General features: G+C 70.3%; 53 protein-coding genes and 3 pseudogenes (2 of these 56 only partly in view). 33 read left to right on the top strand and 23 right to left on the bottom strand.

Annotation, left to right across the window (positions count from 1 at the left end; translation table 11 throughout):
* A protein-coding gene (locus O7604_RS20075; protein WP_281577372.1) for a hypothetical protein crosses the window boundary here: on the top strand, positions 1 to 1,280 show its 3' portion. 334 nt of this gene lie to the left of the window's left edge; the window shows 1,280 of its 1,614 coding nt (coding positions 335-1,614); its start codon lies beyond the left edge, outside the window; its stop codon occupies positions 1,278 to 1,280.
* Between the two features lie 381 nt (positions 1,281 to 1,661).
* Here the strand turns inward: O7604_RS20075 and O7604_RS20080 are convergent, their stop codons facing one another.
* Positions 1,662 to 2,366 carry an SGNH/GDSL hydrolase family protein gene (locus O7604_RS20080; protein ID WP_281577373.1) on the bottom strand — a complete coding sequence of 235 codons (705 nt, stop codon included), beginning with the start codon at positions 2,364 to 2,366 and terminating at the stop codon, positions 1,662 to 1,664.
* The gene (locus O7604_RS20085; protein WP_281577374.1) at positions 2,363 to 3,106 is read right to left on the bottom strand and encodes a class I SAM-dependent methyltransferase; all 744 of its coding nucleotides are present in this window, start codon (positions 3,104 to 3,106) and stop codon (positions 2,363 to 2,365) included. Before O7604_RS20085 ends, O7604_RS20080 begins: the two co-directional genes overlap by 4 nt.
* Before the next feature lie 90 nt (positions 3,107 to 3,196).
* On the opposite strand from O7604_RS20085, the gene O7604_RS20090 reads away from it, so the two are divergent.
* A complete protein-coding gene (locus O7604_RS20090) occupies positions 3,197 to 3,781 on the top strand; it encodes a TetR/AcrR family transcriptional regulator (RefSeq protein WP_281577375.1) in 585 nt (194 codons plus the stop codon).
* Positions 3,782 to 4,317: 536 nt separating this feature from the next.
* On the opposite strand, the pseudogene O7604_RS20095 reads toward O7604_RS20090, so the two are convergent.
* Together O7604_RS20095 and O7604_RS20100 are read right to left on the bottom strand one after the other, a co-directional pair.
* Positions 4,318 to 4,956: pseudogene (locus O7604_RS20095) on the bottom strand (GNAT family N-acetyltransferase); the annotation flags it as partial.
* Between the two features lie 325 nt (positions 4,957 to 5,281).
* The gene (locus O7604_RS20100; RefSeq protein WP_348650991.1) at positions 5,282 to 5,476 is read right to left on the bottom strand and encodes a helix-turn-helix transcriptional regulator; all 195 of its coding nucleotides are present in this window, start codon (positions 5,474 to 5,476) and stop codon (positions 5,282 to 5,284) included.
* Here O7604_RS20100 and O7604_RS20105 point away from each other — a divergent pair.
* Positions 5,463 to 5,870, top strand: coding sequence for a hypothetical protein (locus O7604_RS20105; protein ID WP_281577377.1), 408 nt, complete (start codon positions 5,463 to 5,465; stop codon positions 5,868 to 5,870). The two genes, O7604_RS20100 and O7604_RS20105, sit on opposite strands and share 14 nt — an antisense overlap.
* Before the next feature lie 227 nt (positions 5,871 to 6,097).
* Here the strand turns inward: O7604_RS20105 and O7604_RS20110 are convergent, their stop codons facing one another.
* Complete coding sequence (locus tag O7604_RS20110) at positions 6,098 to 7,315, bottom strand: MFS transporter (protein ID WP_281577378.1); 1,218 nt, start codon at positions 7,313 to 7,315, stop codon at positions 6,098 to 6,100.
* A gap of 106 nt (positions 7,316 to 7,421) precedes the next feature.
* Here O7604_RS20110 and O7604_RS20115 point away from each other — a divergent pair, with 106 nt between their 5' ends.
* A complete protein-coding gene (locus O7604_RS20115) occupies positions 7,422 to 8,042 on the top strand; it encodes an ABATE domain-containing protein (protein ID WP_281577379.1) in 621 nt (206 codons plus the stop codon).
* A 32-nt stretch (positions 8,043 to 8,074) separates the two neighbouring features.
* Here the strand turns inward: O7604_RS20115 and O7604_RS20120 are convergent, their stop codons facing one another.
* Positions 8,075 to 8,863 carry an SAM-dependent methyltransferase gene (locus tag O7604_RS20120; protein WP_269705277.1) on the bottom strand — a complete coding sequence of 263 codons (789 nt, stop codon included), beginning with the start codon at positions 8,861 to 8,863 and terminating at the stop codon, positions 8,075 to 8,077.
* A gap of 154 nt (positions 8,864 to 9,017) precedes the next feature.
* Between O7604_RS20120 and O7604_RS20125 the strand changes: the two are divergent.
* The 7 genes and pseudogenes from O7604_RS20125 to O7604_RS20155 form a co-directional block, all read left to right on the top strand.
* A pseudogene (locus O7604_RS20125) lies at positions 9,018 to 10,898 on the top strand (hypothetical protein); the annotation flags it as partial.
* A 504-nt stretch (positions 10,899 to 11,402) separates the two neighbouring features.
* Entirely contained in the window at positions 11,403 to 11,705 is a 303-nt protein-coding gene (locus O7604_RS20130; RefSeq protein ID WP_269705280.1) for an urease subunit gamma, read from the top strand.
* Complete coding sequence (locus tag O7604_RS20135; RefSeq protein WP_281577380.1) at positions 11,702 to 12,082, top strand: urease subunit beta; 381 nt, start codon at positions 11,702 to 11,704, stop codon at positions 12,080 to 12,082. The genes O7604_RS20130 and O7604_RS20135 overlap by 4 nt, the downstream gene beginning before the upstream one ends.
* Complete coding sequence (locus O7604_RS20140; RefSeq protein ID WP_281577381.1) at positions 12,079 to 13,782, top strand: urease subunit alpha; 1,704 nt, start codon at positions 12,079 to 12,081, stop codon at positions 13,780 to 13,782. The genes O7604_RS20135 and O7604_RS20140 overlap by 4 nt, the downstream gene beginning before the upstream one ends.
* Positions 13,782 to 14,474: an urease accessory UreF family protein gene (locus tag O7604_RS20145; protein WP_269705283.1), complete on the top strand. Its 693-nt coding sequence runs from the start codon at positions 13,782 to 13,784 to the stop codon at positions 14,472 to 14,474. Before O7604_RS20140 ends, O7604_RS20145 begins: the two co-directional genes overlap by 1 nt.
* Complete coding sequence (ureG, locus tag O7604_RS20150) at positions 14,464 to 15,222, top strand: urease accessory protein UreG (protein ID WP_348650992.1); 759 nt, start codon at positions 14,464 to 14,466, stop codon at positions 15,220 to 15,222. Before O7604_RS20145 ends, ureG begins: the two co-directional genes overlap by 11 nt.
* Positions 15,222 to 15,968, top strand: coding sequence for an urease accessory protein UreD (locus tag O7604_RS20155; protein ID WP_281577382.1), 747 nt, complete (start codon positions 15,222 to 15,224; stop codon positions 15,966 to 15,968). The genes ureG and O7604_RS20155 overlap by 1 nt, the downstream gene beginning before the upstream one ends.
* 8 nt (positions 15,969 to 15,976) lie before the next feature.
* On the opposite strand, the gene O7604_RS20160 is transcribed toward O7604_RS20155, so the two are convergent.
* A complete protein-coding gene (locus O7604_RS20160; RefSeq protein WP_281577383.1) occupies positions 15,977 to 16,441 on the bottom strand; it encodes a MarR family transcriptional regulator in 465 nt (154 codons plus the stop codon).
* A 96-nt stretch (positions 16,442 to 16,537) separates the two neighbouring features.
* Here O7604_RS20160 and O7604_RS20165 point away from each other — a divergent pair, with 96 nt between their 5' ends.
* From O7604_RS20165 to O7604_RS20205, 9 genes are all read left to right on the top strand, one after another.
* A complete protein-coding gene (locus O7604_RS20165; protein WP_281577384.1) occupies positions 16,538 to 17,620 on the top strand; it encodes a substrate-binding domain-containing protein in 1,083 nt (360 codons plus the stop codon).
* A 403-nt stretch (positions 17,621 to 18,023) separates the two neighbouring features.
* Positions 18,024 to 19,268, top strand: a complete 1,245-nt coding sequence (gene urtA, locus O7604_RS20170; RefSeq protein WP_281577385.1) for an urea ABC transporter substrate-binding protein — start codon at positions 18,024 to 18,026, stop codon at positions 19,266 to 19,268.
* Between the two features lie 76 nt (positions 19,269 to 19,344).
* Positions 19,345 to 20,232 (top strand): urea ABC transporter permease subunit UrtB, encoded by an 888-nt coding sequence (urtB, locus tag O7604_RS20175; RefSeq protein ID WP_281577386.1) that lies wholly within the window; start codon positions 19,345 to 19,347, stop codon positions 20,230 to 20,232.
* Positions 20,229 to 21,362 carry an urea ABC transporter permease subunit UrtC gene (gene urtC / locus O7604_RS20180; protein ID WP_281577387.1) on the top strand — a complete coding sequence of 378 codons (1,134 nt, stop codon included), beginning with the start codon at positions 20,229 to 20,231 and terminating at the stop codon, positions 21,360 to 21,362. Before urtB ends, urtC begins: the two co-directional genes overlap by 4 nt.
* The gene (gene urtD, locus O7604_RS20185; RefSeq protein ID WP_281577388.1) at positions 21,359 to 22,135 is read left to right on the top strand and encodes an urea ABC transporter ATP-binding protein UrtD; all 777 of its coding nucleotides are present in this window, start codon (positions 21,359 to 21,361) and stop codon (positions 22,133 to 22,135) included. Before urtC ends, urtD begins: the two co-directional genes overlap by 4 nt.
* Positions 22,132 to 22,827 (top strand): urea ABC transporter ATP-binding subunit UrtE, encoded by a 696-nt coding sequence (urtE, locus tag O7604_RS20190; protein ID WP_281577389.1) that lies wholly within the window; start codon positions 22,132 to 22,134, stop codon positions 22,825 to 22,827. The genes urtD and urtE overlap by 4 nt, the downstream gene beginning before the upstream one ends.
* Positions 22,828 to 23,010: 183 nt before the next feature.
* Positions 23,011 to 24,078 (top strand): lytic polysaccharide monooxygenase, encoded by a 1,068-nt coding sequence (locus tag O7604_RS20195; protein WP_281577390.1) that lies wholly within the window; start codon positions 23,011 to 23,013, stop codon positions 24,076 to 24,078.
* A gap of 97 nt (positions 24,079 to 24,175) precedes the next feature.
* Positions 24,176 to 24,760, top strand: a complete 585-nt coding sequence (locus O7604_RS20200) for a hypothetical protein (protein ID WP_281577391.1) — start codon at positions 24,176 to 24,178, stop codon at positions 24,758 to 24,760.
* A 120-nt stretch (positions 24,761 to 24,880) separates the two neighbouring features.
* A complete protein-coding gene (locus O7604_RS20205) occupies positions 24,881 to 26,455 on the top strand; it encodes an Ig-like domain-containing protein (RefSeq protein WP_281577392.1) in 1,575 nt (524 codons plus the stop codon).
* Between the two features lie 25 nt (positions 26,456 to 26,480).
* Here the strand turns inward: O7604_RS20205 and O7604_RS20210 are convergent, their stop codons facing one another.
* Positions 26,481 to 28,019, bottom strand: a complete 1,539-nt coding sequence (locus O7604_RS20210; RefSeq protein ID WP_281577393.1) for an RICIN domain-containing protein — start codon at positions 28,017 to 28,019, stop codon at positions 26,481 to 26,483.
* Between the two features lie 353 nt (positions 28,020 to 28,372).
* On the opposite strand from O7604_RS20210, the gene O7604_RS20215 reads away from it, so the two are divergent.
* The 7 genes from O7604_RS20215 (at position 28,373) to manD (ending at position 34,634) form a co-directional block, all read left to right on the top strand.
* Positions 28,373 to 29,386: a sigma-70 family RNA polymerase sigma factor gene (locus O7604_RS20215; RefSeq protein ID WP_281579990.1), complete on the top strand. Its 1,014-nt coding sequence runs from the start codon at positions 28,373 to 28,375 to the stop codon at positions 29,384 to 29,386.
* Positions 29,387 to 29,424: 38 nt separating this feature from the next.
* Positions 29,425 to 30,264: a nuclear transport factor 2 family protein gene (locus O7604_RS20220; protein ID WP_269705298.1), complete on the top strand. Its 840-nt coding sequence runs from the start codon at positions 29,425 to 29,427 to the stop codon at positions 30,262 to 30,264.
* Positions 30,265 to 30,362: 98 nt separating this feature from the next.
* Positions 30,363 to 31,523, top strand: a complete 1,161-nt coding sequence (locus O7604_RS20225; RefSeq protein ID WP_281577394.1) for an alkaline phosphatase PhoX — start codon at positions 30,363 to 30,365, stop codon at positions 31,521 to 31,523.
* 139 nt (positions 31,524 to 31,662) lie between these two features.
* Positions 31,663 to 32,799, top strand: a complete 1,137-nt coding sequence (locus tag O7604_RS20230; protein ID WP_281577395.1) for a hypothetical protein — start codon at positions 31,663 to 31,665, stop codon at positions 32,797 to 32,799.
* A gap of 49 nt (positions 32,800 to 32,848) precedes the next feature.
* Positions 32,849 to 33,115 carry a hypothetical protein gene (locus O7604_RS20235; protein WP_269705301.1) on the top strand — a complete coding sequence of 89 codons (267 nt, stop codon included), beginning with the start codon at positions 32,849 to 32,851 and terminating at the stop codon, positions 33,113 to 33,115.
* 57 nt (positions 33,116 to 33,172) lie between these two features.
* On the top strand, positions 33,173 to 33,343 hold the full coding sequence (locus tag O7604_RS20240; RefSeq protein WP_184686617.1) for a hypothetical protein: 171 nt from the start codon (positions 33,173 to 33,175) through the stop codon (positions 33,341 to 33,343).
* Positions 33,344 to 33,425: 82 nt separating this feature from the next.
* Positions 33,426 to 34,634 carry a D-mannonate dehydratase ManD gene (gene manD / locus O7604_RS20245; RefSeq protein WP_281577396.1) on the top strand — a complete coding sequence of 403 codons (1,209 nt, stop codon included), beginning with the start codon at positions 33,426 to 33,428 and terminating at the stop codon, positions 34,632 to 34,634.
* Positions 34,635 to 34,644: 10 nt separating this feature from the next.
* Here the strand turns inward: manD and O7604_RS20250 are convergent, their stop codons facing one another.
* From O7604_RS20250 to O7604_RS20275, 6 genes are read right to left on the bottom strand one after another with little or no spacing between them, the layout of a single operon-like run.
* Positions 34,645 to 36,756, bottom strand: coding sequence for an alpha-glucuronidase (locus O7604_RS20250; RefSeq protein ID WP_281577397.1), 2,112 nt, complete (start codon positions 36,754 to 36,756; stop codon positions 34,645 to 34,647).
* A complete protein-coding gene (locus O7604_RS20255) occupies positions 36,753 to 37,442 on the bottom strand; it encodes a hypothetical protein (protein ID WP_281577398.1) in 690 nt (229 codons plus the stop codon). The genes O7604_RS20250 and O7604_RS20255 overlap by 4 nt, the downstream gene beginning before the upstream one ends.
* Positions 37,439 to 38,965: a xylan 1,4-beta-xylosidase gene (locus O7604_RS20260; RefSeq protein ID WP_281577399.1), complete on the bottom strand. Its 1,527-nt coding sequence runs from the start codon at positions 38,963 to 38,965 to the stop codon at positions 37,439 to 37,441. Before O7604_RS20260 ends, O7604_RS20255 begins: the two co-directional genes overlap by 4 nt.
* Positions 38,962 to 40,605 carry an extracellular solute-binding protein gene (locus tag O7604_RS20265; RefSeq protein ID WP_281577400.1) on the bottom strand — a complete coding sequence of 548 codons (1,644 nt, stop codon included), beginning with the start codon at positions 40,603 to 40,605 and terminating at the stop codon, positions 38,962 to 38,964. The genes O7604_RS20260 and O7604_RS20265 overlap by 4 nt, the downstream gene beginning before the upstream one ends.
* Before the next feature lie 42 nt (positions 40,606 to 40,647).
* Positions 40,648 to 41,586: a carbohydrate ABC transporter permease gene (locus O7604_RS20270; RefSeq protein ID WP_281577401.1), complete on the bottom strand. Its 939-nt coding sequence runs from the start codon at positions 41,584 to 41,586 to the stop codon at positions 40,648 to 40,650.
* Positions 41,583 to 42,512, bottom strand: a complete 930-nt coding sequence (locus O7604_RS20275; protein ID WP_281577402.1) for an ABC transporter permease subunit — start codon at positions 42,510 to 42,512, stop codon at positions 41,583 to 41,585. The genes O7604_RS20270 and O7604_RS20275 overlap by 4 nt, the downstream gene beginning before the upstream one ends.
* Positions 42,513 to 42,579: 67 nt before the next feature.
* Here O7604_RS20275 and O7604_RS20280 point away from each other — a divergent pair, with 67 nt between their 5' ends.
* The gene (locus O7604_RS20280) at positions 42,580 to 43,605 is read left to right on the top strand and encodes an acetylxylan esterase (RefSeq protein ID WP_269705309.1); all 1,026 of its coding nucleotides are present in this window, start codon (positions 42,580 to 42,582) and stop codon (positions 43,603 to 43,605) included.
* Positions 43,606 to 43,692: 87 nt separating this feature from the next.
* Here O7604_RS20280 and O7604_RS20285 read toward each other — a convergent pair whose 3' ends face one another.
* Entirely contained in the window at positions 43,693 to 44,568 is an 876-nt protein-coding gene (locus tag O7604_RS20285; RefSeq protein WP_269707071.1) for a sigma-70 family RNA polymerase sigma factor, read from the bottom strand.
* An 84-nt stretch (positions 44,569 to 44,652) separates the two neighbouring features.
* On the opposite strand from O7604_RS20285, the gene O7604_RS20290 reads away from it, so the two are divergent.
* Positions 44,653 to 45,102, top strand: coding sequence for a carboxymuconolactone decarboxylase family protein (locus tag O7604_RS20290; RefSeq protein WP_281577403.1), 450 nt, complete (start codon positions 44,653 to 44,655; stop codon positions 45,100 to 45,102).
* Positions 45,103 to 45,285: 183 nt separating this feature from the next.
* Positions 45,286 to 45,768 carry a DUF1801 domain-containing protein gene (locus O7604_RS20295; RefSeq protein WP_281577404.1) on the top strand — a complete coding sequence of 161 codons (483 nt, stop codon included), beginning with the start codon at positions 45,286 to 45,288 and terminating at the stop codon, positions 45,766 to 45,768.
* 152 nt (positions 45,769 to 45,920) lie between these two features.
* Here the strand turns inward: O7604_RS20295 and O7604_RS20300 are convergent, their stop codons facing one another.
* The 5 genes and pseudogenes from O7604_RS20300 to O7604_RS20320 form a co-directional block, all read right to left on the bottom strand.
* A complete protein-coding gene (locus tag O7604_RS20300; protein ID WP_269705313.1) occupies positions 45,921 to 46,751 on the bottom strand; it encodes an ABC transporter permease subunit in 831 nt (276 codons plus the stop codon).
* Complete coding sequence (locus tag O7604_RS20305; RefSeq protein ID WP_281577405.1) at positions 46,748 to 47,707, bottom strand: ATP-binding cassette domain-containing protein; 960 nt, start codon at positions 47,705 to 47,707, stop codon at positions 46,748 to 46,750. Before O7604_RS20305 ends, O7604_RS20300 begins: the two co-directional genes overlap by 4 nt.
* Before the next feature lie 104 nt (positions 47,708 to 47,811).
* Positions 47,812 to 48,219: pseudogene (locus O7604_RS20310) on the bottom strand (VOC family protein); the annotation flags it as partial.
* Between the two features lie 128 nt (positions 48,220 to 48,347).
* Positions 48,348 to 49,124, bottom strand: a complete 777-nt coding sequence (locus O7604_RS20315) for an alpha/beta hydrolase (RefSeq protein ID WP_281577406.1) — start codon at positions 49,122 to 49,124, stop codon at positions 48,348 to 48,350.
* Positions 49,125 to 49,246: 122 nt separating this feature from the next.
* Positions 49,247 to 50,059, bottom strand: a complete 813-nt coding sequence (locus O7604_RS20320; RefSeq protein ID WP_269705317.1) for an AfsR/SARP family transcriptional regulator — start codon at positions 50,057 to 50,059, stop codon at positions 49,247 to 49,249.
* Between the two features lie 1,209 nt (positions 50,060 to 51,268).
* Between O7604_RS20320 and O7604_RS20325 the strand changes: the two genes are divergently transcribed.
* Both O7604_RS20325 and O7604_RS20330 read left to right on the top strand, forming a co-directional pair.
* The gene (locus O7604_RS20325; protein ID WP_281577407.1) at positions 51,269 to 52,183 is read left to right on the top strand and encodes an AraC family transcriptional regulator; all 915 of its coding nucleotides are present in this window, start codon (positions 51,269 to 51,271) and stop codon (positions 52,181 to 52,183) included.
* A gap of 430 nt (positions 52,184 to 52,613) precedes the next feature.
* Positions 52,614 to 54,008, top strand: coding sequence for an NDP-hexose 2,3-dehydratase family protein (locus tag O7604_RS20330; RefSeq protein WP_281577408.1), 1,395 nt, complete (start codon positions 52,614 to 52,616; stop codon positions 54,006 to 54,008).
* Between the two features lie 79 nt (positions 54,009 to 54,087).
* On the opposite strand, the gene O7604_RS20335 is transcribed toward O7604_RS20330, so the two are convergent.
* The 3 genes from O7604_RS20335 to O7604_RS20345 form a co-directional block, all read right to left on the bottom strand.
* Positions 54,088 to 54,753 (bottom strand): sulfotransferase family protein, encoded by a 666-nt coding sequence (locus tag O7604_RS20335; protein ID WP_348650993.1) that lies wholly within the window; start codon positions 54,751 to 54,753, stop codon positions 54,088 to 54,090.
* A gap of 36 nt (positions 54,754 to 54,789) precedes the next feature.
* Entirely contained in the window at positions 54,790 to 55,236 is a 447-nt protein-coding gene (locus tag O7604_RS20340; RefSeq protein WP_281577410.1) for a carboxymuconolactone decarboxylase family protein, read from the bottom strand.
* Between the two features lie 69 nt (positions 55,237 to 55,305).
* Complete coding sequence (locus tag O7604_RS20345) at positions 55,306 to 56,109, bottom strand: gamma-glutamyl-gamma-aminobutyrate hydrolase family protein (protein WP_281577411.1); 804 nt, start codon at positions 56,107 to 56,109, stop codon at positions 55,306 to 55,308.
* A 441-nt stretch (positions 56,110 to 56,550) separates the two neighbouring features.
* On the opposite strand from O7604_RS20345, the gene O7604_RS20350 reads away from it, so the two are divergent.
* Positions 56,551 to 57,027, top strand: the beginning of a protein-coding gene (locus tag O7604_RS20350; RefSeq protein WP_281577412.1) for an FAD-dependent monooxygenase. It continues 1,299 nt past the right edge of the window; the window shows 477 of its 1,776 coding nt (coding positions 1-477); the start codon lies at positions 56,551 to 56,553; its stop codon lies off the right edge, out of view.

Genomic DNA, 57,027 nt, shown 5'->3' on the forward strand with positions numbered 1-57,027 from the left:
TCCAAGAGCTCCAGGTGCGTACAGTGCCTCACCAGCCGGGCCCGTGGCCGCTGCGGGCGCTGGCCGAGTTGGAAAGCAGGCGGTACTCGATATCAGACAACCGCGTAAGGAAGGTGTTCGGCGCATCCGGCTGGGAAGGAACGCTGCGGAGGCTGTACCCCGAAATCCCGTTGGTGTCGCTGGGCCGCTGCACCTTCCCGATCTGGGCTGAGGTCGCGGCACCCGAGCTCAGAGGCGACCTCGACTCAGCGATTGGAAACATCACCGATCACGTCCGGCCTGACAGGCGTCGGTACGACGCGGAAGGTCGGGGTTTCGACCACCGTGGCAGGGCGGAGTTCCGACGCACCTACTGGCGGCGCGACGAAGTTCGGCGGTTCAACGCGGAGACGTTCGCGCTCGACAACATTGAGCGCCACGGGCCCGGCAGGTCCCGCATTCACGCTCGCTACGGCACCTACTTTCAGTCGGTGGCGACCTCGGAAATGCTTGAACGCGAGTTCATCGACGTCGTGAGTCGCCGGCCGAATGCCGTGTGGTCGTTGAGCGACTTCCCGCGACGTGCCTGGCTGCGAGAACGGGCTGACGGAAATGAACTCTTCAATGGCACCCAGCGGGCGGCCGCCTTGTCGGTGGCGGCAGTAATGATCGTGAAGGAGAAGCAGGGGTACAGCGCGCTGTTGAGCCGGAGATCCGGGGACGTCAAGACGCATCCGGGCTTCCAGCATGTCTTTCCCTCCGGAATCCTCGCGCCGACCAGCTCCCGTTACGGCAGTGAGCGCGCGGAGTACTCGGTGAAACGAGCCTTCCTTCGCGAGTTCGCCGAGGAGCTCTTCGGGTACAACGACCTGGCCTACGACAGCCGGGACCTCCGCGATCCACTCGGTGGCATCTGGCCGATCCAGCACATGCTTAACGCCACCCAGCCCGGACCCATGGGGGAGCCACCGGCGGTCGAGATCAGATATACCGGCATCTCGGTGCCGCTACTTACCCTCCGCCCCGAGGTGTACGTCCTCGTGCTGGTCCGTCAGCCAGGCTGGTTCGATGAGCTGGTGAGCGGAGCGGAGCTCAGGTGCCGACGGCACGGATTCAACCTGAACTGGGAGTTTGAGGACGACCGAGACGACATCGACGGCAAGAGACTGGACTCGATCCGCGTTGAACTCGACGATCAGTTCGAGCTCATCGGCAGGCAGCGGCTCAGTCCGCTCAACACCGTTCCTCACGCCGCCGCAGCGCTGTGGCTGGGTGCACAGGTCGCTCGCGAGCTGGCGTAGCGGGCACTTTCGGGCCGGAACACGCTGAACCGATATGCGGCGCCGGCCGATCACGGTCGGCTCCGGATACCGGATCTACTTGGCGTCGCTAGACTTGCGCAAGCCTCAAAGTTGCGCTGAGTGTCATCGGCGGTGGGGTAATGGGTGGTGTGGCCCCTCGGACACAACGATAACCCCACGGTGTGCGCGGAGGTCCACTTCAGCGCGCACCATTTCCGTTTTCCGGCTGGTATTTCTCCGCGGTCATCTCGATCCCGACACCGGCCATGCCGATCGACGGTAGTGCGCCACCGCCGCAGCCATAACCCGATGGTGGACCCGCCTGGTGCGAACGGTGCGAACGACCCAGGGACCCGCCGGTGTGCAGGTCGTGCCGGCTCGTCAGGGCGCTGGTTGGCCAAGACAGAGCCGGTCGGCGACGTCCCGTGCCCAGAATCGGTATCCGTGGGTCGACGGGTGGAAGCGGTCGATGCTGAAGAAGTCGGGTGGCGGCGTCCCGGCGGGTTGGTCGATGAACGACGTTCGGGGGTGGTCGCAGCAGACCTCCCGGGTGACCGCGTCCAGTGCGGCGGCGCGCTCTCCGAGATAGCGCGCGAGGGTGGCCGGAATGGCCGGGAACAGGGTGAACGGCGGAAGTCCCACTACCGCCACCCGGTGTGCGCGGCGGGTGAGCCCGGCGAGGATACCGGTCAGGTCCTCGCGCCAGAGGTCCGGTCCGCGGCCGGCCAGCACGTCGTTCGCGCCGGCGAGCAGCACGACCAGGTCGAGGTTCTTGTTGAGGCGCGGCACGAGCTGGAATCGGATCCGGCGGGAGGTGGCGCCGAACTGGCCGACGGCCTGCCAGTCGACCGGCCGACGGGTGCGGGCGGCCAGTTCCCGTGCGAGGCTGGCCGCGAACGCCTCCTCGCCGTCGGTCACGCCGCAGCCGGCGGCGGTCGAGTCGCCCAGTACGGCCAGGCGCAGCGGCTCCGCCTCGGGGCCGGGGACGGTGCCGCTGACACCGCCACCCGGTGCCGACGCGAGCCGCAGGGTCGAGCGCAGCCAGGCGCCCTGGACCACGACGACCGGCAGCCAGACCGGGTTCATGCCGTCACTCCGGCGCCGTTGCGGGCCAGGGTCAGGGTGGTGCGCAGGTCGAGAGTCACCGTGCCGCCGAGGTCGTCGATCACCCGGTCGAGCAGTTTGAGGCCGCGCTGCCGCAGTTGCGGCGGGGCGGTCAAAAACGGGCCGAAGGTGCGTACCAGTGCGAGGTACCGGTCCCGGGCGAGCTGCAGATGACGATGGAACTGCTGCATCCGGGCGTCAGTGAACATGTGGCTGGCCATCACATCGTGGTACATCCAGTCGGCCGGAGGTTCCCGCAGCGCCGGGTCAAGGGAATCCAGCGCCGATCGGATGGCAGCCGCGTGCCGGGCGTCGGCGAAGCCGTACCGGTGCCCGAACAGGGCGAGGACGCCGCCGGGTGCCAGGGCGTCGCGGGCCCGGGAGGACCGGGTGTGCGGGTCCAGCCAGTGCCACGCCATGGCGCAGCCGAGCACGTCCACCCCGCCGGGCGGCGGAGTCCACTGCTCGAACGTTCCCGTATGCACCTCGGCCCGCGGAACCTTGTCCTTCAGAAGGCCGGCCATGCGTGGATCCGGCTCGATGCAGATCAGCGGCGCGCCGATGGCGGCCAGCACCTCGGTGCCCTTGCCGGTGCCGGCGCCGATCTCGGCCACCGAGGCGGGCCCGCTGCCGTGGTAGGCCACGATCGCATCGGCAACGCCGGCCGGGTAAGCGGGCCGCTCCCGCTCGTAGAGGGCGGCCACGTGACCGAAGACGTTCATGACGACCTCCTGGGCGGCAGCGCCCCCGTGTACGCTGCCGTATACGGAAGGCTAGCTGGCCATGTACGGTGCCGTATACGGCGGAGTGAGGTGGATCACATCAAGTTCGAAACGCGGACCCCGCGAGACCGATGGATCGAGGCCGGCCTCGAGGCGCTCGCATCCGGCGGTCCGGATGCGGTACGGGTCGAGGCGCTGGCCAAGCGGCTCGGCGTATCCAAGGGCGGCTTCTACGGCTTCTTCGCCGACCGTGATGCGCTGCTGACGGCCATGGTGGACACCTGGGAGCGGGAGAGCACCGACGAGGTCATCAACCGTGTCGAGAAGGAAGGCGGCAGCCCGAAGACCCGAATCGCCCGAGCCGGCGTCCAGACCTTCTCCAGTGACCGGCTGCTGCCGATCGACCTGGCGATCCGTGACTGGGCCCGGCGCGACCCGGTGATCGCCGATCGTCTCCGCAGGGTCGACAACCGGCGGATGGGCCTCCTGCGGGAGATGATCGGCACCTTCTGCGACGACCCGGACGAGGTGGAAGCCCGCAGCGTCCTCGCGTTCTGCCTCCTGATCGGCGAGCACTTCCTGGCCGCCGACCACGGCGATCGATCCCGGGCGCAGGTGCTCCGTCGCGCGGGTGACCTCATCCTGAACCGACACCCGGGCCAAACGCCGGCGTGACCGGCCGCCGCACGGGCCAGGGTGGCGTCCGCTCATACCGCGATTCAGCGGTTCGCCGGTCGGGGCGCGCTCAGTCGGGCCAGCAGATCACCGCGTCGCCGGCCCGTGCGGCCGCGACGAGCAAGCGGTACGTCGCTGAGATCGTCACGGACATCGCGCGTGAGACGTGACCGCTCCGCCGGCGTAGGCGTCTTGCGGGGCACACAGAGCCGGGAGGTCTCGACGGCCTCCCGGAGCCATCGCCGGTCGACGTCCGAAACCACACTTCCCCCGTTCCTTGGAAACGTCAGACTGATGTGCGTCGTACCGCACGGCAACGGGTCACTTCTGTGCGCCAGGGACAGACAGCGGCAGCAACCCGGCGGCGACTGCGGCGACGACGACCAGCAATCCGGCGACTGTCATCACGACGACGCCCGGAAGGCAGTACGCGAGCGCGGGCCACCTGGCCTGATGCGGTCCACACCGATACCGTGCTGTTGTGCGACTGGCCCGTGACCGCCGACAGGGTCCGTTGGCGAGCCTGCAGCTCGGCGGCCGGGCAGGAGCAGCGCTTCGGCTCCCACCGCCCGAAACCCAGCAGCTTGAAACGCCCGCACGCTGCGGGCGTTCCCGGCGGCCTGCTGGGACCAGACCGGCTGCCGATCAGGCACCAGATGCCGTGCGGCCAGCGCCAGCGACCGCCCCAGCCCTCGATGACGAAGCCCTTCATCGACCTCTATGGAGGCCTCCCAGCGGCCCGCCACACCTTGGCCCAGGACGATCACCCCGCCGTCAGCCGCCCAGACGCGAATGTTGTCACGACGGTGGCGCGCTCTGCCCGCTCGGGGGTGATCGGCTTCAAACAGCTCGGTCAGTCGCAGGGGAGGCGCGCCGGCGAGCGGGCTCGCGACAGTCAGCAGATCAATCGTGTCCATGGATCGCCCTGTCCGGCCGAGCAGCGCGCTCAAAAAGCCCGGATTCATGGTGGCGGCCAGGGCATCGCAGTCCAGGGCCGCCAGGACGCCACGTACCCAGAGTGGATCCTCGTCCGTGAATACCACCGAGTGTGCGGTGAACGCGATCACTCCGGCATCGCGATGGTTTGGCTGTGGCACTACGGTGGTTCCGCCGTCCGGTGCGGGAAAGTGCCCGTGCGCGGCAGCATTCAGGATGTCGGCCAGTGCACTACTCATGATCAAGCTCTTTCCTGCCCGAATCGTCCAGGTGGCTTGAAGGTCGATCCTAGGCTCGCCACCCGAACCAGGGCTGTCCGTCCGATGAGTTCTTCGGCACGTCTGTGGTCATCAGCGACAGCGCTCCCAGTCGACGACCACGACCGCTCAGAGTCGGCGCGGTGTTGGCCCGAACGACGCTTTCGGCGGTGGGGCAATGGGTCGCGTTTCCGGGCCGGGTGACGGGTACAGCCCAAGGCTGCGACAGACATCCAGTTTGTGTTCCGGCCGGGGCCTACGAGGAACATCTGCCCGGACGCCGCCCGTCTCCTGCGGGCGGCCGTCCTCACTCGGCGGACGCGACCCCGACCAGCGTCGCCAGCTGAGCCCGCGACGTGATGCCCAGCTTGGGGAACGCCTTGTAGAGGTGGTAGCCCACGGTCCGTGGGCTGAGGAAGAGCTGGGCGGCGATGTCGCGGTTGGAGGCGCCGGCGGCGGCCAGCCGCACGACCTCGCGTTCCTGCGCCGTGAGCGCCAGCACCGCCCGGACCGCCGACGACGCCAAGCTGCTCCGCTTCGCCCTCAAGCAGGACGCGATCGGCTCAGGTGCCAACGGCGTCGTCTACCTCGCCGCCGCGGCGATCTTCGGCCGGATGTTCGGCCTTCCCGCCGGTCTCCTCTACCCCGTAGGCGTCTTCCTGGTCGCCTTCGCGGCCGCCCTGCTCTTCCTCGCGTCGAGGCCGACGGTGAGCCGACCCGCCGTGGTAGTCGTGATCGCCCTCAACATCGCCTGGGTCGCCGCGAGCGTCGAGCTGCTCGTCGCCGGCTGGTTCCCGTTGACCACCCTCGGCGTCGCGCTCGTCATCGCGCAGGCGGTGGTGGTCGCCGGCTTCGCCGCCCTCCAGATCGCCGGCCTGCGCCGGACCGCCTTCTGATTCGTGCTGATCCCCGGGTGCCCACTCCGGACCGGAACGCGGGGGGGGGGGGGGGGGGGGGGGGGGGGGGGGGGGGGGGGGGGGGGGGGGGGGGGGATCTCGCAGGCCGATCCGGCCGGCGCCCGTCCAGTGATCGAGACGCCCGTACCGTCTGCGACAACCCACGGTGTGCGCTGAAGTCGATCGCTCTGGCGTGGACCGCCCGGCGGCGGTGCCGGTAGTCCTCTCTAGACGCGGGTCGGCCGGCTGGCCGAGGAACTGGACGTACCGCCACCGGCGCTTGCGTGACGAAAGTCCGCATCGTGACTGAGAGGACGTGCGGGCGGGATGAGTCGTTCGCCGAGAGCCAGCACCAGGGCGGCCACGCCGAGCAGAGCGCCGATCAGCACCGTAGCGCGCACACCGTGGCTCGGCAGGGCCAGGCCGCCGACGAAGGCGCCGGCGGTGATGCCGACGTTGACCGCGGCGGAGACTGCGGCGGCGGCGAGGTCGGAGCGCCCGGGGGCCACCTGCAGTACGAGGCCGCCGAGCGTCGCGGTGAACGCGGCGAATGCCAGTCCGGCCAGAGCGATCAGGCCGACGGACACCGACGGCCGTTGGCCGAACGTGTACAGGCCGAGCAGTGCTGCCGATTGCAGTGCGACGGTCGTGAGGAGAGCGAGCCACGGGCTGCGGTCCAGCAGCGCGCCGACGGCGAGGATGCCGAGCACGCTGGCGATGCCACGCACGAACAGGATCGCCCCGACTGACGCGGCAGAGAATCCGCTGACCTCGGTGACGAAGAGGGCGACGTAGGTGTAGGCGGCGATGGCGCCGGCGGTCGCCAGGACGGCCATCGCCACCAGCAGCCAGAAGCGTCGGGCATCGGGCGTCGCACCTCGGGCGGCGTGTCCGTCTTCCGGCCGCGTCGAGGGCAGCAGCGCCGCCACCACGACGAGCACGACGGCGCCGAGCCCGGCTACCGCCAGGAACGATGTGCGCCATCCGGCGCGGTCGCCCAGCCAGGTGCCTGCGGGCACTCCCAGGGCCAACGCGACGGTGCCGCCGGCGAACACGACCGCGACGACCCGCCCGCGTCGTGCGGGCCGGAACAGCTCAGCCGCAGCCGGCACCACCACGGCCCAGAACAGCGCATGGGTCGTTGCGGTGACCATCCTGGCGACCAGGAGCAGCGCGAAGGTGCTCGTCAGTGCCGTGACGGCGGTGCTGAGAACGAAGCCGGCCAGGAGCGCCGACAGCAGCCGGCGGCGAGGGACCCTGCGGACCAGCGCCGTCAACGGTACCGAGGCGACCATCACCACCGCGCCGTACGCGGTGACGAGCATGCCCACCTGCGGCGGCGAGACGGCCAGGTCCACCGCCATCGGAAGCAGCAGCCCGACCGGCAGCGCCTCGGCGGTGGTGTAGAGGAACGTCCCGCCGGACAGTCCGATCAGCGCCCCCACTGCCCGTACGCGTCTCATCTGGCCCCCTGTTTCCGGTAAAAGGACTTACGATGGCAACACGCTAGCGGCGCCCGTCGATGCAGGTCAACTGGTAAAGTGAGTTTCGATGGAAACACTTGAGGGTGTGACGCGGGTGCGCCTGGTGGGCGGCAACCTCGCGCTGGACTTCATCAACACCCGTACCGGTCCGCCCGTCGGATCTCCGGACGGCGACGTGCTGACCGGCTACCCCGAGCTCGTCGCCTGGAGCGTGTACGCGGGTACGCTCAGCGAGCCGGAGGCGGAGGCGTTGCGGCGGCTGTCACGCGATGATCCGGCCGGCTCTCAGACCGCCTTCGCCCGATCGCTGCGGATCCGCGACGACCTCGACGACGTGTTCCGGGCAGTCGCTGCCGATCGCAGCCCGGGCAGGTCCGTGCTGGCCCGTCTGCGGGACGACGAAGCGGACGCGCTCGGTCATGCACGACTCGACCAAGGGCGTACGTTCGAGTGGACCTGGCGGGACGACCAGACCCTTGCCCGGCCGCTGCGGCCGGTGGTGCACGCGGCGGTCCAGCTCCTCACCACCGGCGCACTGGACCGGATCAAGGGATGCGGCGGCTGTCGTTTCCTCTTCCACGACGAGAGCAAGAACCGCAGTCGCCGCTGGTGCAGCATGGACGACTGCGGAACGTCCGAGAAGATGCGCCGCTACGTCGCGGCGCGACGTACCCGCGCGACGAGCTGAGCCTGGCCCGTCACGATCCGGCGGCGCGGCTGTCAGTCGAGCCGGCCCACCCCGCAATAGGTGGAGAAGCGGCGAGGGTCCTCGTCCGGGTCGACCGGCCAGTCGGGCCGCCACTCGGGCAGTTGCACCAGCCCTGGCGGAATGAGGGTGTAGCCGGTGAAGAGCCGTTCGATCTCGGACCGGCTGCGTAGGGTCATCCGGGCGGTGTTGGCGTACCCCTGGTTGTAGGTGTCGCGTAGCGCCAGTGCGTCGGAACGTTCGTCGGAGGAGGCGTGTGACAGGGCGAGGTAGCTGCCCGGGGCGAGCCGGTCGCGGTAGTGGGCGATGATCGGCGCCGGGTCGGTGGTGAGCTGGTGCAGCACGCCCACCAGCAGGACCGCGACCGGCCGGTCGAGGTCGAGCACGTCGCGCAGTGTCGGGTCACCGAGCACCGCCTCGGGCTGGGTGAGGTCGGCGTGCAAGACCACGGTCCGCGGGTCGTCGGCCAGGAGGCGTCGGCTGTGGTTGTACGCCACGGGGTCGATGTCGACGTACGCGACGACGGTGTCCGGGGCGGCCTGGCCGGCGACCTCGTGCACGTTGCCCACCGTGGGGATGCCGGAGCCGAGGTCGAGGAACTGCCGGATGCCCGCGTCGACGAGCGCCCGAACCGCGCGACGCAGGAACGCGCGGTTGGCCCGCATGATGTGCCCGATGTCGGGCATGGCCTGCTCCATGCGGGCCGCCAGCGCACGGTCCGCCGCGAAGTTGTGCGACCCGCCGAGGAAGTAGTCGTAGACCCGCGCAGGGCTGGGCGTGTCGAGATCGGGGGTGAGGTCCATGACACAAGTGTCCGTCGATACGCCTGTTCCGCGCTGTCCTGCGACACCCGACGACGTTCCTTGAGGGTGTCCACGACGTGCGGAAAGCCGGAAACGCGTTCTCCGAATGACGTTCGCTTCCGTAGGATCTCCGGCGATCAAAGGGGATGAGACGGTGGGCGACTTCCAGCAGTTCGTGACAGATGTGACCTCGCGTCTGTCCACCATGTCCAGGGGTGAGTTGTACCTCGTGGGCGACGGTCTCGACCGGGACTCGCTCTGGCTCACGTTCCTCGAGTCCTTCCCCGCCGGCACCAATCTGCGGTTCCGTGAGCGGTCCGAGTACGACTGCTCGACCTGCCGGGGGTTCATCAAGCACTTCGGCAACGTCGTCGAGATCCACGACGGGCGGGTCCGTACCGTCTGGTCCGGGGTGTCGGCATCCGACCCGGTCTTCTCCGTCGTCGCCGCCGCGATGGACGAGTTCGTCCTCTCGCTGCCGTTGTCCACCATCTTCCGGTCCAGCCAGGCGCAGTACGGGACGAAGACCACCCGGACGCTGCGCGACGGCCAGGTCGAGGTGTGGCATCACCTGCACGGCCGGGTGGCAGAGCGGCATCACACCGAGGACGTCGGCGCGGCGCAGGGCACCTTCGACGGCGCGGTGCAGGTCTTCCGGCGTGGCCTGGCCGAGCTGACCCGGCACGCTCTGGACACCGTGGTCGACCTGATCGACGACAACGCCCTCTACCGCGGCACGGAGCATCGTCCGGCGGTGACCGAGTTCCGGTCGCTGCAGAGCCGGTGGGCGAAGGCGACCGACGGACGCGCCTTCGTCTTCGCCAACGCCATGAACCCGGCGGCACGTCTGCGCAACACGGTGATCGGCACTCTCGTCCAGGATCTCTCCGCGGGCGTCGACCTGGCGCAGGCGGTCCGGTCGTTCGAGACGAAGGTGGCACCGCAGAACTACCAGCGACCCACCGCGTTGATCACCCCGGCCAGGGTCAAGGCTGCCATGAAGACCATTGACGAGCTGGGTATCGAGGATTCGTTGCAGCGACGGTTCGCCCGGCTGTCCGACGTGTCGGTCACCAACGTGCTGTGGGTGGACAACGACACACAGCCGCTGATGAAGGACGGCATCGAGGGGCTGCTCATGCAGGCGGCCACCACGACGTCGACGGGCGCGCGCCTTCGTGACGCGAAGCCGGAGGAGGTTCCCGTGGTCTCCTTCATGAAGGACGTCCTGCCCGGCGCCACCACCATCGACCTGTGGGTCGCCAACGCCTACGAGCCGCACTTCGTCAGCCTCACGACCGGGCGCCACCCGGCTGCTCCGCGGTTGTTCAAGTGGGACAACGATTTCGGCTGGTCGTACGGCGGCAACGTCACCGACTCGATCCGGGAGAAGGTCAAGCGGGCCGGCGGCAACGTCACGGGCAAGCTGCGGGTGAGCCTGTCCTGGTTCAACCACGACGACCTCGACCTGCACGTGTTCGAACCCAACGGCGACCACATCTGGTACCAGGAGAAGCGCAACAAGCTGGACGTCGACATGAACGCCGGCGGGCCGCTCTCCCGTGAGCCGGTGGAGAACGTCACCTGGGCCGACCGTGTGCCCGACGGTGAGTACCGGATCGAGGTGAACCAGTACCGCAAGCGGGACAGCGCGCAGGTCGGCTTCGTGATCGAGACCGAGAGCAACGGGAAGATCGAGCATTACCGCCACGAGCGCGCGGTCGGCCACAAGGAGACCGTCGAGGTGGGCCGGATGACTGTCTCCGGCGGGGTGATCACCGCTTTCCGGCCGGGTAAGGACGTGCAGCAGGGCAGTGCGGGCAAGGAGTTGTGGGGCATCACCACCGAACAGTTCGTACCGGTCTCCACCGTCATGTACTCGCCGAACTACTTCGACGACCACGAGGTGGGCAACCGGCACTACTTCTTCATGCTGAAGGGGTGCGTGAACGACCAGCCGACGCGGGGGATCTACAACGAGTTCCTCCGCGCCGATCTGCAACCGCACCGCAAGGTGTTCGAGGTTCTCGGCGACCGCTGGCGGTCCTGGGCCGCAAGCAGGACGCGGTCCTGGAAAACCTGACCGAGGCAGAGCTGCTGGCACGGATCAACAACCTGTAGCCCGCCTGCGGTCGGCCTCGGCCAGCCGGTCCGCACATCGACCGGACGCCCCGTCATCGGCTTGGGCGTGCACGGGATCGGGGACACGACCCACAGGCTCACGGTGCGCGCTGAGATCGGCTCGGCGCGCACCGTCTGCGTATTCGCCGGCACCCGATCCCTCATCCCGAGCACACTGTTGCCCCCGCCGGTGACGATCCTCTACGGTCGGCTGAAGCGGTGGGCGGTGCGGTCCGCATCCGACCGACACCGCCGGGTGCCCCTCGCGCGGGCCGGGACGGTGGAGTCCCGGGCCACCCCGTCGGGGGCGTCGCGGCGGTCGTGTGACTCCAGCTCGTCCTCCGGGTGGTGCTGCCCGGCGCGGCTCCGCGCGGAGCCGGCGGCGAGCGGGCCACGCCGACCCCCACCGGAGAATCCCGTGTTCCTCAGCCCGCACGAACAGGACCGCCTGCTCGTCCACGTCGCGGCCGACGTCGCTCGCCGCCGCCGCGAGCGCGGCCTGCGACTCAACTATCCCGAAGCCGTCGCGATCATCGTGGCCTTCCTGCTCGAAGGGGCCCGCGACGGACGGTCGGTGGTCGACCTCATGGCCGCCGGCCGGACGGTGCTCGGCCGCGAGGACGTCCAGGACGGCATCCCCGAGATGCTGAGGGAGGTGCAGGTGGAGGCGACGTTCCCGGACGGTACCAAGCTCGTGACGGTGCACCACCCGATCCCGTGATCCCCGGGGAGATCCTGCCGGCGGCCGGCCCGGTCGAGATCAACGTGGGTCGGCCGGTGACCACGGTGGTCGTGGTCAACACCGCCGACCGTCCGGTGCAGGTCGGTTCGCACTACCACTTCGCCGAGGCCAACCCGGCCCTGATGTTCGACCGGGCCGTCGCCTGGGGTCAGCGTCTCGCCGTTCCGGCGGGAACCTCGGTCCGGTTCGAGCCGGGCGTGAGCCGCGACGTCGAGCTGGTCCCGCTCGGCGGCGCACGCGTCGTGCCCGGTCTGCGCGGCGAGTGCGCCGGGCCGCTCGACGAAGCGTCACCGACCGCGCCGGAAACCGGCGCGCCGCAAACGGACGCGCCGACGAGCGACGGGCCGGCGCGGTGAGCGCCGTGCGGCGGGACCGCTACATCGACTTGTACGGGCCGACCACCGGCGACCGCATCCGGCTGGCCGACACGAGCCTGCTGATCGAGGTGGAGACCGACCACTGTGTGGGCGGCGACGAGGCGGTCTTCGGCGGGGGGAAGGTGATCCGCGAGTCGATGGGCCAGTCGCGGGCGACCCGCGCCGAGGGCGCGCTCGACACCGTCATCACCGGTGCGGTGGTGCTCGACCACTGGGGCGTGGTCAAGGCCGACGTGGGTCTGCGCGACGGGCGGATCGTGGCGCTGGGCCGGGCCGGTAACCCGGACACCATGCCCGGCGTGCACCCCGAGCTGGTCATCGGCCCGGCCACCGAGGTCATCGCCGGCAACGGCCGGATCCTCACGGCCGGCGCCGTCGACACCCATGTGCACTTCATCTGCCCGGAGATCGTCACCGAGGCGCTGGCAAGTGGCATCACCACACTCGTCGGCGGCGGCACCGGCCCCGCCGAGGGCACCCGGGCCACGACCGTCACCCCGAACGCCTGGCACCTGGCCCGCATGCACGAGGCGCTGGACACGCTGCCGGTCAACGTGCTGCTGCTCGGCAAGGGCAACACCGTCTCGCCGGAGGCGCTGTGGGAGCAGTTGCGCGCCGGCGCGGGCGGGTTCAAGCTGCACGAGGACTGGGGCACCACACCGGCGGCGATCGACTCCTGCCTGCGGGTGGCGGACGCCTCCGGGGTGCAGGTGTCCATCCACACCGACACCCTCAACGAGGCCGGTTTCGTGGCCGACACGCTGCGGGCGATCGCCGGCCGGGCCATCCACTCGTACCACACCGAGGGGGCGGGAGGCGGGCACGCGCCGGACATCATCACGGTGGCCGGCGAGCCCAACGTGTTGCCGTCGTCGACCAACCCGACCCGGCCGTACACCGCCAACACCCTCGCCGAGCACCTGGACATGCTGATGGTCTGCCACCATCTCAACCCGTCCGTGCCGGAGGACCTGGCCTTCGCCGAGAGCCGCATCCGGCCGTCCACCATGGCCGCCGAGGACCTGCTGCACGACCTCGGCGCGATCTCGATCATCGGCTCCGACTCGCAGGCGATGGGCCGGGTGGGCGAGGTGATCCTGCGAACCTGGCAGAGCGCGCACGTCATGAAGGAGCGGGTCGGCGCGCTACCAGGCGACGGCGCGGCCGACAACCACCGGGCCCGCCGGTACGTGGCGAAGTACACCATCTGCGCGGCCATGGCGAACGGGCTGGACCGGGAGGTCGGCTCGGTCGAGCCGGGCAAACTGGCCGACCTGGTGCTGTGGGAGCCGGCGTTCTTCGGCGTACGACCGCACCTGGTGCTCAAGGGCGGCATGATCGCGTACGCCCAGATGGGTGACGCCAACGCGTCCATCCCGACGCCGCAGCCGATGCTGCCGCGCCCGATGTTCGGGGCGTACGGTGCCGCCGCCTCGGCTACCAGCCTGGCGTTCGTCGCGCCGGCCGCCCTCGACGCCGGGCTGCGCCTCGACGTGCGGCGACGGGTGGTGCCCGTCGCGGACGTGCGCTCGCGGGGCAAGGCGGACCTGCCGGAGAACGACGCGATGCCCCGGATCGAGGTGGACCCGGACACCTTCACGGTGCGGATCGACGGTGAGGTGGTGGAGCCGGACCCGGTGCCACGCCTGCCGATGGCCCAGCGGTACTTCCTGTTCTGATGGCGACGTCGAGTCTGCTCCTGCTGCTGGCCGACGGCCGCTTCCCGGCCGGTGCGCACGCCCACTCGGGCGGCCTGGAGGCGGCCGTCGCCGCCGGCCGGGTCACCGACCTGGCCACGTTGGAGGCGTTCCTGGCCGGCCGGCTGGCGACCGCCGGGCTGGTCGGTGCGGCGTTCGCGGCGGCGGCGCACCGGGCGGTGACCTCGGCCGGTTCCGCCGTACGCCGGTCCACGCTGGCGTTGCTCGACGCGGAGCTGGACGCCCGGACGGCGGCACCGGCGCTGCGTACGGTGTCCCGTCGCCAGGGACGGGCTCTACTGCGCGCGGGCCGGGCCATCTGGCCGGAGGCGTCCTTCGACGACCTGCCCGCCACACCGGGCGGAGCGCACCAGCCGTTGGTGCTCGGGCTGCTCTGCGCCGCCGCCGGCCTGAGCCGCGCCGAGACCGCCACGGTCGCCACCCACGGGACGGTGACCGGTGCGGCCAGTGCTGCCGTACGCCTGCTCGGCCTCGACCCGTACCAGGTCCAGGCACTGCTGGTCGGTCTCGCCTCCCGGTGCGACGGCACCGCCGCCGCGGCGGCCCGGGCCGCCGACGACCCACCCGAGCGGCTGCCCGCGGCGGCCGCGCCCCTTGCCGACATCCATGCCGAAGCTCATGCCACCTGGGAGGTGCGTCTCTTTGCGTCCTGAAACCGTTGCGCCCGATGCCGACCGGAATCCCGCCCCGCACGACGAGACCGTTCCGCACACCCACCCCGAACCGGGGGTGGACCCGCATCCGCCGCTGGCGCAAGCCGGGCGGGCGCTGCGCGTCGGCATCGGCGGGCCGGTCGGGTCGGGCAAGACCGCCCTGGTGGCGGCCCTGTGCCGGGCGTTCGCCGGGGAGCTGCGGCTCGGCGTGGTCACAAACGACATCTACACGACCGAGGACGCCGACTTCCTCAAGCGGGCCGGCGTGCTGGACCCGAGCCGGATCCGCGCCGTCGAAACCGGTTGCTGCCCGCACACCGCCATCCGGGACGACATCGGGGCCAACCTCGACGCCGTGGACGAGTTGGCCGAGGCGGTCGGCCCGCTGGACCTGGTGCTGGTCGAGAGCGGCGGGGACAACCTGACCGCCACCTTCAGCCGGGGCCTGGTGGACCGGCAGATATTCGTGGTCGACGTGGCCGGCGGGGACAAGGTGCCGCGCAAGGGCGGACCCGGTGTGACGTCCGCCGACCTGCTCGTGATCAACAAGACCGACCTGGCACCGATGGTGGGCGCGGACCTTTCCGTCATGGACCGGGACGCGCGGGCCCGGCGCGGCGAGCTGCCGACCGTGTTCCTGTCGATCGTCGGCGACACGGCGGCGGGACCGGTCGCCGACTGGATTCGCCACGAACTGGCCCACCACGCGGCAGCGCATCCGGTCGCCGCGCGGGGCGGCCCGGCCTGATGCGCGCGTACGCCCGGCTGGTGGCCCGGGCCGACGGCCGGGGCGGCACGGTCCTCGCCGAGCTGCGCGGTGAGACGCCGCTGCTGCTGCGACAGACGCCCGGCAGCGGTCGTGCCGTGACCGTGTACGTCGTCGGCGGAGCGGCCGGCCCGCTCGCCGGCGACGACCTGCGGCTGGACATCGACGTGGGACCGGGGGCGGCGGTGCGGGTACACACCGTCGCCGCCTCGGTCGCCCTGCCCGGCCGGCCCGGCGTCGCGTCGCGGATGGCGGTCCACGCCGTGGTGCGCGACGGCGGCGCACTGCACTGGCTGCCCGAGCAACTGGTCGCGGCGGCCGGCTGCGCGCATCTCGCCGAGTCCCGGGTGGAGCTGGCCGCCGGGGCGAGGCTGACCTGGCGCGACGAGGTGATCTGCGGCCGGTACGGCGAGGCGCCGGGCGGCGCTGTCGTCCACACCCGGGTCGACTACGACGGCCGGCCGCTGCTGCGCCAGTCGCTGGCAGTGGGACCGGGTGCGCCCGGCTGGGCCGGCCCCGCGGTGCTCGGCGGCGCACCGGCCACCGGGTCGCTGCTGGTGGTGGACCCGTCGCTTTCCGACGAGCGGGCGACGGTCGAGGGCACCGTCGCCCGGCTGCCCCTGGCGGGTGGTCCGGCGACACTGTGGACCGCCACCGCTCCCGACGCGCACACGCTGCGCGCCCACCTCGACGTGCAGGTCGAGCCGCTGCTCACCGAGGTGGAGTGAAGCGAGGGTCAACGCCGAAGGCCGGCCGCCTCGGCGTTGTCGCGGCGACCCGCCGGGTCGAGCCGGGCGATCAGGTCGGCGAGATGGTCGAGCAGGGCGGTGTCGGCCGGTACGCCCGCCTCGGCGAGGCTGGTCCGGACCCGTTCGTCGACGCGGGCGTGCTCACGGCGGCCCCGGGCGGTCAGGTAGGCCCGGATACGGCGCCGGTCCAGCGGGTCGATCCGCCGGAACACCAGGTTACGGTCGACGAGCTGGTCGACCAGCTTGGTGAGGGTCCCCGGCGGCAACGACGCCTCGGCTGACACCTCGCTCATCGGATGGCCCTGGCCGTCGGCGAGCAGGCACAGCACCCGCCACGCCTCGGTGGTCAGGTCGTCGTCGGCCAGAACGACGGCCAACCGGCGGGAGAGCAGCCGTTCGGCGCGGGTGAGCGAGCGCAGCAGATCGGCTGGCGTCCCGGGCACGTCTGACATGGAACTCCCTGGGCCGGTGGCCCTGTCATCGTAGCGACTCGTCCCGCTCCGTGGAGAGCTGTGGTTTTCCCACGTCGGCCGGGCAATCATGGGCTCATGACCGCGCCGGCACCGCCGTGGCTCACAGTCGATCGGGCCGTGGTCAGCATCGCGCTGGTGTACCCGATGCGCGGGCCGGCGGGAATGTTCGGCCCGACCTGCGAACTCTGCGCCCAGCTCGCGGTCGAGGAGATCAACGCCGGTGGCGGGGTGCTGGGCCGCGAGGTGCGGCTGGTGCCGGTCGACGGCGGCGCCCCGCCGGCCGAGGTGGCCGCCCAGGTGGAGGCGCTGGTGTCGATGGGCGCCGTGCAGGGCGTGACCGGCTGGCACATCTCCTCGGTGCGGCAGGCGCTCGCGCCCCGGGTCGCGCACCGCGTGCCGTACGTCTACACCGCCCTGTACGAGGGCGGTGAGCGTACCGAAGGGGTCTATCTGACCAGCGAGACACCGGATGCCCAGCTGTGGCCCGCGATGCGGCTGCTCGCGGGGGAGCAGGGCGTGCGCCGCTGGTTCGTGGTCGGCAACGACTACGTGTGGCCCCGGCGCACCGCGCGGGCGGCCCACCGGTACGCGCTGCGCGGCGGTGGCCGCGTGGTGGGGCAGGCGTTCCTGCCGTTGGAGACGCACGACTTCGACGACGTGTTGCGCCGGATCGAGCGCAGCGGCGCCGACGCCGTGGTGATGCTGCTCGTCGGCGCGGACGCGGTGCGGTTCAACCGGGCGTTCGCGCGTGCCGCGATGGACCAGCGCTGCCTGCGGCTGAGCACCCTGATGGACGAGAACATGCTGCTGGCCAGCGGGGCGGGCGCGACGCGGCGGCTCTACAGCACGGCGGGCTTCTTCGCCGGCCTCGTGACGCAGGAGAACCTCGACTTCCACGGCGAGTTCGCCCGCCGGTTCGGGGTGGAGGCGCCGCCGCTGGGCAGCCTGGGGGAGTCCTGCTACGAGGGCGTGATGCTGCTCGCCGCCCTGATCGGGCAGGCCCGCACCCTCGACGTACGGGCGATCGAGACGGCTGCCGACACGGTGGCGTACCACGGGCCGCGCGGTCGGCTGCAGCTGCGCCGGCGGCACGTGCGTCAGCGGATCTACCTCGCCGAGGCCGACGGCCTCGACTTCACCGTGCTCGCCCAGATCTGACCGTCCGATGCGGACCCTTGACACGTCCACCCGGCCCGGCCCTAAGATACTTCCTGCGTGAAGTATCTGTCCCGGAGGGTGGATACCGCGATCTCCTGTCCACCGTCGGCGGAATGCGTCCGCCGACCATTCCGGTGGCAATTTTTTCACTGCGTTGACCACGGCTGAAACCGCCTTGCACCAGGCGGTTGCGGCCGTTGTGGCGTGCGCTCTCCCCGCTGCGCGGGAAACAGTCAATTAAGGACTGGGAAACGTCCGCGCAATCATGCCGGTCGACGCTTTGCGTGCCCGTAGCCAATGCGATGACCGTAGTTGACGTCCACCCGTCGGCTCCGGCGTCGCCAACTCCACCGGACCGCACCGACCGTCCTTTCGCTACCTGAGTGCACCGCAGGGAGATTAGATGTCACTTCTTCGGAGCCGCCGCATCATGGCGGGTGCCATGACCCTCGTCGCCGCGGTCGCCGTGACCGCGTGCGGCAGCAAGACCAGTGACGAGGGCGGCGCGGCCGGCGTCACCGCCGACGTCTCCGGCAACACCGTCAAGGTGGGCCTGCTCAACTCGCTCTCCGGCACCATGGCGATCAGCGAGGTCACCGTCCGCGACTCCATCATGCTCGCCGTCGAGGAGATCAACGCGGCCGGCGGCGTCCTCGGCAAGAAGATCCAGCCGATCGGGGAGGACGGCGCCTCGGACTGGCCCACCTTCGCGGAGAAGGCCGAGAAGCTCATCTCCGAGGACCGGGTGGCCGCCGTTTTCGGCTGCTGGACGTCGGCCAGCCGCAAGGCGGTCAAGCCGGTGTTCGAGAAGAACAAGGCGCTGCTGTTCTACCCGGTGCAGTACGAGGGTCTGGAACAGTCGCCCTACATCTTCTACACGGGCGCGACGACCAACCAGCAGATCGTCCCCGGGCTCGACTACCTCAAGGCTCAGGGAACGAAATCGGTCTACCTGGTCGGCAGCGACTACGTCTTCCCGCGCACGGCCAACAAAATCATCAAGGCGTACGCGGCGGCGAACGGCATGACAGTGGTCGGCGAGGATTACGCGCCACTCGGATCGACCGAATTCGGCACGATCGTCAACAAGGTCAAGTCGTCCGGCGCGAAGGCGGTCTTCAACACCCTCAACGGCGACAGCAACGTGGCGTTCTTCAAGGAGTACAAGTCGGCCGGGCTGACCGCCGCCGCGATGCCGGTGGTCTCGGTGTCCATCGCCGAGGAGGAGGTCAAGGGCATCGGCACCCAGTACCTGGAGGGCCAGCTGACCGCCTGGAACTACTACCAGACCACGCCCGGCGCGGCGAACAACAAGTTCGTGGCCGCGTACAAGGCGAAGTACGGCGCGGACAAGCCGACGAGCGACCCGATGGAGGCCGCCTACGTCAGCGTCTACCTGTGGAAGGCGATGGTCGAGAAGGCCGGCACGTTCGACGTCGAGAAGGTCCGTGGCGCCTCCGACGGAATCACCTTCGAGGCGCCGGAGGGCCTGGTCACCGTCGACGGCAAGACCCAGCACATCGCCAAGACCGCCCGCATCGGCAAGGTCGGCGCGGACGGCCTGATCACCGAGGTGTGGAACTCCGGCAAGCCGATCGCGCCGGACCCGTACCTCAAGACCTATCCGTGGGCGAGCGGTCTGAGCTGACGACGCCGGCCCCGGGCGGGCACCGCGACGACGCGCCCCGCCCGGGTCCCCGACCAGCAGTACGGGAGTACCCACCGTGACAGTCCTCTTCGGTCAACTCTTCACCGGCATCAGCATCGGCGCTGTCCTGCTGCTCATCGCGCTCGGGCTGGCGCTGACCTTCGGCCAGATGAACGTCATCAACATGGCGCACGGCGAGTTCATCATGGCCGGCGCCTACACCACGTACGTGCTGCAACAGAGCATCACCGGCGCCGGCCTGTCGCTGCTGGTCGCGCTGCCTGTCGCGTTCGTGGTCGCCGGCACGATGGGGGTGCTGCTGGAGATCCTGCTGATCCGCCGGCTCTACGCCCGGCCCCTGGACACCCTGCTGGTCACCTGGGGCGTGTCCCTGATGCTGCAACAGCTCGCCCGGGACATCTTCGGCAGTCCGAACGTGCAGACCCGCGCGCCGGACCTGCTCACCGGCAACGTGGCCCTGCCCGGCGGGCTGACGGTCGCCAACAACCGGCTGTTCATCCTGGCCCTGGCCCTGGCCGCCGTCGCCGTCCTCACCCTGGCGCTGCGGCTCACCCCGTTGGGGCGCCGGATCCGCGCGGTCGTGCAGAACCGCGACCTCGCCGCGGTGTCCGGCGTACCCACCGCCCGGGTCGACCGGACGACCTTCTTCCTCGGCTCGGGCCTGGCCGGGCTCGCCGGGGTGGCGCTCACCCTGCTCGGCCCGATCGGCCCGACCATGGGCACCAATCTGATCATCGACGCCTTCCTGGTCGTCGTGGTCGGCGGGATCGGGCAGCTCAAGGGCAGCGTGATCGTCGCCTTCGCCCTCGGGGTCCTCCAGGCCACCGGGGAGTACCTCACCACCCTCAGCGTCGCCAAGGTGATCGTCTTCGTGGCGATCGTCGCGTTCCTCCAGTGGCGGCCACAGGGCCTGTTCACCCTGCGGACCAGGAGCCTCGCATGACCGCCGTGACACCCGCGCCGCCGAGCACCGCCGACCCGCCGGCCCCGGCCGGCACCGCACCGGGAAGCCGACCGGGTGGCCGGTCCCGGCTGCGCGCGGCGGCGGGGTTCGCGTTCGGCGCGGCTCTGCTGTTCGCCGTCGCGCCGCTGGCGCTGTCGGACTTCCGGCTGGCCCTGCTCGCCAAGTACCTCTGCGTCGCCATGGTGGCCGTCGGCATCGGCATCGCCTGGGGACGCGGCGGCATGCTCACCCTCGGCCAGGGCGTCTTCTTCGGCCTGGGCGGCTACGCGATGGCCATGCACCTCAAGCTCGCCGACGCGGGTCCCGGTGGGATGCCCGACTTCATGCAGCTGTACGGGCAACTCGACGAACTACCGGTCTGGTGGCGGCCGTTCGCCAGCCCGTGGTTCGCGCTGCCGGCCACGGTGCTGCTGCCGATGGCCGTCGCCTTCGGGCTCGGCTCACTGGTGTTCCGCCGCCGGGTGCGGGGCGCGTACTTCGCCATCCTCAGCCAGGCGCTCGCCGCCGCCATGGTGATCCTGCTGATCGGCCAGCAGGGGACCACGGGCGGCACCAACGGGCTCACCGACATCCAGGGCTTCTTCGGGTACGACCTGGACGACCCGGTCAACCAGCGGATGGTCTACTTCATCATCGCCGGCGTCCTGCTCGCGCTGCTCGCGCTGGCCCGCCAGATCGTCCACAGCCGCTACGGGGAACTGCTGGTGGCGGTACGGGACAGCGAGGAGCGGGTCCGTTTCCTCGGCTACGACCCGGCGTCGGTCAAGCTCGTCGCCTACGTGGTGGCGGCGGGCATGGCGGGCCTCGCCGGCGCGCTGTTCGTGCCGGCGGTGGGCATCATCTCGCCCGCCCTCATCGGCATCGTCCCGTCGATCGAGTTCGTCATCGGAGTGGCGGTGGGCGGCCGGGCCACGCTGCTCGGACCGGTGCTCGGCGCGGTGGCGGTCGCCTGGGCGCGTACCGCCCTCTCCGAACGTTTCCCGGGCACCTGGACGTACCTGCAGGGTCTGCTGTTCGTGGTGGTGGTGGCGTTCCTTCCCGGCGGCCTGGCGTCGCTGTGGGCGCTGGCCCGCCGCCGCGCGAAGCGGGCGGAGGTGGAGACACCGTGAGCGACGACCGGCTGGACGGGCTGTCCGTCCGTGACGTGCGGGTCAGCTTCGACGGCTTCACCGCCGTCGACGGCGTCTCGCTGGAGGTGCCCGCCGGTGACATCCGGTTCCTGATCGGGCCGAACGGCGCCGGCAAGACCACCCTCGTCGACGCGATCACCGGTCTGGTGCGGGCCACCGGTTCGGTGTGCTTCGGCGAACAAGAACTGCTGGGTCGCCCGGTGCACCGGATCAGCCGGCTCGGCATCGGCCGGACGTTCCAGACGTCGGCGGTCTTCGAGGAGCTGTCGGTGCTGCAGAACCTGGACATCGCCGCGGGCGCCCGCCGGAGCTGGGCCATCCTGGCCCGGCGCCGGCGGGGGATCCCCGACGAGGTGGCCGCCGCGCTGGAGACCATCGGGCTCACCGGCCGGGCCGACCAGTTGGCCGGCACCCTCGCGCACGGCCAGAAGCAGTGGCTGGAGATCGGCATGCTGCTGGTGCAGGACGCGCGGCTGCTGCTGCTCGACGAGCCGGTCGCCGGGATGAGCCACGAGGAGCGCGACGCCACGGGCGCCCTGCTGGAGACGGTGAGCCGGGACCGCACGGTGGTGGTGATCGAGCACGACATGGACTTCCTGCGTCGCTTCGCGCGCAGCGTCACCGTGCTGCACGCGGGGAAGGTCCTCAGCGAGGGCACCGTGGCGCAGGTCCAGGCGGACCCGCGCGTGCAGGAGGTCTACCTCGGCCACCCGGTCGACGCCGGGTCGGTCCCCAGCGGTCTGGAGGCATGATGCTGACCCTGCGTGGGGTGCACGCCGGATACGGGCGTTCCCGGGTGCTGCACGGCGTGGACCTCGCCGTCCCGCCCGACGGGGTGGCCGCGGTGCTCGGGCACAACGGCGCCGGCAAGAGCACACTGCTGCGTGTCGCGGCGGGCCTGCTGCGCCCGGCCGCCGGCACCGTCGAGCTGGACGGCGAGGACGTCACCCGTCTCGCGCCGCACGAGCGGGTGGCGCGCGGCATGGCGTACGTCCCGCAGGGCCAGCAGTGCTTCCCGCACCTGACGGCGGCGGAGAACCTGCGCCTCGTCGCCGACGGCCGGCGCGACGGCGCGGTGGCGACGGCGGAGGTGCTGGACCTGTTCCCGGCGCTGCGTCCGCTGCTGCGGCGGCGGGCCGGGCTGCTCTCCGGTGGTCAGCGTCAGCAACTCGCCATCGCCCGCGCGTTGATCACCCGGCCGCGGCTGCTCATGCTCGACGAGCCGACCGAGGGCATCCAGCCGTCGGTGGTCGCCGAGATCCAGGAGCGGATCGTCGAGCTGACCCGGCAGTCCGGCTTCAGCGTGCTGCTCGTCGAGCAGCACCTCGGGTTCGCGCTGCGGGTGGCGAACCGCTACCACGTCCTCGAATCCGGCCGGGTCACCTCGCACGGCGACGGGGGAGTGACGGCGGAGCGGGAGGTACGCGCGGCCCTCGCGGTCTGATCCGGGCCGGTGTCCAATTTACATTGACCGCGGTCTTTACTACCATCGTGGCTGGGAGTCGCCAAGCGCTGCTGGGCAGCAGTGCCGTCCGCCCCTGGGACGGCTTGAATCGATCGGCGTCATCTTCTCCGGGGTGGGCACCCAGCGAGGGTCACTGGGCGCCGGCGCATCCACTGGAGCATCATGAAAATCTCACGGACAGCACGCCGTCTGGGACTGGCTGCGGTCGCAGTTCTCGTCGCCTCGTTCACGATGGTCGTGGTCAACCAGGCCGGTCCGGCCTCGGCGCACGGATCGGTCACCAACCCGCCGTCACGCAACTACGGATGTTACGAGCGCTGGGGTTCCGATCACCTCAACCCCACGATGGCCCAGACCGACCCGATGTGCTGGCAGGCGTGGCAGGCCAACCCGAACACGATGTGGAACTGGAACGGCCTGTACCGCGAGAACGTCGGCGGCAACCACCAGGCCGCCGTGCCGGACGGGCAGCTGTGCAGCGGCGGTCGCACCCAGAACGGCCTGTACGCCTCGCTCGACGCGGTCGGCGCGTGGACCGCGAAGCCGATGCCGAACAACTTCACCCTGACGCTGACCGACGGTGCTCGGCACGGCGCCGACTACATGCTGATCTACATCACCAAGCAGGGTTTCGACCCGACCACCCAGCCCCTCACCTGGAACAGCCTCGAGCTGGTACTCCGTACCGGCAGCTACCCGACCACCGGGCTCTACGAGGCGCAGGTGAACGCGGGCAACCGCACCGGGCGGCACGTCGTCTACACCATCTGGCAGGCGTCCCACCTCGACCAGCCGTACTACCTGTGCAGTGACGTGATCTTCGGCGGCGGCGGCAACCCGCCGCCCACGACCCCGCCGCCCACCACCACGCCGCCGACGACCCCGCCGCCCACCACGACGCCCCCGACGACCCCGCCGCCGGCCGGAAACGGCGCCTGCACCGCCACCTTCCGCAAGACGAACGAGTGGTCCGGTGGCTTCGGCGCCGAGGTCACCGTCCGGGCCGGTAACGCCGCGATCTCCGGATGGACGGTGGCGTGGACCTGGCCCAACGGCCAGAGCATCACCAACGCCTGGAACGCGACGGTCACCTCGAGCGGTTCGTCGGTCTCCGCGTCGAACGTCGCCTACAACGGTTCCCTGAGCGCCAACGCCAGCACCAGCTTCGGCTTCAACGCCTCCTGGAACGGCACCAACTCCACACCCACCCTCACCTGCACCGCCCGGTAACAGCGTCCGCGGTGGGGTGGCGCGGCACGCGCCACCCCACCGTCGAAAAGGCTGCCCTCCGCCAGCATCAGGAACCGCAGTGAGGTGAGGAACGACAATGATTTCCCGGGCAGGCGTCAGCGGCTGGTACCGAAGCCGGTTCGTGTGGATCGAGGTGTGCCTGCTGGCCGCGTCGCTCGGGGCGGCCAGCGTGGTCACCTCGATCGTCCCGAGGACGGACCCGGCAGTTCTCCGCCAGGAGATCCTGACCCGGATGCGTACGACGCTCGAGCAGGCGGACCCGAAAGATCATCAGCACGCCGGGCACACCGTCCCAGAGGCGCCGGCCGGAGAGCAGGCCGCGCCGGCGGTCGTCTGCGGCGTCCATGTCTACGGCTACGAGCCCACCGGGGCGGCCACACTGGCCGACGTCCACACGGTCTACGGCTTCCACCTCTGCGGCGTGGCCGAACAGAGGCGCCACTGGGACGGAGCGGTCAAACTCGTCGGCCCGGTGATCATGGACATGACCACCCAGCCTCCCGGCATTCAGGTGGTCGAGGCGACCGCCGACGTCAGGTTCGTCGACCGGCTACGGGAGATGTTCCCCGACAAGTACGAGGAACTGGCACTCAGGGAAGCGTTGCCCGCATCGGAGATGGCCGACCTGCGGCGCCGGTACGACGCCGCCGCCGGCCTCTGACCACGCCGAGCGACCCGACCGCTGAGGCTGCTTGACGCGATGCAATCGACACATGGGGGCATGATGCGACGCAGGATCTTCGCGCTGGCTACAGCCGCAGCGGTTGTCGTCGGCGGGGCCATGACCATGGTGCTGCGGCCGGCGTACGCCGCGACGGCGTGCACGGTGGACTACACGATCACCCGGGAGTGGTCCAGCGGCTTCTGGGCCGAGCTCACCGTCACCAACCTGGGCGCTCCGGTCACCGACTGGTGGCTGCGATTCCGGCAGGCAAACGGCCAGACGATCACCATGGGCCTCGACCGGCTGCCGGACGGATACACGCTCGGCAGCGGCGAGCTGTACCCGGTGACCATGCTCCGCCCACCGGCGGGCTCCACGCTGCCCACCGGCGCCTCGGTGACTGTGCGGTTCGGCGGCAACTACCGGGGCGCCGACCCCGAGCCGACCGACTGGGTGTTGAGCGGCCAGCCGTGCGACGCGGACGGCGGCGGCCCGACCGGCTCGTCGCCGCCGTCGGCCTCGGGGAGCCCGCAGCCCAGCCCACTGCCGGGCGGGCCGTCGGTGGCGCTCACCTCGCCCCTGCCCAACGACTTCTTCGCCGCGCCGGGCGTCGTCCCGATCCGTGCGGAGGCCACGGCGGCGCCCGGCCGGCGGATCGAGCGGGTCGAGTTCCGCGAGCGCGGCACGTTACTCGCCGTGGACACCACCGCGCCGTACGCGTTCGACTGGCGCGGCGTGCCGCCGAACAGCGGTACCCACGTCACCGCCACCGCCTACGACAGCGCCGGCGCCCGGGCCACCGCCGAGGTCCGCGGCGTCCGGGTGCTCCCGCCGCAGGCACCCGGTGCCGCCCCCGCGCTGAAGGCGTTCGGCAATCGCATCCTCACGGTCACCGCCGACCCGAGGCCGTACCGGCCACGCGGAGTCATCCGGTCGGCCGCGCCCGGCGAGTGCGCGTGGGGACCGATTCGCTGGGACGGCCCGGTCGACGACGCGTCAGTGGGCGCGCTGCGGGCCCGCGGCGTCAACGCGGTGCGGGTCGTGCTGAGTGACGCCTGCTACGTCTACACCGGCAGCCCTGCCGACAGGCAGAACCGCGTCGGCTACCTCGACGAGGCGGCCCGGTACGTCGACCGGCTCGTCCGGGGCGGCATCACACCCGTCGTGTCGCTGCGCCAGAGCGACATCCTCGCCACGCGCTCGTTCTGGAGCGCGGTGGCGGAGGTGTTCGGCGACGACAACGCGGTGGTCCTCGACATCTCGCCGTACGACTTCCCGGCGGCGGGCGGCACCGACCCCGCGGCGGTCTGGACCTGTTGGCGCGACGGCGGCCCCGCCTGCCTGGACGCCGGCCTGCCGAACTTCGGCGTGCAGGAGCAGATCCGCCTGCTTCGCGTCCACGGCTCGTTCAACCTGGTCCTCGCCGCCGGGGTCGACGGCGGCAACGACCTGCGCCGGTGGCTTGAGTACCGCCCGGCCGACCCGGACGGCCGCAGCGTGGCCGCCGCCTGGCGCGTCGACGACCGCTCGGCCTGCGCCACGCCGGCCTGCTGGCAGTCCACGCTGCTTCCGGTCGCCGCCCAGGTACCGCTGGTCGCCACCGACGTCAGCGCCGGCCCGGCAGCGCCGACGTTCGTGCCGCGGACGGTCACCTGGCTCGACCGGCACGGCATCGGCCACCTGCGCCGGTGAACGGCCCCATCGGCAGCCGGGCTCGTCAGACGCTCGTGCGCGACCACTGCTGGTTGGCGCCGGTGTTGCACGCGTACTGCTTGAGGATGACTCCGTCTGCGGTCGACGCTGCCGGTACGTCCACGCACTTGCCGCTGTGCCGTGCCCGGAGCTGGAAGTAGCTGCCGTCGGCGACCATCTGGAACTGCTGGTTGGCGCCGCCGCCACAGGTGTACTGGATCAGCTCGGCGCCGTCGGCGGTGGACGCGCTCACCACGTCGAGGCACTTGCCGCTGTTGCGGCTGACGAGTCGCCAGTAGCCGCCGCCCGCGTCCTGGAACTGCCACTGCTGCCACGCGTTGCCGTTGTACGTGTACTGGCCGACGCGCGCGCCGTTGTCGGTGTTCGGCTGCTGGACGTCCATGGCCTTGCCGCTGTGCCGCACGGTGATCCGGTAGAACGTGCCAGTCGGCGGGGACGTCGTCGGGCCACCCCCGACGGTGTCGCCCCACGCGTACCGGATCTGGTCGGCGCCGGAGGTGTTGCGGACGGTCAGGTTGAGGTCGGTGCCGCCGCCGCTCAGCGAGTACATCGAGTACCAGTCGTAGCCGATGGTGCCGGGCTTTCCGCCGAGGGCGGGCCAGTAGGTGCCGCCCATCCGGTTGTCGCGCATGACCTGGGCCATGGCGCGGATGTGGCGCACGAAGTTGTCGGTGCTGTTCGCGTCGGCGTAGTTGCGGCCGTCGTTCATGGGTGCGCCGAACTCGGTGGCGACCGCCCGCGACGCGCAGTTGCCGAGGCGGGTCTGGATGTGGCCGCGGAAGGCGTCGTAGGTCATCTCACCGTAGAAGAAGGCGTAGTGGTGGAAGGACAGCAGCGTCGAGGCGAAGCGGGTGTCGTTGCAGACGTCCCGCAGGTCCTGGCTGAACCCGGTGCCCCCGATGAGCACGCGGCTGGGCACCGCCGAGTAGTGGTAGCTGAGCCAGTTGGCCGCGACGTTGCGCCACTCCGTCGAGCTGTAACCGTGCGGTTCGTTCATCGGCTCGAAGTAGACGTTGGGGTTCGAGCCGTACGTGTTGGTCACCGTGGACCACATCGCGTTCCACGCGGCGAGGTTCGTGATCCTGCCGCCGGAGGCGGCACCGTCCTCCCAGTACGCGAGGATGACCTTGAACCCGCGGGCGGTGGCGGCGTCGACGGCGCCTCGGTAGGCCTCCCACCACGCCGTCCCGACCGTGTGGGTGTTGATGGGCAGCCGGACGGTGTTGACCCCCATGGTCGAAGCCATGTCGTCGTAGAGGGCGTTGGCCTTGGCCCGTACCGTCGCGTTGCTGTCGGAGGAGCTCAGGCCCTGCACGACGAGGGGGCCGGTGCTGAAGTTGTCACCCAGCACGGCCCAGTTCATGCCTCGGAACTGGCTGGTGGCGGCAATGGCGGGCGACGACATGACGACGACGCCGCCGGCCATCGCCGTCATCGCGGCCACCAGCGCGATCAGCAGCCGGCGTAACGACCGGGTGCGCCGCGTTGGTCCCGCTGCGTGACCCCGCAGCAACGTGATCCGCGTCAAGAAGTGGTCGATCACTGATCCAGCCTCTCTGGGTTCGGATGTCAGACCGATCGCCGGAGCCGCTGCTGCCACCGACGCCCGACGTCGTTAGCGTTAACATCGCTCAATCACCCACAAGCCAGGTCTTCGCGGCCGGGCCGATGTTTTCTGGTGGTTACGTGCGCGTTACCGGCAAGTGTTAGCGGTCTCATCTGGAGAGTCAAGGGATCGACCAAGGTCGTTCCCTTTGCGTCCCCGCTCACCGGCCTCCGCCGGGTGGGCGCGGAGACCAGGCACCCAGCGCGGTGCCCGGCACTAGATTGAGGCGGGTGAGCCAGGGCGAACCATCGGCGCAGGCCGGTCCGTCGGGCGAGGACGCGACGGCGAGGATGCTGGCGGCGGCGCGCGCGGGCGACGGCGCGGCCTTCAGCCGTCTGGTCGCACCCCTGCGGGACGAGCTGCGTGCGCACTGCTACCGGATGCTCGGTTCCTTCCACGACGCGGAGGACGCGGTCCAGGACACCATGGACCGGGCATGGCGGGCCGTCGACAGGTTCGAGGGTCACCGCTCGATCCGGCCGTGGCTCTACCGGATCGCCACCAACCGCGCTCTGTCTCTCCTCGGCGCGCGCGGGCGGCGTGAACTGCCCACCGACTTCACCGGCCCGGGCATGTCCCGGGCCGAGGTGAGCTGGCTCGAACCGTATCCGGACCGCCTTGCGGCCCGGCCCGCCGAATCGGATCCGGAGACCCGCGCGATCGCGCGGGAGACCATGGAACTCGCGTTCGTCGCCGCGTTGCAGCACCTGCCGCCGCGACAACGTGCCGTCCTGCTGCTGCGTGACGTTCTCGGTTACTCCGCCGAGGAGACCGCCGGGATGCTTGGCACCACCGTCGCCGCGGTCAACAGCGCGATGCAGCGGGCCCGCCGGATCGTCGCCGGGCTGAACCCGTCCGGGAGCCAGCAGCGGACCCTCGCCGAGCTGGGCGACGCGGGGCAGCGGGAGGTGGCCAGGCAGTACGCCGCGGCGTGGGAGTCCGGCGACGTCGAGACGATCGTGGCGATGCTGACGGAGGACGCGCGGTACTCGATGCCGCCGCTGACCGTCTGGTACGAGGGCCACGAGCAGATCCGCGGTTTCCTGACCGAGGTGACAGCGGGGCGAAGGTGGCGGTTCCTGCCGACGGGTGCCAACGGGCAGCTCGCCTTCGGGACGTACCTGTGGGACGAGGCGGCTGCCGCCTACCTCCCGGCGGGGCTGGACCTGCTCGTGCTGCGGGGACGCCGGGTGGCCGAGGTCGTCTCGTTCCTCGACGCGCGCCTGCCTGCCTTCGACCTGCCGGATCGGCTTCCGGAAAGTTCGCGCGGAGGCGATGAGTTCGCGGCCCGGCCGGGGTTGTAGTCCTGACGGGTCCACCAGCCACGAAGGGCAGAGCCGACATGCCGAGCAACGAAGAACAGATCCGGGCCCTGGTCGCGCGCTGGGCCGCCGCGGTCCACGAGGGGAACCTCGCCGGCGTCCTGGCCGACCACGCCGAGGACATGGTGATGTTCGACGTGCCGCCGCCGTACGAGGGCGTGCGCGGGTTGGACGCCTACCGGGAGATCTGGCCGCCGTTCTTCAGGTGGCAGGCGCAGGGTGCGTCGTTCGAGGTCGAGTCGCTGGACGTCGTCGCCGGCGAGGACGTGGCCTTCGCGTACGCGCTGCTGCGGTGCGGCACGCCGGCCGACGTCGCTGCGGATCCGGAGAACCGCCTGCGGGTGACCTTCGGCCTGCGGAGGCGGGAGGGCCGGTGGATCGTCGCCCACGAACACCATTCCTTCCCGCTCGCCGGTACCGAGCCGGACGCGGACGCGGCCGAGGCGGAGGTGCGCCGGCTTCACCGGCGGTGGTTCGAGGGCACGGCGGCCAAGGACCTCGATGCCCTAATGGATGCCGTCGCCGACGACGTGGTCTCGTACGAGCACGACCAACCGCTGCGATACGTCGGTGTGAACGCTGTTCGCGAGGTCTGCGCGGCGGGCCTGGCGGCGTCGGGTGACGGATCAGTCGCCTGGGACGTTCCCGACCTGACGATCGTGGTCGACGGTGACCTCGCCGTCGCGTGGGGCCTCAACCACGTCTCGGTACGCCCGAGCAGTGGTCCACCGATCGAGAGCTGGTCCCGGGGCACCCGGGTCTTCCAGCGGCGCGACGGGGCCTGGCTGATGACCCACCAGCACCTCTCCTACCCGTACGACCCCTCGACCGGGACGGCACGGACGGATCTGCGTCCGTAGCGACATCGCACATCGAGCCGTCCATCGACGTTCATCCACCAGATCGGCGTGCGTAAGCTCCGCACGGTCGGATCTGGGGAACCTACGGAGGAGGTTCCATGGATCGTCGAGCGATGTTGCGGGCCACTGTTCTCGGTGCGGGCGCCGTCGCCCTGCCGTTCACGGCGTGGTCGGCCGCGTACGGAGCCCCGGCGCAGAACGCGGCGGGGCCGTACGGTGGGCTCCAGGCCGCCGACGCCAACGGCATCCAGCTGCCGGCCGGATTCACCAGCTCGGTCGTCGCGCGATCCCGGCGGACGGTGCCGGGGACGTCGTACACCTGGCACGACGCCCCGGACGGCGGCGCCGTGTTCCCGAACGGCTCCGGCTGGATCTACGTGTCGAACTCCGAGGTGTCGGCCGGGGCGGGCGGCGGCGCCTCACGCCTCGTCTTCAACTCCAGCGGTGTCGTGGTCGGGGCGTCGCGGATCCTCTCCGGCACCGACAACAACTGCGCCGGGGGCAAGACGCCGTGGAACACCTGGCTCTCCTGCGAGGAGGTGTCCCGGGGCCGGGTCTTCGAGACGTACCCCCTCGGCGAGACCGCGGTGGCGCGTCCCGCGATGGGCCGGTTCAAGCACGAGGCGGCCGCGGCCGACCCGGTCCGCCGGGTCGTCTACCTGACCGAGGACGAGACCGACGGCAAGTTCTACCGCTTCGTGCCGACCACCTGGGGCGACCTGTCCGCCGGAACCCTCCAGGTCCTCCGCGCCGGTACGGCCACCTCCGGCACCTTCACCTGGGCCACGGTGCCCGATCCGGACGGCTCGCCCACCCCGACCCGGCAGCAGGTGTCCGGCGCGAAGACGTTCAACGGTGGCGAGGGCTGCCACTACGCCGACGACACCGTCTGGTTCACCACGAAGGGCGACAACCGTGTGTGGCAGGTGAACCTGGCCGCCGGCACGTACGAACTCGCCTACGACGACAACCTGGTCAGCCACGGCACCGCTCCGCTGACCGGCGTCGACAACATCACCGGGTCCACGGCCGGTGACCTGTACGTCGCCGAGGACGGCGGCAACATGGAGATCTGCATGATCACGCCGGACGACAAGATCTCGGTGTTCCTGCGGATCACCGGACAGAGCGGCTCGGAGATCACCGGGCCGGCGTTCACCCCGGCCGGCGACCGGCTGTACTTCTCGTCGCAGCGCGGCACGACCGGCTCGTCCTCCGGCGGCATCACCTACTGCGTCACCGGGCCGTTCCGCCGATGACCGGCTCCCGGCCCCGCTGACGGCTCCGAGGCCGGACCAGCCGTTCTTACCACTGTCTTACGGGACAGTCGCCGGGCGTACGCGGAACGTCCCGGAGCGCGATGCTGAGGACCTGCCATCAATCGGGGAAGAGGGCATCATGGGATCTCTGGCACGGTACGGGCTGTCGGCGGCGGCGGTCTCCACTCTGACGGTGGGCATGGTGCTCCCGGCGGGCACGCCGGTCGTGGCCGCATCATCGTCGGCCTGGTCGGCGACGGTTCCCGCGCTGATCCACGACAGCCGGCTCACCGACGTGGCCGCCACCGGCCCGAACAACGCCTGGTCCGTCGGCTACCAGGCGTCGACCTACACGGGGTACTCGATCGACCAGCCGTACGCCCTGCTCCAATGGAACGGAGGGGCATGGATCGAGCGGCGGCTGCCGCACCAGGCGCATGTGCTGTACAAGGTGGACGCGGTGAACGCCGGCGACGTCTGGACGGTGGGCATCCGGCGCTCCGGAGAGCCGTACGCCGGGCACTTCGACGGCGTGACCTGGACGTCCCACACGCCGTGGTCCGCCCCGTCCGGGACCTCGGACCTGCTGGACGTGGCCGGGACCGGTGGCGGGCGGGCCGTGCTCGTCGGTCACGACGGCGGCCGGCCGCTGGTCGTCGAAGGCGACGCGCGTCAGTTCAGCCGGGTGGCGGTACCGGGGACGGAAGGAGTGAACGGCGTCCTGCGGGCGGTCTCGCGCACCAAGGACGGTGCCGTCTTCGCCGCCGGCGACCGGTACGTCACCGACGCGCCCTACCCGGAGCCGATGATCGTGCAGCGCATCGGCGGGTCGTGGCGGGTGGCCCCGATTCCGCCGATCGCGAGCGTCCACCTCACCGGCGTGTGGGCCCGCTCGGCGACCGACGCCTGGGCGGTCGGCACCCAGGACTTCGACTCCTCGCCCAAGCCGGTCATCCTGCACTGGGACGGCCGGACGTGGCAGCGGGTGGCCGGACCGGCGCCAGCGGGCTGGGTGTACGCGGTCGCCGGCGACGCGAACGGCAACGTCTGGATCAGCGGCACGAACCCGATTCCGCCGTACGTCGAGTACCCGGGCACGCTGTTGCTGCGCTACACCGGCGGGCGGTGGAGTGTCGCGTACGGACCCAAGGTCGACGGCAACGACCCGCACCTGGACGCGCTGGCCAACATCCCGGGAACCTCATCCTTCTGGGGCAGCGGCGCTGCGACCGTCGACGGGTTCCGCCAGGCCGGTGTGATCGAGCGCACCAGATGAGCGGCCAGGCCCACGCCCCTGCCCGGGGTGACTCGGCAACGACCGGGGCGTGGGCCTGGCCCTGCTGTGGCGAGGTCATGATGCAATGAAGCGCATGATTCTCCAGCGGATCGGCGCCGGCCTCCTGTTGTTGATCGGGATCCTGGCGATGGCGGCCACGCGCACCTTCCCGTTCCTCGACGATTTCCCCGAGCTGGCGGAGACGGCGGTCGCGATCGGTGGCGCGGCGTGCATGCTGGCGGGGGTGTGGCTGTGGTTGCGCAAGCCGGCAGAGGGGTCGTCCACGCCCGCGACCGGCGACGTCGAAAGCCGGTGACGGCGCTCGATCAGACGTCGGCGGGCGATCCCGGCGGTGGCGTCGGATACTGGGCCGATGACCAACCCCGACCTCGATCCCGAGCTGTACCCGCCGATCGACCCGCGTGAGGACGTGCCGGACGACCCGGGTGAACTCCTCCCGGACACGCCCGGCGAACTGCCCGAGGCGCCGGTCGAGCCGATGCCCGACGACGGGGAGCCCGGGGGCGTGCCCGAACCGGCCTGACCGGCCGGCGCAGGGCGCCCAATTGATCGACGATGATGGATAATCCTGTGGTGACCGGAGCGCCGACCGCAGGGGAGACCGGATGAGAATCGTCGACGCCCGGGTGATCGTGACCTGCCCCGGCCGGAACTTCGTGACCCTGAAGGTCGTGACCGACGCCGGTCTCACCGGCGTCGGTGACGCCACCCTCAACGGCCGGGAACTCGCAGTCGCGTCCTACCTGCGCGACCACGTCGTGCCGCTGCTGATCGGGCGCGACCCGGCCCGGATCGAGGACACCTGGCAGTACCTCTACCAGGGGTCGTACTGGCGGCGCGGGCCGGTCACGATGAGCGCCGTCGCCGCCGTGGACACCGCGCTGTGGGATATCAAGGGCAAGGTCGCCGGGCTGCCGGTCTACCAGCTGCTCGGCGGCCGGTCCCGCGAGGGCGTGACAGTGTACGGACACGCCAACGGCGAGACGGTCGACGAGGTGCTGACCGAGGTCGCCCGTTTCGTCGACCTCGGCTATCGCGCGGTGCGGGTGCAGTGCGGCGTGCCCGGCCTGCCCCGGACGTACGGCGTCAGCGCCGACAAGATGTTCTACGAGCCCGCCGACGCCGCGCTGCCGACCGAGACGACCTGGTCGACGGAGGCGTATCTGGCCCACGCGCCGGGCGTGTTCGCCCGGGTCCGCGAGGAGTTCGGCCCCACCCTCCGGCTGCTGCACGACGTGCACCACCGGCTCACCCCGATCGAGGCGGCGCGGCTCGGCAAGAGCCTGGAGCCGTACGCGTTGACCTGGATGGAGGATCCCGTCCCGGCGGACCTGCAGGAGGGGTTCCGGCTCATCCGCTCGCACACCACCACGCCGATCGCCGTCGGCGAGGTCTTCAGCAGCATCTGGGACGCCGCCCAGCTCATCCGGGAACAGCTCATCGACTACGTGCGCACCACAGTGGTCCACGCCGGTGGGATCACCCACCTGCGGCGCATCTTCGACCTCGCCGCGCTGCACCACGTCCGCAGCGGCTCGCACGGCGCCACCGACCTGTCCCCGGTCTGCATGGCCGCCGCGCTGCACCTGGACCTGGCCATCCCCAACTTCGGCCTGCAGGAGTACATGCGGCACACCGAGGCGACGGACGAGGTGTTCCCGCACGGCTACCACTACGACGGCGGCTACCTGCATCCGGCCGAGACTCCGGGGCTCGGGGTGGACATCGACGAGCAGGCCGCGGCCCGCTACCCGTACGCGCCGGCCTACCTGCCGGTGAACCGGCTGGCGGACGGCACCGTGCACCCCTGGTGAGCGCGCCGGCTCAGTGGATGCGGCGACCGTGCGCGTCCGGGATCCCGGACTTGCGGAAGAAGTAGGTGTTGATCTGGTCCCGCCACTCCACGGCGCTGCGGAACTGTTCGTCGAGGCGCTCGGCCACCCGGTCGTGGACGGCCGGGTCGATCGCCCCGGCGAGGAGCCGCCACCGTTCCCGCATCGCCGCCACCTCCTCGACTCCGGCGAAGTGCGTGTCGTAGATGTGCTGGATCACGGTACGGCCGCTGTGCAGCACGTGCCGGTACGGGACGTGGTGGAAGAACAGCAGCAACTCGTCGGGGCAGCGCTCGCGTGACTCGTACACCTCCGACCACGGCGGCGGGTACTGGCCGGTGAAGCCGGTTCCGGTCGCCCGGGTCCGGTCCACCCCGACGCCGTCGCGGTCGGCGAAGTGGTAGGTGCCCCACGGGGTGTACTCGTAGCCGTCCACGTCCGGGCCGTAGTGGTGGCCGGGCCGCACCATGAAGCCGACGCCGAGCGGGGCGGTGTAGCGCTCGTAGGTGCGCCAGGAGTCGTCCATGACGGCGTGCATCGTCCGCCGCACCGTCTCCGGATCGCCGGTGGAGACCGGCAGCCAGGTCAGGTCGATCCACTCGTCGAGGATCGCGCCGGGATCCATCTGCGGGTCCCAGGCGAGCCGGCCGAAGGCGTACAGGTTCGCCTGGGCCAGCGGGTGCCCGGTCCAGAACGGGTCGTCGCCCACGTTGGACACGGCGACCAGGCCGCCACCGGTGCCCGCCGGGCCGGCCGCCACGTCGGCGATCGTGCCGCCGGTCGCGCCCCGGGGCCGGAACCGCAGGACCTCGCTCCACCAGGGTGCGAGGTAGCAGACGTGCCGCTGCTGGCCGGTGTACTCCTGCGTCGCCTGTACCTCCACCGCCAGCCGGGTGGCCGGCATCGCGGCGAGCACCGGGGACACGGGTTCGCGTGGCTGGAAGTCGATCGGGCCGAACTTCACCTGGAGGATCACGTTGTCGGCGAATCGTCCGTCCAGCGGCGCGAAGTGGTCGTGGGCGGCCCGGGCCCGGTCGGTCGACCGGTCCCGCCAGTCCTGGTGGTGGTCGTAGACGAACGCCCGCCAGCGCACCACGCCTCCGTGCGGTGCGAGCGCCTCGGCGAGCAGGTTCGCGCCGTCGGCGTGGTCGCGCCCGTACGCGAACGGGCCGGGCCGGCCCTCGGAGTCGGCCTTCACCAGATACCCGCCGAAGTCGGGGATCCGCCGGTATACCCGCCGGGTGACGGCGGCCCACCAGGCCCGTACCCGCTCGTCCAGCGGATCGGCGGTGGGCAGGCCACCGAGGAGCACCGGGGCGGCGAAGGTCACCGACAGGTGCACCCGGATGCCGTACGGGCGCAGCACCTCGGCGATCTCCGCGACGTCGCCGAGCCGGTCGGTCAGCAGCAGTGCCTCGGTGTCGTGCACGTTGACGTTGTTCACGCAGATCGCGTTGACCCCGCAGGCGGCGAGCAGGCGGCCGTAGTCGCGGAGCCGGGCGGGCTCGCGCCGGGCGGCGCCGTCGCGCCAGAACACGGAGCCGCCGGCGTAGCCCCGCTCGACCTGGCCCGACACCGGGTGTACGGCCACGTTGTCCCAGTGGTCGAGCATCCGCCGGTCCAGTGCCGGCCGGTGCCGCCGCGCCGGAAGGTCGTCGTCGAACGCCGCCGCGCCGAGCCGGACCACGTGGAACATCCCGTACAGCAGGCCGGCCGGCGCGTCGGCCAGGACCACAGTCACGCCGCTCGCCCGCGTCAGCAGGTACCCCTCGTCGCCGAGGGAGCCGTCACCGGTGCCGTTCACCGCCGGTGTCGCACCGAGCCGGGCCGCCTCCGCCGCCGCGTTCGGCACCGGGCCGGCCTCGCGCAGGGCCAGCACCAGGTCCGCGTCGACCGGCCATGGCGGACCGTGCCAGAGCCGCCCGCCGTACCGGGCGCAGGCCCGGCTCACCTCGTCGAGGACGGTGTCGACCAGGGGTCCGTCGCCGTGCACCAGCACGCCGCGTGAGCCGAGTTCGCGGAACGCCGCTGGTGGGAGCCAGGCGGCGTGCCAGGCCGACTCGCCGCTGCCGGCCGACGCGCGGCCGGTGGCCGGAACGCTCACGCGGTGAACTCCGCCCGGATGTCGTCGATCATGGGGTCGCCGATGCGCAGCAGCGCCAGCACCAGGAGCGCCGCGAGCAGGGCGAGCACCGCCTCGGAGAACACCGCGGTGACGCCGGCGGCGGCGGCCAGCAGCGCGACGTTGCCGACGGTGACGCCGGGCTTGCGCGCCACGTAGTACACGGCGAGCCGGAGCACGTCGCGGGTGCGGAAGGTGAACAGAGAGACGATCACCAGCGCGTTGACCCCGACCAGGATCACCCCCGCCCCGACCACCACCAGCGGCACCGCCCACCAGCCGGGGACGGCGGCGGCGGGTAGGTTCGCCAGGTTGACCGCGATGACGGCCAGCCACAGCAGCGTTGGCGCCCAGACGCGCAGGACGCCCGGCAGGTTGGCCCGGTAGGCCCGGCGGAACGCGGCGGCGGGACGCAGATCGGTCAGGTCGGGGCGCTGGTGCCGCAGCGTGTACAGCGCGGCGGAGACGGCCGGGCCGACCGGTAGCGCGGCGACGGCGACCAGCGGGAGGTTGCTGCTGTCGCGGTCGAGCAGCACGAGCACGGCCAGACCGGGCAGCGTGCTCACCAGGAGCAGCAGTTCGACCACGAGCAGGGTGTGAACCGTCGCGGCGGCCCGCGACAACGGCCCGTCGCCGAACTCCCGCAGCCCGCCCGTCGCGCCGGTCACTGTCGATCCCCGGGCGGGTCGAGCAGCCTGTCGTCCCACCACGGCGGGGTCTCGTCCACCACCGGGGTCAGCTCGGCGAGAGTCACCTCGTGCCGGGCGAGGTCGAGGTCGAGGTCCGCCCGCCCGGCCGCGACCGGCACCGCCCGATGGGTACGGGCCGGCTCGGCGGCCTCCCGCAACGCGTCGAACTGCCGGGGCCGTGGTGAGTGCGGGCTGCCCATCTCCCGCCAGGCCGCGAAGGCGTTTCCGGCGTCCTCGCTCACCGACGAGCGGAGCAGGAACGCCGACGCGGTGCCCGACGGGCCGATCGGCACCGACAGCGACAGGGTGTGCCGCTCGGGTGCCGGTTCCCGGCCGGTGACGTCGACGGGGGCCCAGGCCAGCACCGCGATCCGGCCGTCGGGGTGCCGGGTGACGAGGTGGTCCGGCCCGCGCGCGAGCACCTCGTCACCGAGCCGGGCCATGAACGCGTACAGGTGGTAGGTGGGTTTCTTGATCTGCCGGTGGGTGAGCAGGCCGAAGCCGCCGTGCAGCGGCGCGGTCGGCACCCCCTCCTCCTCGAACACGTCGCTGAAGGTCCAGTAGGAGAAGGAGTCGACCAGGTCCCCGCCGCCGGCCAGCACCGGAGCGAGGTAGGCGGCGTGGAAGGCCGTGTCGTGGATCGGGTTGTCCGGCCGGTAGGAGGAGTTGAACTCGGTGATGTGCACCGGGCGGCCGGCCAGCGCGGTGCCGGCCAGGTGCCGGCGGGGCGCGGCGAACTGCTCCAGCAGTTCCGCGGCCGGGGCCAGGGTCTGCCGGGTGCCGAACGGCACGTGCCGGGCCGGGCCGGAGGTGTAGGCGTGCCGGCTGACGAAGTCGACAGGCACGTCGCGGTCGGTGACGAACTCGGCGAACGGCTTCAGCCACTCGTCGGCGCCGGGGGACAGGGCCGGGCCGCCGACCTGGAGCGCCGCGTCGACATCCTTGACGGCGTGCGCCGAGACCTCGTACAGGCGGTGGTAGGCGTCCTGGTCGGCGCCCGCCCAGAACGCCGGCAGGTTGGGCTCGTTCCAGACCTCGACGGGCCAGCCGCGCACCTCGTCGAGGCCGTACCGGTCGACCAGGTGGGCCACCGTGGCGCGCACCAGGTCACCCCATTCGGTGTACGACTCCGGAGGCGTCACGTTGCCCCGCCACCAGAACACCGTCTGGTCGCCGGAGGCGAGCGCCGAGGGCATGAACCCCAGCTCGACGAAGGGCCGGATGCCCATCGCGAGGTAGGCGTCGACGACCTGGTCGACGTAGGTGAAGGCGTGCCGCACCCGGCGCTCGCCCTGGTACGTGTAGGGGCGGTGCACGCCGACGCCGTCGCTGAGCAGCCCGTGCCCGCGGATGTGCCGGAACCCGATGTCCCGCTGCACCAGCGCCAGCGAGTCCTGATAGTCGCGTCGCAGCGCCAGGTCGAACCGCCCGGTGCCCACGCAGGTACGCCAGGCGTCGGTCAGCCGGCCGACGGGCCGGTCGGGGACGAGGAGCCGCATCATCCGTGGTCTTTGCGGTACCGCTCGTACGCCTTGTTGACCAGGTCGATGTAGGCCTGCGCGTTCTTGCCCTTCAGCTCCGAGACGTAGGCGTCCCACTCGCTCAGCGGCCGCTGGCCGAGGGCGAACTTCAGCGTGTTCTGGGTGACGTGGTCCTTCAGCGCGGTCGCCCAGAGCGTCGTCTGCTCCCGCTCCTCATCGCTGAGCGGCGCGGGTGGCGGAGTCACCCAGGGCGCGGCCTTGCGGGCGTTCATCTCCTTCTGGAACTCCAGTTCCTCGGGCGAGAAGAACGACTGCACCAGGTCGAGCGTGCCGCCGTACGCGAAGACGCCGTTGTAGAAGCCGAAGTCCTTCTGCAGATGCTTGCTGGCCTTGGGGTTGAGCCCGATGACGTTGACGTCCGGGGCGAGGCTGCGCTTGCCCGAGGCGTCCTTGGTGTACGTGGTGCCCTCGACGCCCCACTTGGCGAACTCCTGGCCGGCGTCGGAGTACCAGAGCCAGTCGACGAACTGCATCATGGCCACGAAGTTCTTGCCGTCGCGGGCCTTGCTGGAGATCATCACGCCGTTCTCCAGCCGGCTCGCCGCGTTGACCGGGCCGGCCGGACCGACCGGGAAGAGGATCTTGCCGAGCCGGGCGTTCGGGTTGATCTTCGCGATGTCCGGGCGGTAGTCGTTCACCAGGGTCTGCGCGTTCGTGCTGATCACGAAGGACTTGCCGCTGGCGAGCTTCTGCCGGGCCTGGTCGTCGGTCTGGGTGAACGTCTCCGGGTCGAGCAGCCCTTCGGCGACCAGCTTGTGGAGGTACTCCACGACCTGCCGGTAGCCGTCCGAGGCGCCGGTGAAGACGTACTTGCCGGCGCCTTCGTCCCAGCTCGTCGGCTGGTAGTTCCAGCCGGCGCCGGGCAGGCCGTGCGCGAGGGCCAGCATGTTCAACAGGTTGCCGGCCGGGTTGGGCTTGCCGAACCGGTCGGAGAAGGGGATGACATCCGGGTGGGCCGCCTTCATCGCCTTGAGCATGGCGTACACCTCGTCCCAGGTGGTCGGGGACGGGATCTTCAACTGCTCCAGCACGTCGGTGCGGACCGCGAGGGTGTAGTCCTGCCAGGGCTTCTCGTGCAGCCCGGGCAGCAGGTAGAACTTGCCGTCCTCCTGCCGGAGCGTGTCCATCTCCGGCTTGAGGTTCCACTTCTCGATCTTGTCCTTGAAGTGCGGCATCAGGTCGAGGTAGTCGCTGACCGGCAGGATCGCGCCGGACGAGACGTACGAGTTCTCCTGCGGGTGGTAGGTCTTCGGGATGATCAGCGGGGCGTCGCCGGAGCCGACCAGCACGCTGCGTTTCTGCTCGTAGTCGCTCAGCGGGACGGCGACCGGGTCCAGCTTGACGTTCGTCCGCCCGGCCAGCTCGGTCCAGAACAGCCATTCGGGCTTGAGCGGGTAGTTCGGGTGGTTGTTGTAGAGGATCGAGAACGTGACCGGCTCGGTGGCCTTGAACTGGTCGCCGACGCCGTACTTCTCCATCGCGCCCGCGCGGTTGCGGTCGAGGTCCTTCTTGTCCGGGGCGTCGTCGCCGCAACCCGCCAGGGAGGCGACGGCGGCCGCGCCGGTGGCGAGCAGCACCTGGCGCCGGGACAGCTTGGCCATGGGTTCTTCCTTCCGGTGGTGGGGTGGTGATGCCGGTGGCGGCTATCCCTTCACGGCGCCGAGCATGATTCCGGAGACGAAATAGCGCTGGATGAAGGGATAGACCGCGAGGATCGGCAGGATCGTCAGCACGATGGTCACGGACTGGATGGTGGCGGCGGACTGGACGACGTCGCCGGCGCTGCCGAGGCCGCCGCCGGTCTGCGTGGCGTCGGTCGCGCCCGCGATCAGGTTGCGCAGATAGACGGTCACCGGGAGCAGGTTCTGACGGTCCATGTAGAGGAACGCGGCGAACCAGGAGTTCCAGAACGAGACGGCGTAGAACAGCACCATCGTGGCGACCATCGCCTTCGACAGCGGCAGCACGATCCGCAGCAGCGTGCCGTACGTGTTCAGGCCGTCGACGGCGGCTGCCTCCTCCAGTTCGACCGGCAGGCTCTCGAAGAACGCCTTCATCACCAGCAGGTTGAACACGTTTATCGCGTTGGGCAGGGCGATCGCCCACACGGTGTTCTTCAACCCCAGGCTGGTGACCAGGACGTAGTTGGGGATCAGGCCGCCGGTGAAGAACATGGTGAACACGGCGATCCCGACCAGCGCGGTCCGGCCCCGCAGGTGCTTCTTCGACAGCACGTACGCGTAGCAGGTGGTCAGCACGACGGAGATGAGCGTGGCGACCACCGTGTAGAAGACGGTGTTGCGGTAGCTGACCCAGAACGTCGGGTCCGACGTCACCACGCGGTACGCGGTGAGGTTGAACCCGCGCGGCACGAGGTTCACCTCGCCCGCGACGATGTACGCGTTGTCGCTGAGCGAGCGGGCCACGATGGTGAGGAACGGATACAGGGTCACCACCACGACGCCGGTCAGCACGACGACGTTCACCACCTGGAAGACCCGGTAGCCCCGGCTGGGCCGGGGGCCACGCGGCCGGGCCGCCGGTTCTCGTGTCGGGGCCTGGGTGCGGGCCCGCGTGCTCACCACAGGCTTGTCCCCACCGTGCGCCGGGAGATCGCGTTCGCCGACAGCACCAGCGTCAGCCCGATCACGGACTCGAACAGGCCGATCGCGGCGGCGTAGCTGAGGTTCCCGGAGACGATGCCCACCCGGTACAGGTAGGTCGAGATCACGTCCGCCGTCGGGTAGGTGAGCGGGTTGTACAGCAGCAGGATCTTCTCGAAGCCGACGGCCATGAAGGTGCCGATGTTGAGGATCAGCAGGGTCACCATCGTCGGCCGGATCCCCGGCAGCGTCACGTGCCAGGTCTGCCGCCACCGGTTGGCGCCGTCGATGCGGGCCGCCTCGTACAGGTCGCCGTCGACGGTGGTGAGCGCGGCGAGGTAGAGGATGGTGCCCCACCCGACGGTCTGCCAGACCTCCGAGGAGACGTAGATCGTCCGGAACCATCCGGCCTGCTGCATGAACGCCACCGGCTCGCCGCCCACGGCGCGCACCATCTGGTTCACCGTGCCGTCCACCGACAGCAACTGGAGGACCATGGCGGCCACGATCACGATCGACAGGAAGTGCGGCAGGTAGGACACCGACTGGACGAACCGCTTGAGGGCGCGGTTGCGCACCTCGTTGAGCAGCAGCGCGAGGACGATCGGCAGCGGGAAGCAGAACAGCAGGGTCAGAGCGCCCAGCACGAGCGTGTTGGTGAACACGCTCCAGAAGGTGGGGTCGGTGAAGAACAGCCGGAAGTACCGCAGCCCGGTCCAGTACTCGCCGAAGATGCTGCCGCCCGGCTGGAAGCGCCGGAACGCGATCACGTTGCCGAGCATCGGCAGGTAGCGGAACGTCAGGAAGAACAGCAGCGGCAGGACGGCCAGCGAGTAGAGCTGCCAGTCCCGGCGCAGGGCCCGCCGCCAGGGCGTACGACGACTGCGCGCGGTCGGGGCTGCCAAGCTCGTCCTCCCGCCTGACCGTCAGATGGAACTTTCCGGTAATACGTCGTAAGCCTTTCGGAAATTTATGGGTATCGTTATCGGCGTGTCAAGAGCGTCGATTGATAACTCCCTCGACCAGCTCCGTCGCTACACGCCGGCCGTCGTCGAGCCCGCCGACTTCGACCGGTTCTGGCGTGCCACCCTCACCGCCGCCGCAGCCACCCCGGTGCTCGTCGACGTCCGGCCCGAACCCACCGACCTGCGGCTGGTCGACGTGTGGGACGTGACGTTCGCCGGGTTCGACGGCGAACCGGTCCGGGCCTGGTACACCCGTCCCGCCGGCGTACCGGCGCCGCTGCCGGCCGTGGTGGAGTACCCCGGCTACGGGCGCGGCCGGGGCCTGCCGGGCGAGCGGCTCACCTGGCCGGTGGCCGGTTACGCCCACCTCCTGGTGGACAACCGGGGCCAGGCCGGGCTGTACAGCCGCGGGGACACCCCGGACCCGCACGACGCGCCCGGCGGGCCCAGCCCGGCCACGCGGGGAATCCTGTCCCCGGACGACTACCACTACCGCCGACTGATCACCGACGCGGTCCGCGCGATCGACGCCGTCCGCGTCCTGCCCGGGGTGGACCCGGCCCGCGTCGCCGCGGTGGGCAACAGCCAGGGCGGGGGACTCGCGCTCGCGGCGGCGGGCCTCGCCGACGGCCTCGCCGCGCTCCTGGTCACCGCCCCGTTCCTGTGCGACATCCAGCGCGCCGTCGAACTGACCGAGGCATCCCCCTACGGCGAGATCGCCCGCTACCTGGCGGTGCACCGCGAGGCCGAGGAGGCGGTCCGGCGCACCCTGTCGTACGTGGACGGCGTCACCTTCGCCCGGCGGGCCACCGCCCCGGCGCACTTCGGGATCGGCCTGCGCGACGAGGTCTGCCCGCCGAGCACCGGCTTCGCCGCCTACAACCAGTACGCCGCCGCCGGATCGACAGTGCCGTTACGGGAGATGCACACGTACCCGTTCAACGGCCACGAGGGCGGCGAGGCCGTCCACGTCCGGCGGCAGCTGCGCTGGCTCGACGCGGTGATCCGTGCCGCCGGGACGGCAGCCGGCTGACCGGCTCACCGGATGCCCGCACGGAGCGCCCGCACCTGGGCCGGCGCGTGGTGGTCCGGCTCGGGGCACCGGGTGGCGGGCGACCGCTCACGCCGGGTCCAGGTGCAACCGTGCCAGCTTGGCCGGGTCGATCACGGCCGTGACGGCGGTGATCCGGCCGCCGGTGACGGCGAACGCGAGGATCGAGAGCGGCGTGCCGTCCGCGCGCCAGGAGACAACTCCGGGCAGGCCGTCCACCAGCGCGGTCCGGGTCGACGCGGCCTGGCCGGCGGCGGCCCGCGCGCCGGCGGCGACCCTGGTGGCACCGATGGTGACCACCGCGTCGCCGGGGCCGTCGACGGTGAGCCTCACGTCGGGATCGAGCACGCGAAGCAGACCTTCGAAGTCTCCACCGCGAGCCGCCGCCAGGAAGGCGGAGACCACCTCGCGTTGTTCCCGGCCCGGGCCGGTCGGGCGTTCGGTCGCCTGGACCTTCCTGCGGGCACGGCTGGCGAGCATCTTGGTGGCGTCGGTGGACTTGCCGAGGATGCGGCCGATCTCGTCGAACGGCACCGCGAACAGATCGTGGAGCACGAATGCCAGCCGCTCGCTCGGGCGCAGTGAATCGAGAACGACGAGGAGCGCGAGCCCGACCGAGTCGGCGAGCACCGCGTCGTCGTCCGGAGCGTGTGCGTCGTCGAACGTCACCACGAGGTCGGGAAGGTGGATGTCGAAAGAGGCCTCGGGGCGGGCCTGGCGCGCCCGCAGGACGTCGAGGCTAAGCCGGCCGACCACTGTGGTGAGCCATCCGGCGAGGTTGTCGATGGTGTCCGCGTCCTGGCGGGCGAGTCTCAGCCAGGCTTCCTGGACCACGTCCTCGGCGTCGGCGTGCGACCCGAGTACGCGGTAGGCGACCGCGCGCAGCCGGTCGCGGTGGGACTCGAATGCCGTTGCCGCCGAGTCCGTCGAGCCGCTGTCGACCATGTTGTTACCTTCCACGATTCCGCTTCGTCAGAGGTGATGACGGGTCCGGGCGGGCCCGGGTAACCGCTGAAGGAGCAGGGACTGATGGAACCACGCCTCAAGAGTGCGATGAACCCGGATCTGATGACTGCGGTCCAGCACCTCCACAAGGCGATAGCCGCCGGGGGTGTCGAGCCGCGCCTGCTGTCGCTGGTCCACCTCCGCGCCAGTCAGATCAACGGCTGTGCGCCGTGCGTCTTCGCGTCCGTCTCGGGGGCGAAGAAGGCCGGCGAGACGGACGAGCGGCTGCACCACGTGGTCGCGTGGCGGGAGACGCCGTTCTTCAGCGAACGGGAGCGGGCGGCGCTCGCGCTGACCGAGGCCGCCACCCGCATTCAGGACGGCGCCCCCGGCGTGACCGATCAGGTCTGGGACGCCGCCGCCGAACACTTCAGCGAGGAGGAGTTGAACGCGATCATCCTGGAGATCGCCATGACCAACTTCTTCAACCGGATCAACCACTCCATCCGGGAACAGGCCGGCAAGACCTGGTGAGCCGCCCCGCACCATCACTTCACCGCCGCCGATGAAGGCGAAGACATTCCTGATTCGACCTCGGTTTCTGGCAATACGGATCGTGGGTACCGGAAAGAAAGTGATCAGGAATAGAGAAGGCGTGGCACACCGGGTGCGACTAGCCTGAGGAGAACGGTGACGAGAGAGAGGAGCGGTACCTAAGTGAGCACCACGTCGAAAGCCAGTAAGGTCGGCAAGCAGAGCAAGTCTTCCGATGAGGGATTCTCCGAGGTCGAGCGAGCCGCCATCAAGGACCGCGCGGCCGAGTTGAAGTCGGAGGCTCGCCGCAGCAAGAGCGCGAACAAGGCGGCGGCCGACGAGAAGGACGTGCTCGCGAAGATCGCCGAGATGGGGCAGCCTGACCGGAAGGTGGCCGAGCGCCTGCACGCCATCATCACGGAAACCGCTCCCGAACTGGCCCCGAAGTTGTGGTACGGCCAGCCCGCCTACGCCCGCGGCGGGAAGGTGGTGTGCTTCTTCCGCAGCGGCAAGGTGGACAAGGAACGCTACTCGTCGTTCGGGTTCACGACGGAAGCGAAGCTCGACGAGGACCACGGCCTCTGGCCGACGTCCTTCGCTCTCACCGAGCTGAGCGACAAGGGTGAGGCGACGATCAAGAAGCTTCTGAAGAAGGCTTTGGGTTGATTTCCGCGGTCGCAAACAGCGCGGGCGACCCAGCGTCATAGTCCGGCCGAGCAGCGACAGCTGCTCGGCCGGCCCGCGCTTCCGGCCCGTCTCTGCAGCCCGTGTGCCCACGGCGTCGCGCGACGCCGTGGGCACACGGGTTTCGTCGTCGGTCAGGCGTCTCGGCGCTTGAGCAGGACAGCTGCGAGCGCGAGCAGCGCGGCGGTCCACAGGCAGAACACTCCGAAGCCCTGCCACGGCGTGAGCAGATCGCCGGGGAGCTTCGTGGCCTGCCCGATGAGGATTCCGGCCTCGGTGGGCAGGTAGGCGTGGGCGTACTCGCCGACCTTGCCGGGCAGCAGCTGGACCAGCGGAGCCAGCACGAGCACGAACATGATCACGCTGGTGATGCCGGCCGCGGTGCGCCGGACGATGGCGCCGATGGCGAACGCGAACAGGCTCAGCACGGCCAGGTACAGCGCCGTGCCCACCACGGCCCTCGCCACACCGGGGTCGCCCAGCGAGACGTCGACCTTGCTGGCCAGCATCGAGGCCCCGACGAAGAAGGAGGCGAACGCCGCCACGAGACTCACGGCCAGGACCAGCAGGCACAACACCACGGCCTTGGCGGCGAGAAGCGGCATCCGCCGCGGTACGGCGAGGAGGCTGGCACGGATCATGCCGGTCGAGTACTCCGACGCGATCGCCATGACACCCAGGACGCAGATCGCCGGCTGGCTGATCAGGAAGCCGCTGCCGAGGATGACGGCGGCGGGATCCGAGGCGGCCAGGGCCCGGTCGCTCTCGGTCATCTGATCCCACGAGGCGACGGTCAGGCCGACGAACAGCGCCGTGAAGGCCGGATACAGCACCGCGAGCAGGGCGAGCGACCATCCGGTCGACCGCACCGACTTCAGCTTCGTCCATTCGGAGAGCATCACCTGGCCGAACCCGGAGCGACTGGCCACCGGTGTCGTGGTGACGTCAGCAGTGGCCGTGGTCATCGGGCAGCTCCTCGGGAGTTGGGGGCGACGGTTTCGCGGGTGGATCCGGTGCCACCGGTACCGGTGTACTCGACGCTCTCGCGCGTCAGTTCCATGAACGCCTCTTCCAATGTGCTTCGCTGCGGCACGACCTCGTGCAGGACGTGCCCCCCGGCGGAGGCGATCTCGCCGATCCGGGCCGCCGTCATGTCCTGGACACTCAGTTCGCCGTCGCCGTTGCGGGTCACCTCGCCGCCCTCACGCGTGATCGCCTCGGCCAGCAGGTCGGCGTGCGGGCTGCGGACCAGCACCGTCTGCTTCTTGCCGCGTTCGATGAACTCCTGGGTGGGGCAGTCGGCGACCAACCGGCCGCGTCCGATGATGATGAGATGCTCGGCGGTCACCGCCATCTCGTTCATCAGGTGGCTGGAGACGAACACGGTTCGCCCCTCGGCCGCCAGTTTCCTCATCAGGGTGCGAATCCACAGGATGCCCTCAGGGTCGAGCCCGTTGACCGGCTCGTCCAGGATCAGCACGGACGGGTCGCCGAGCAGGGCGGCGGCCAGCCCGAGACGCTGCCCCATGCCGAGGGAGAAGCCGCCGGCCCGCTTGCGTGCTACCTCCGTCAGCCCGACGAGGTCGAGGACCTCGTTCACCCGCTTCTTGCCGATGCCCTGCGACTGGGCGAGGCAGAGCAGGTGGTTGTACGCGCTGCGGCCGGGGTGCACGGCCTTGGCCTCCAACAACGAGCCGACGACGGTCAGCGGCGTGGCGAGTTCGTGGTACTGCTTGCCGTCGATGGTGGCGTTGCCGCCGTCGGGACGGTCGAGGCCCAGCAACAGGCGCATCGTCGTCGATTTTCCGGCGCCGTTGGGCCCGAGGAATCCGGTCACCTTGCCGGGGCCGACGGTGAAGGACAGATCCTTCACCGCGGTCTTGTCGCCGTAGCGCTTGGTAAGGTTCCTGGCTTCGATCATCCGTTCCGTCCTGGATTAGGCGATGAGTGGGACAAAGCGAGGGAGTCGGAATCAGTCGCGTTCGCATTCGCCCCGGGAACAACGCTCCCGAGCAGTCATCGGGAACGCGGTTGGGCGAAACGCAGCGCATTGCCGGCGGGATCCTGGACGGCGCAGTCGCGAACGCCCCAGGGCTGATCCGTCGGTTCCTGCGTGACCGTCGCTCCCGCTTCGCGGAGGCGCTCGAACGTGGCGTCGCAGTCGTCGGTACGGAACACGAGACCGGGCAGCAACCCCTTCGCCAGAAGGCTTGCGAGGGCCTGCTGGTCGGCGGGCGAGGTCTCCGGATCGACGACAAGGGACTGGAGGACGATGTCGGCGTCAGGCTGTGCGGCCGAACCGAGAGTCACCCAGCGCAGTCCCTCGAACGCTATGTCCTTGAGCACCTCGAAACCGAGGACATCCCGGTAGAAGGCAATTGCCTTCTCGTGGTCGTCCACGGCGACGAAGCACTGTGAAACCTTGACTCCCATGCGTGTCACGCTACTGACAGACGGTGCCCGGTTGCTTCTCGATTCCTGACGGGTGTCGGGCGCATCCGGACGGGAAGGCCCGTGTGCCGACGGTTCCATAAGAGCGTCCTTCCGTGCGCCGGTGAGCCTCAGGCCTTGACGAATTCGACCAGGACCCGGGCGAGGATTTCGGTCTCCACCCGGTGCCAGGATCCGGGCAGTTCGCGTCCGGAGCCGTTGGGCAGGGCCTTCGCCGTCGCCTGCGCCGCCGCCCGCAGCCAGTCACTGGTGCCGTCGCTGTTGACGACCAACGTCTCCGTCCGGAGGGCCGCGAGCCGCTCGACCGGGACGTCGAAGTCACCGCAGATTGCCGTGTCGTACGCGAGCGTGTGGGCGTTCGCCTCGTTCGTCTCCCACAGCGGGCCCTGCCGCCACTGGCTGATCGCCTCGGGCGGCAGTCCCATCAGCACCGTGAGGAAGTACTCCGCCGCTTCGCCGCGCCTGCCGTCGGCAACAAGCGCCCGGAGCGCGTCGGCGGCGTCGAGGGGCGGCTTCGGGTGACCGTCGACCCGGAAGTACGGCTCGTGCAGTGCGAGCTTCGTGATCGCCAGACCCGCCATCGCCGCCTCCAGCGCGAGGTTCGCGCCGCACGAACCGGCGAACACCACAGCGCTGCCGCCGGCCTCCTCGATCACCGCGGCGAGATCCTCGATCTCGCGCTCGACCGCGTAGACGGGCGAGTCACCGCTCTGCCCGCGTCCTCGGCGGTCGTAGACGAACGTGGTGCAGTACGGTGCCAGCTCGGGCACGAGGGCGTCGAAGATCGTGTGATCGCGAAACGCGCCGTTCAGCAAGACGATCGGTGGCCCTTCGCCGGCTCGTCGATAGGCGATCGTCGTACCGTCCCGCGAAACGACCTTGCGCATGGCGCTCTCCTCAGTGGGCCCGCACGGATGAATCCGCAGCCAACGTGCGGCTGGCTGGTTGACGTCCGGTCGAGGAGCGGTCGTGCCTGACGCGGTCCGGATCGCCGCGCCGGCGGCGAGGTCTACGAGGCGATGGCGGTGACGCCGCCCTCCAACCCCGGATCGCCGGCGAGGATCGCGGCCAGGAGTCGTTGCACCCGCGGGCCTGGTTCGACGCCGAGCTCGTCGTTCAGCACGGCACGAAGGCGGTGATAGACCTGCAGCGATCGACCGACGTGGCCGGCGCGGTACATGGCTGTCATCAGCAGGGCACAGAGGTTCTCGTTCATCGGATTCCGGGCCGTCAGGAGCGTCAGCTCGGCCAGCAGGTCGGAGTGCCGCCCGAGAGCGAGGTCGGCTTCGATCCGGCGTTCCAGCGCGCCGAGCCGGCTCTCCTCCAGCGAAGCCGCCTCGATCTCGAGTATCGGCCCCATTCGGACGTCGACCAGTGCCGAGCCGCGCCATACCTGCAGCGCGCGACTGAATTCATGGGAAGCCCGGCGGTGATCGTCTGATTCGGCCGCTTCGCGACCGGCGACGAGATGGCGGGTGTAGACCTCGACGTCCGTTTCGCAGGCGTGGTCCTCGAGCAGATAACCGTTGTGGCGGGTGCTGATGATCTGCCGTGCCCGCAGATTCCCGCAGCCGGCGGCGGCAAGAGCGTTGCGCAGCTGCAGAATGTACGTCTGCAACGTGGTGGCGTGGCTTCGTGGTGGGCGGTCCCCCCACAGTTCTTCGATAAGTGTCGGCACGGTGACGACGCGGCCCGCATTGAGCGCGAGAAGAGCGAGAACCTGTCGTTGTTTCGGTGCGCTTGCCGTCACCGCCGTCCGGCAGAAACGTAGGGACAGTGGGCCGAGCAGCCCGATACTGAGTGGCTTCTGATTCTTCTCCATATAATCTCCTGCCCCGTTTCGGATTGCTGTGGCCGAGCTCTCCGTCGTGACATAACAAATGCTTGACTGATGCGTCTTCGGTACACAACGATTTTATTCACGCGAATGTGAAAATAGGCGCGATTGGGGCACAAGGCCCGGCTCGGCGCCGATGGTAACGGGTGCAAGTTTTTTTACTCGATGAGTCTCCCCCTACAAGATCGAATAACTGGATTACTGCACGCGATTACGCATTGTGGTGTGATCCGGTGGTCCCGGGGAACTGCGGGTTTATCGTACCCGACCGCTTACCTGATGCGCTGCAAAAGTTGGGGTGGGATCGCGTATCCGGAGGCTGAGCTGCGAGAAGTCGATGTGTCGAGATTTGGGACGCGTCCTCTTTAGACTGCTTCGACGGACTCGGCGCCCGCCGGTTCCCGCGCTGCTGCCGGGGTGCGGCCGATGGCCTCCGGGGGCCGCGTCGAAGCAACGGAAAGCGTCCGCTGGGGCCAGCTCGCGGCGAGCCTCATCGGTGCCCGGTCCGCGTCGGTGCAGGCCGTGATCCACACCGGTGGCGTTCGTCACAAATGCTCGTCAGGTGCCCTGGGCAACCGAATTCGCGCCAGGCGGCGGGTCGGCCGACGAACCCGGCGGCGACCGCGTCGGAGGGCCGGCGGATCACGGTCTGCAACGTCCGCCCCGCTTCCGGCCGTACCACCGAGCCGCCGCAGCGACTTCGCAGCAGCGTCGTTTCCGGGCCGGTTCGACTTCCGGGAAGACCAGCGCCGGTTTCCGGCGAATAGGGGGACGCGCCGCGCCAGGAATCGGGCGGTAACCGGTGACCCTGTTGCGCGAACCGGGCCGGTTCGCCCCTCATCTCCGCGGAGCCACGAATTGTCGCGGGACGTGGTCGGTCGATGAGGCTGCTCCGGCCTGATGCGCCACTCCGGGGATCCGGTGAATGGGCCGGCGAAAGGCGTGCCACCGATCATCGGTGCCGACTGCCGGTTCGAGGTCCGACAGATCCGTGATTCGCCGCCTCGCACCGTCGCGTGAGGGCGGCGCGGGGTGTTGCGAAGATTCGCGGGCTGGCTGTCCGTACCGGCGCTGCCGAGCGGAAATGGCGGGCCTCCTGGCTCGCGGCCCGGCCTCACGTCAGCGGTACCGGAGTGCCGAATTGGTTTCCGGCGCTTCGGCCCGGGATTTGCTGCTCGGAGCCGGGCACCAGCGGTGCTCGAGCTGATCCCGACGGCCCGAGGGGATGCTGACGGCTGCCACGGATGTAGTGAGGTGCCCATGGAAAATGCAGTCGAACGTGCCGTCGAGTATCTCTGGAAGCACTACGACCGACCGCTGTCGCTGACCGAGGTGGCGGAGAGCGTCCGCCTGAGCCGTTTCTACTTCGCCCGCCTGTTCCGGGACACCACCGGAATCACCCCCGGGCGCTTTCTGGCCGCCATTCGCATACACCACGCCAAACGGCTCCTCATTGACACGTCGATGCGGATAACCGATGTCTCCGTGTCGGTGGGTTACAACAGCCTGGGGTCGTTCAGCAATTGCTTCACCTCCAGCGTCGGCCTGTCACCCGGCCGTTTCCGGCGTCTGTCGCAGATCGACGGCATCGAGCTGCCGGGCGCGTTGCCGGCCCCGCACGGTCCCTCGGGCGCGGTCGCGGGGACGATCAGCCTGCCGGAGGGGCACGGAAACGCGCGCGTGTATCTGGGCGCCTTCCGGACGCAGACCGTGAAGCACCCGGCGGCCGCCGCGGTGATCGTCGACGTTCCCGGTGGCCGGCCGGCGTGCTACCGCCTGCCGCACGTTCCCGAGGGCACCTGGATCGTGCACGCGGTGGCGGTGGCCGACGGCGCCGGACTCGACGCGCGGCGGCCGCACGCCCCACTGGTCGGAATGCACCCGTCGGTGACGGTGACCGCAGGTGGAGTGACCAGCGCCGCGGTCCGTCTGCGTCGCCGCCGGCCGATCGACCCGCCGGTGCTGCTCGCCCTGCCCGACCTGGTGCCGCCGCCTGCGCCGGCACCGCTCACCGGGTGCCCGGCCGTCACGGCACGCCAGGCGCCGGCCGCGTGGCAGGAGGATCGACGTGGGCTGGCGCTGGCCGCGCCCCGTCCCGGGTTGTCGTAGCGGGCCCCTCCGGCACGAACACGGCGTGAGGTGCCGCTTTCAACTGCGAATATTGATGCAGTTGAACGTCACTGAGCCGGGGCGGCGTTGCTCCCGGCCGGTCGGGACACGGCCCTCCCTCAGCGGAGAGGGCTCGCACCGATCCGGCACCTCATCGAACCATGCTCGGCGCGGCCCGGTCCGTCAAGCCCGCGGCTTCCTCTGTCGGCGGTCGAGTCCGGCAGCCCGGGGGGGCAACGTGGAGGATGCCGGCCGATCGCGGGCCACTGCACTATGGCCGAGACACAGACGGATTGCCCCATCGGGACTGTCTCTCCGCGGCCCGTCGCACAGCGGTGGGGAAAGGGCTGGGGCCACCACTGCCCAGCGGCCTTCGCATCGTCGGCACCGCCGCAAGCGGAACACGCGAGCCAGAAAGTGGTGATCGACCGTGACCTCAGCCGTACTGCTCAGACCTCGCTCCGGCACCGCCCTCACGGAACGGCTGGCGCGTTCGGCGGCAGCGACCGAGGGCGCCGGCATCAAGACGGCCGACGTGCCGGGCTGGCTGGCCGCCGAGACGGTGGCCTGCGGTACCAGGGTGCGCCGGATTCCCTTCGCTGAGCTGGACGGGTGGTCGTTCAGTCCGGCCGGCGGGAACCTGCGACACCGCAGCGGACGCTTCTTCTCCGTCGAAGGCCTGCATGTCGCCCGGCCGGACATCGGCACCGAGTGGCAGCAGCCGATCATCGTGCAACCGGAGGTCGGCATCCTCGGCATTCTGGCCAAGGAGTTCGACGGGACGCTGCACTTCCTCATGCAGGCGAAGGTGGAGCCGGGCAACCCCAACCTGGTCCAGCTGTCACCCACCGTGCAGGCGACGCGCAGCAACTACACGAAGGCCCACGGCGGGGCGGCGGTGAAGTACCTGGAGTACTTTCTCCGTCCCGACCCCCGGATGGTGATCACCGACGTGCTGCAGTCGGAGCACGGTGCGTGGTTCTACCGCAAGCGCAACCGCAACATGATCGTCGAGGTCGAGGACGACGTGCCGGCCGACGAGAACTTCCGGTGGCTCACCCTGGGTCAGCTCGGACGGCTTCTCCAGCACGACAACGTCGTGAACATGGATGCGCGGACCGTGCTGGCGAGCGCACCGGTGATGTATCCCGAGCACCAGGCCCTCTCGTCCGACGTCGAGCTGCACTCCTGGATCACCGGTAAGCGGGCACTCCACGAGGTCCGGGCCCGCCGTATCCCCCTGACCGAGGTGGCGGGCTGGGTCCGGGACGAGTACACCATCCACCGGGAGGACCAGAGGTTCTTCCAGGTGCTGGCCGTCGCCGTGGAGGGAGCCAACCGGGAGGTCCCGAGTTGGAGTCAGCCGCTGTTCGAACCGGTGGCCCAGGGCGTCGTGGCCTTCGCGTACCGGGCGTTCGCCGGCGTACCGCACCTGCTCGTTCATGCCCGGGTCGAAGGCGGATTCCTCGACACCATGGAACTCGCGCCGACCGTTCAGTGCGTCCCGGCGAACTACCTCCACCTGCCGGCCTCGCAACGTCCGCCGTTCCTCGACGTGATGCTGGAGGCACCCCAGGATCGGATCCGGTACGCCGCGATCCACTCCGAGGAGGGCGGACGGTTCCTCAACGCCGAGAGCCGCTACCTCGTCGTCGCCACCGACGAGTCGACGACGCCGGCCGAGCCGCCGCCCGGCTACCACTGGATCACCCCGGGCCAGCTCGGATGGCTCGCAGGTCACAGCCGCTACGTCAACGTCCAGGCGAGGACGCTGCTCGCCATCCTCAACAGTCGTGCCGTCGACATCGGTCAGGGCTGTTCGTGAACCGGCCCGCAACGGGTCGTACCGGTCGGTGAGGCAGAGCCAGTCGTGGCTCTGCCTCACCGACCGGAACCGCTGTGTCTCAGCGGGCGGCGACAGGACCCTTGCCGTCGCCCACCTGCCGGATGGTCCGGCGCATCGACTCCCTGTCGTTGGCGCGCGGGAAGTCGTCCTCCGGCACCTTCACCCCGAGGAACGCGCACAGGGGCTCCCATCCCTGCTTGACGTCGTAGACGAGAAGGTTGTCCGGCTCGATGGAGTTGACGACCTCCTCGTTGTGCCTGCGAAAGACCTCGATGGCGTGGTCCTTGTCGGCGAACCGTCCACCGAACAGGCCGTCCCACACCATCGTGCTCACGAGGCGGTGCACCCGGGCCGGCATGGAACCGGCCGGCGGGCGGTTCTCACTGTTCCGCACGGCGAACTGGTACAGCGTGTCGTGGGTGCTGCGGTACCACTCCTCGCCGTCACGGATGGTGAGAACGACCTTGGCCTCCGGGAAGGCCCGCACGATCTGCTTGTAGTAGATGGAGCTGGGGCCGTCGACAGCTGAGGTGAAGCCGTCGAAGAGGGCCGGCCAGTCGGGCTGCTGCCCGTCACAGACGACCTTCTCCCACTGGCCCAGGCGGTGCGGATCGCGGACGACCTCGAACATGTGGTAGCAGGGCCCGTAACCGAGACGTTCCAACGCGACCTTCAGCGACGTGGTGCCGGTCCTGCCCAACCCGGTGTTGATGAGCCGCAACAAAGGAGTTCCCTTCTTCAGTGGATCGGGTGCCGTGGCTCAGCGCCAGTCACCCGGCGCCTGCCGGGTGGACACGTTGACGCAGTTCCACATGTTGACGAGGCCGATGTGCAGGATCAGCGCACCGAGTTCCGGCTCGGTGAAGTGCCGGGCGGCGTCGTTCCAGACGGTGTCCGGCACCGGGTCCTCCTTGTCGTTGAGGCGCGTCGCGGCCTCGGCGAGCGCCAGGGCGGCGCGTTCGGATTCGGTGAAACAGTCGGCGTCGTGCCAGGCGTCCACCTTGTGCAGACGTTGATCGATCTGGGCCGCAGCGTCCGGATCGGTGGGCAGGATGTTGACCCGGCCGTTGATCTGGCTGACGCGCATGCGGACCAGATCGAGCGTCCGCACCGGCACGCCGATCTGGTTGATCGCCTTGGCGAGGTCGAGCAGCGGCAGCAGGGCGTCCGGCACGACCAGTGAAGGGTTGTTCATCCGCGGTGCCATGGCATTCTCCTGGGGATGGGGGCGGCTCTTTCGGGGGAACGGGGAGAGAGATCCGGATCGCCCGGTGCGTCACGGATGCGAGACGCGAGCGGGGAGCCGGCCTTCACGCTCTCGTGACGAGGCGGATCGGCCCTTGCGGGCGGCGCCGACGAGCGCATGGTGCAGCCGTTCGTCGTCGTCCTGCCCGGCTTCCCACTGCACCCCGAGGACGAACGGATGCGCTGCCGCCTCCACCACCTCGGCGACACCGTCCGGCGCCTCGGCCGTCACCGTGAGGCCCGTGCCGACCCGGTCGATTCCCTGATGGTGGTGGCAGCGGGCCTCGGGAACGTCGTTGCCCAGCACGCCGTCGATCGCGCTGCCGGCATGCAGGTCCAGGCGGGTCCGGCCGAGGGTGAAGGCCTCGGTCTCGGGACTGTGCCCGTCGTGGCCGACGAGTTCCGGTAGGTGCTGGTGCAGCGTGCCTCCGTGCAGCACGTTCAGCAGCTGCATGCCGCGGCAGATGGCCAGGACGGGCAGGCCGGCGTCGAGCGCGGCCTCGATCAGGGCCAGCTCGACCCGGTCCGCCTCCGGGCTGCCGCACCGGGTCCGGGGATGACGTTCCTGTCCGTACAGCGCCGGATCCACGTCGGGGCCGCCCGGCACCAGCAGTCCGTCGAGCTGGGGCACCGTGTGCTCGGCGCCGGGCACCAGCGGCACCAGCAGCGGGATGCCGTCCGCCGAGGCGAGCATGTCCACGTGGGACTGGAGCGCGAGGCTGACGGTTGTCTGGAGGCCCTGCACGGTCACCGGAACCGTTCGTGCGCTGATTCCGATCACGGGACGCGCGGGGCCTTCCCGCCTCTGCGCATAATTGTTGAAGGATGAGTTCATGGACACCCTCATAACTTCCGGAAATCGCCGTTCCAGGCGGTTCCGCCGCACGGGACGATGGTGCGGCGAATGAGGTGGGGAATCATCGGACGATGGCGGGCCGGCGACCATCGCGGCCGACCGTACAACGGTTCCTCGGCGACTCGCAACCATCGCCGGCGGCTTCGCGGGAACGCTACGGAACGGGCCGTCGTCCGGTGGCGACCGAGCCGGACCGCCGCCGTCGCCGATCGTTCAACTGAGGCGGAGCGTGAGCGGAAACCGCTGTTCAGCGGCGTGCTCGGCTCACCGGGGCGCCGTGGCGTCCATCGGTCCTTGACCGGGACTAAAGAGGCTTTCGTCAAACTGCGAGGCGTCCGTGCGGGTCCGGCGTAGCGGTTCGATGTCCGTCGCGACACCAGCGCGTCACGACCGGTACAGTCATCTTCCGGAAGGACGGCAATGGCAACAATCGAGGTCCCGGTTCTCATCGTCGGCGGCGGTGGATGCGGCTTGTCCGCATCTGTCTTCCTCTCCGACCACGGCGTAGGTCATCTGCTGGTGGAACGGCACTCGGAGACATCGAGAATGCCGAAGGCGCATTATCTGAACCAGCGCACCATGAGCATCTTCCGTCAGCACGGGCTCGACGGCGAGGTGGCCGAACTCGGGGCGTCGATCGAGGAGTTCGGAAAGCTCCGGTGGCTGACGTCGCTCGGCGGCGACCGGCCGCTCGACGGCCTCGTCGTCCAGGAGATGGACGCCTTCGGCGGCGGTGAGCTGCGCGAGACCTACGAGGTGGCCGGGCCGGTCATGCCGGTCAAGCTGCCCCAGGTCCGGCTGGAGCCGATCCTGCGCCGGCACGCCGAGCAACGCAATCCGGGCCGGATTCTGTTCAGTCACGAGCTGGTCGGCTTCGCCGAGGAGGGCGACCGGGTC

Origin of the sequence: Micromonospora sp. WMMA1947, assembly GCF_027497355.1 — a bacterium.
Lineage (GTDB): Bacteria > Actinomycetota > Actinomycetes > Mycobacteriales > Micromonosporaceae > Micromonospora.

Coding starts and splice junctions, on each gene's coding strand:
- O7604_RS20145 (WP_269705283.1), top strand. CDS start 13,782: ATGGCGACGTCGAGTCTGCTCCTGCTGCTGGCCGACGGCCGCTTCCCG.
- O7604_RS20290 (WP_281577403.1), top strand. CDS start 44,653: ATGGAACCACGCCTCAAGAGTGCGATGAACCCGGATCTGATGACTGCG.
- O7604_RS20340 (WP_281577410.1), bottom strand. CDS start 55,236: ATGGCACCGCGGATGAACAACCCTTCACTGGTCGTGCCGGACGCCCTG.
- O7604_RS20080 (WP_281577373.1), bottom strand. CDS start 2,366: ATGAACCCGGTCTGGCTGCCGGTCGTCGTGGTCCAGGGCGCCTGGCTG.
- O7604_RS20205 (WP_281577392.1), top strand. CDS start 24,881: ATGACCATGGTGCTGCGGCCGGCGTACGCCGCGACGGCGTGCACGGTG.
- O7604_RS20320 (WP_269705317.1), bottom strand. CDS start 50,059: ATGGAGAAGAATCAGAAGCCACTCAGTATCGGGCTGCTCGGCCCACTG.
- O7604_RS20265 (WP_281577400.1), bottom strand. CDS start 40,605: ATGGCCAAGCTGTCCCGGCGCCAGGTGCTGCTCGCCACCGGCGCGGCC.
- O7604_RS20305 (WP_281577405.1), bottom strand. CDS start 47,707: ATGATCGAAGCCAGGAACCTTACCAAGCGCTACGGCGACAAGACCGCG.
- manD (WP_281577396.1), top strand. CDS start 33,426: ATGAGAATCGTCGACGCCCGGGTGATCGTGACCTGCCCCGGCCGGAAC.
- O7604_RS20165 (WP_281577384.1), top strand. CDS start 16,538: ATGACCGCGCCGGCACCGCCGTGGCTCACAGTCGATCGGGCCGTGGTC.
- O7604_RS20225 (WP_281577394.1), top strand. CDS start 30,363: ATGGATCGTCGAGCGATGTTGCGGGCCACTGTTCTCGGTGCGGGCGCC.
- urtE (WP_281577389.1), top strand. CDS start 22,132: ATGATGCTGACCCTGCGTGGGGTGCACGCCGGATACGGGCGTTCCCGG.
- O7604_RS20085 (WP_281577374.1), bottom strand. CDS start 3,106: ATGAACGTCTTCGGTCACGTGGCCGCCCTCTACGAGCGGGAGCGGCCC.
- O7604_RS20200 (WP_281577391.1), top strand. CDS start 24,176: ATGATTTCCCGGGCAGGCGTCAGCGGCTGGTACCGAAGCCGGTTCGTG.
- urtC (WP_281577387.1), top strand. CDS start 20,229: ATGACCGCCGTGACACCCGCGCCGCCGAGCACCGCCGACCCGCCGGCC.
- O7604_RS20220 (WP_269705298.1), top strand. CDS start 29,425: ATGCCGAGCAACGAAGAACAGATCCGGGCCCTGGTCGCGCGCTGGGCC.
- O7604_RS20230 (WP_281577395.1), top strand. CDS start 31,663: ATGGGATCTCTGGCACGGTACGGGCTGTCGGCGGCGGCGGTCTCCACT.
- O7604_RS20160 (WP_281577383.1), bottom strand. CDS start 16,441: ATGTCAGACGTGCCCGGGACGCCAGCCGATCTGCTGCGCTCGCTCACC.
- O7604_RS20315 (WP_281577406.1), bottom strand. CDS start 49,124: ATGCGCAAGGTCGTTTCGCGGGACGGTACGACGATCGCCTATCGACGA.
- O7604_RS20285 (WP_269707071.1), bottom strand. CDS start 44,568: ATGGTCGACAGCGGCTCGACGGACTCGGCGGCAACGGCATTCGAGTCC.
- O7604_RS20215 (WP_281579990.1), top strand. CDS start 28,373: ATGCTGGCGGCGGCGCGCGCGGGCGACGGCGCGGCCTTCAGCCGTCTG.
- O7604_RS20345 (WP_281577411.1), bottom strand. CDS start 56,109: ATGAACTCATCCTTCAACAATTATGCGCAGAGGCGGGAAGGCCCCGCG.
- O7604_RS20195 (WP_281577390.1), top strand. CDS start 23,011: ATGAAAATCTCACGGACAGCACGCCGTCTGGGACTGGCTGCGGTCGCA.
- O7604_RS20240 (WP_184686617.1), top strand. CDS start 33,173: ATGACCAACCCCGACCTCGATCCCGAGCTGTACCCGCCGATCGACCCG.
- O7604_RS20120 (WP_269705277.1), bottom strand. CDS start 8,863: ATGGACCTCACCCCCGATCTCGACACGCCCAGCCCTGCGCGGGTCTAC.
- O7604_RS20280 (WP_269705309.1), top strand. CDS start 42,580: ATGGGTATCGTTATCGGCGTGTCAAGAGCGTCGATTGATAACTCCCTC.
- O7604_RS20260 (WP_281577399.1), bottom strand. CDS start 38,965: ATGATGCGGCTCCTCGTCCCCGACCGGCCCGTCGGCCGGCTGACCGAC.
- O7604_RS20300 (WP_269705313.1), bottom strand. CDS start 46,751: ATGACCACGGCCACTGCTGACGTCACCACGACACCGGTGGCCAGTCGC.
- O7604_RS20115 (WP_281577379.1), top strand. CDS start 7,422: ATGGAAACACTTGAGGGTGTGACGCGGGTGCGCCTGGTGGGCGGCAAC.
- urtA (WP_281577385.1), top strand. CDS start 18,024: ATGTCACTTCTTCGGAGCCGCCGCATCATGGCGGGTGCCATGACCCTC.
- O7604_RS20155 (WP_281577382.1), top strand. CDS start 15,222: ATGCGCGCGTACGCCCGGCTGGTGGCCCGGGCCGACGGCCGGGGCGGC.